General features: G+C 32.4%; 49 protein-coding genes (2 of these 49 cut by a window edge). 24 read left to right on the top strand and 25 right to left on the bottom strand.

The genetic code is table 11. The features are described from left to right. Positions 1-744: the 3' portion of a 5-(carboxyamino)imidazole ribonucleotide synthase gene (locus B8063_RS05510; protein WP_085070262.1), read on the top strand. 306 nt of this gene lie to the left of the window's left edge; only the last 744 of its 1,050 coding nucleotides appear in the window; the start codon falls outside the window, past its left edge; it ends in the stop codon at positions 742-744. Here the strand turns inward: B8063_RS05510 and B8063_RS05505 are convergent. Then, on the bottom strand, positions 741-1,361 hold the full coding sequence (locus tag B8063_RS05505; protein ID WP_085070260.1) for an SOS response-associated peptidase: 621 nt from the start codon (positions 1,359-1,361) through the stop codon (positions 741-743). The two genes, B8063_RS05510 and B8063_RS05505, sit on opposite strands and share 4 nt — an antisense overlap. 52 nt (positions 1,362-1,413) lie before the next feature. On the opposite strand from B8063_RS05505, the gene B8063_RS05500 reads away from it, so the two are divergent. Genes B8063_RS05500 through B8063_RS05485 form a run of 4 tightly spaced genes read left to right on the top strand, consistent with a single transcriptional unit; the run spans position 1,414 to position 4,970 of the window. Then, positions 1,414-1,869 (top strand): GNAT family N-acetyltransferase, encoded by a 456-nt coding sequence (locus tag B8063_RS05500; RefSeq protein ID WP_075521130.1) that lies wholly within the window; start codon positions 1,414-1,416, stop codon positions 1,867-1,869. A 9-nt stretch (positions 1,870-1,878) separates the two neighbouring features. Beyond that, positions 1,879-2,319: a hypothetical protein gene (locus B8063_RS05495; RefSeq protein ID WP_085070258.1), complete on the top strand. Its 441-nt coding sequence runs from the start codon at positions 1,879-1,881 to the stop codon at positions 2,317-2,319. Positions 2,320-2,358: 39 nt separating this feature from the next. Then, complete coding sequence (locus B8063_RS05490; protein ID WP_085070256.1) at positions 2,359-3,975, top strand: hypothetical protein; 1,617 nt, start codon at positions 2,359-2,361, stop codon at positions 3,973-3,975. Continuing rightward, complete coding sequence (locus B8063_RS05485; RefSeq protein ID WP_085070254.1) at positions 3,972-4,970, top strand: MBL fold metallo-hydrolase; 999 nt, start codon at positions 3,972-3,974, stop codon at positions 4,968-4,970. Before B8063_RS05490 ends, B8063_RS05485 begins: the two co-directional genes overlap by 4 nt. A 7-nt stretch (positions 4,971-4,977) precedes the next feature. Here the strand turns inward: B8063_RS05485 and B8063_RS05480 are convergent, their stop codons facing one another. From B8063_RS05480 to B8063_RS05465, 4 genes are read right to left on the bottom strand one after another with little or no spacing between them, the layout of a single operon-like run. After that, the gene (locus B8063_RS05480; protein WP_085070252.1) at positions 4,978-5,562 is read right to left on the bottom strand and encodes a sarcosine oxidase subunit gamma; all 585 of its coding nucleotides are present in this window, start codon (positions 5,560-5,562) and stop codon (positions 4,978-4,980) included. Then, positions 5,559-8,555 carry a sarcosine oxidase subunit alpha family protein gene (locus B8063_RS05475; protein WP_085070250.1) on the bottom strand — a complete coding sequence of 999 codons (2,997 nt, stop codon included), beginning with the start codon at positions 8,553-8,555 and terminating at the stop codon, positions 5,559-5,561. Before B8063_RS05475 ends, B8063_RS05480 begins: the two co-directional genes overlap by 4 nt. Further along, positions 8,552-8,821, bottom strand: coding sequence for a sarcosine oxidase subunit delta (locus tag B8063_RS05470; RefSeq protein ID WP_085070248.1), 270 nt, complete (start codon positions 8,819-8,821; stop codon positions 8,552-8,554). Before B8063_RS05470 ends, B8063_RS05475 begins: the two co-directional genes overlap by 4 nt. 3 nt (positions 8,822-8,824) lie before the next feature. Beyond that, entirely contained in the window at positions 8,825-10,081 is a 1,257-nt protein-coding gene (locus tag B8063_RS05465) for a sarcosine oxidase subunit beta family protein (protein WP_085070246.1), read from the bottom strand. 150 nt (positions 10,082-10,231) lie between these two features. On the opposite strand from B8063_RS05465, the gene B8063_RS05460 reads away from it, so the two are divergent. Continuing rightward, positions 10,232-11,911 carry a formate--tetrahydrofolate ligase gene (locus B8063_RS05460; protein ID WP_085070244.1) on the top strand — a complete coding sequence of 560 codons (1,680 nt, stop codon included), beginning with the start codon at positions 10,232-10,234 and terminating at the stop codon, positions 11,909-11,911. Positions 11,912-11,921: 10 nt separating this feature from the next. Here the strand turns inward: B8063_RS05460 and B8063_RS05455 are convergent, their stop codons facing one another. The 9 genes from B8063_RS05455 to glpK form a co-directional block, all read right to left on the bottom strand. After that, entirely contained in the window at positions 11,922-12,719 is a 798-nt protein-coding gene (locus B8063_RS05455; RefSeq protein ID WP_085070242.1) for a glutamine amidotransferase-related protein, read from the bottom strand. A 13-nt stretch (positions 12,720-12,732) separates the two neighbouring features. After that, positions 12,733-13,761, bottom strand: coding sequence for a 2-dehydropantoate 2-reductase N-terminal domain-containing protein (locus B8063_RS05450; protein WP_085070240.1), 1,029 nt, complete (start codon positions 13,759-13,761; stop codon positions 12,733-12,735). A 7-nt stretch (positions 13,762-13,768) separates the two neighbouring features. Further along, positions 13,769-14,035 (bottom strand): DUF2160 domain-containing protein, encoded by a 267-nt coding sequence (locus B8063_RS05445; RefSeq protein ID WP_075521172.1) that lies wholly within the window; start codon positions 14,033-14,035, stop codon positions 13,769-13,771. 89 nt (positions 14,036-14,124) lie between these two features. Continuing rightward, positions 14,125-14,925 carry a carbohydrate ABC transporter permease gene (locus tag B8063_RS05440; RefSeq protein WP_075521141.1) on the bottom strand — a complete coding sequence of 267 codons (801 nt, stop codon included), beginning with the start codon at positions 14,923-14,925 and terminating at the stop codon, positions 14,125-14,127. Then, positions 14,922-15,788 carry a carbohydrate ABC transporter permease gene (locus B8063_RS05435; protein ID WP_085070238.1) on the bottom strand — a complete coding sequence of 289 codons (867 nt, stop codon included), beginning with the start codon at positions 15,786-15,788 and terminating at the stop codon, positions 14,922-14,924. The genes B8063_RS05440 and B8063_RS05435 overlap by 4 nt, the downstream gene beginning before the upstream one ends. Further along, positions 15,788-16,852, bottom strand: coding sequence for an ABC transporter ATP-binding protein (locus B8063_RS05430; RefSeq protein WP_085070236.1), 1,065 nt, complete (start codon positions 16,850-16,852; stop codon positions 15,788-15,790). Before B8063_RS05430 ends, B8063_RS05435 begins: the two co-directional genes overlap by 1 nt. Beyond that, positions 16,845-17,909: an ABC transporter ATP-binding protein gene (locus tag B8063_RS05425; protein WP_085070234.1), complete on the bottom strand. Its 1,065-nt coding sequence runs from the start codon at positions 17,907-17,909 to the stop codon at positions 16,845-16,847. The genes B8063_RS05430 and B8063_RS05425 overlap by 8 nt, the downstream gene beginning before the upstream one ends. Before the next feature lie 82 nt (positions 17,910-17,991). Next, on the bottom strand, positions 17,992-19,641 hold the full coding sequence (locus tag B8063_RS05420) for an ABC transporter substrate-binding protein (protein ID WP_445082351.1): 1,650 nt from the start codon (positions 19,639-19,641) through the stop codon (positions 17,992-17,994). Between the two features lie 177 nt (positions 19,642-19,818). Continuing rightward, positions 19,819-21,300, bottom strand: a complete 1,482-nt coding sequence (gene glpK, locus B8063_RS05415; protein ID WP_085070230.1) for a glycerol kinase GlpK — start codon at positions 21,298-21,300, stop codon at positions 19,819-19,821. A 135-nt stretch (positions 21,301-21,435) separates the two neighbouring features. Here glpK and B8063_RS05410 point away from each other — a divergent pair, with 135 nt between their 5' ends. Beyond that, positions 21,436-22,767 carry an NAD(P)-binding domain-containing protein gene (locus B8063_RS05410; protein WP_085070228.1) on the top strand — a complete coding sequence of 444 codons (1,332 nt, stop codon included), beginning with the start codon at positions 21,436-21,438 and terminating at the stop codon, positions 22,765-22,767. A 21-nt stretch (positions 22,768-22,788) separates the two neighbouring features. On the opposite strand, the gene B8063_RS05405 is transcribed toward B8063_RS05410, so the two are convergent. From B8063_RS05405 to B8063_RS05380, 6 genes are all read right to left on the bottom strand, one after another. After that, entirely contained in the window at positions 22,789-22,962 is a 174-nt protein-coding gene (locus B8063_RS05405; protein ID WP_075521148.1) for a cytochrome oxidase subunit III, read from the bottom strand. 7 nt (positions 22,963-22,969) lie between these two features. Continuing rightward, complete coding sequence (locus B8063_RS05400; RefSeq protein WP_075521149.1) at positions 22,970-25,123, bottom strand: ABC transporter permease; 2,154 nt, start codon at positions 25,121-25,123, stop codon at positions 22,970-22,972. A gap of 3 nt (positions 25,124-25,126) precedes the next feature. Further along, complete coding sequence (locus B8063_RS05395) at positions 25,127-26,155, bottom strand: quaternary amine ABC transporter ATP-binding protein (RefSeq protein ID WP_075521150.1); 1,029 nt, start codon at positions 26,153-26,155, stop codon at positions 25,127-25,129. 62 nt (positions 26,156-26,217) lie between these two features. Beyond that, the gene (locus B8063_RS05390) at positions 26,218-26,763 is read right to left on the bottom strand and encodes a hypothetical protein (RefSeq protein WP_085070226.1); all 546 of its coding nucleotides are present in this window, start codon (positions 26,761-26,763) and stop codon (positions 26,218-26,220) included. A gap of 5 nt (positions 26,764-26,768) precedes the next feature. Then, entirely contained in the window at positions 26,769-27,146 is a 378-nt protein-coding gene (locus tag B8063_RS05385) for an MORN repeat-containing protein (protein ID WP_075521152.1), read from the bottom strand. Between the two features lie 80 nt (positions 27,147-27,226). Continuing rightward, positions 27,227-28,174 (bottom strand): ABC transporter substrate-binding protein, encoded by a 948-nt coding sequence (locus B8063_RS05380; RefSeq protein WP_075521153.1) that lies wholly within the window; start codon positions 28,172-28,174, stop codon positions 27,227-27,229. 145 nt (positions 28,175-28,319) lie between these two features. Between B8063_RS05380 and B8063_RS05375 the strand changes: the two genes are divergently transcribed. From B8063_RS05375 to B8063_RS05300, 17 genes are all read left to right on the top strand, one after another. Then, positions 28,320-30,656 carry an aminomethyltransferase family protein gene (locus B8063_RS05375; protein WP_085070224.1) on the top strand — a complete coding sequence of 779 codons (2,337 nt, stop codon included), beginning with the start codon at positions 28,320-28,322 and terminating at the stop codon, positions 30,654-30,656. Then, a complete protein-coding gene (locus tag B8063_RS05370; protein WP_085070222.1) occupies positions 30,657-31,007 on the top strand; it encodes a hypothetical protein in 351 nt (116 codons plus the stop codon). 105 nt (positions 31,008-31,112) lie between these two features. Next, the gene (locus tag B8063_RS05365) at positions 31,113-32,438 is read left to right on the top strand and encodes an NAD(P)/FAD-dependent oxidoreductase (protein WP_075521156.1); all 1,326 of its coding nucleotides are present in this window, start codon (positions 31,113-31,115) and stop codon (positions 32,436-32,438) included. Between the two features lie 68 nt (positions 32,439-32,506). Continuing rightward, entirely contained in the window at positions 32,507-33,976 is a 1,470-nt protein-coding gene (locus B8063_RS05360) for a glutamine synthetase family protein (RefSeq protein ID WP_085070220.1), read from the top strand. A 20-nt stretch (positions 33,977-33,996) separates the two neighbouring features. Next, positions 33,997-34,938 (top strand): class II glutamine amidotransferase, encoded by a 942-nt coding sequence (locus B8063_RS05355; protein ID WP_075521158.1) that lies wholly within the window; start codon positions 33,997-33,999, stop codon positions 34,936-34,938. Next, entirely contained in the window at positions 34,926-35,780 is an 855-nt protein-coding gene (locus B8063_RS05350; RefSeq protein WP_075521159.1) for a GXGXG motif-containing protein, read from the top strand. Before B8063_RS05355 ends, B8063_RS05350 begins: the two co-directional genes overlap by 13 nt. A gap of 114 nt (positions 35,781-35,894) precedes the next feature. Further along, positions 35,895-37,172, top strand: a complete 1,278-nt coding sequence (locus B8063_RS05345) for an FMN-binding glutamate synthase family protein (protein ID WP_102133176.1) — start codon at positions 35,895-35,897, stop codon at positions 37,170-37,172. A 9-nt stretch (positions 37,173-37,181) separates the two neighbouring features. Continuing rightward, entirely contained in the window at positions 37,182-37,586 is a 405-nt protein-coding gene (locus tag B8063_RS05340; protein ID WP_085070218.1) for a hypothetical protein, read from the top strand. A gap of 117 nt (positions 37,587-37,703) precedes the next feature. Then, a complete protein-coding gene (locus B8063_RS05335; protein WP_075521162.1) occupies positions 37,704-39,104 on the top strand; it encodes an ammonium transporter in 1,401 nt (466 codons plus the stop codon). Between the two features lie 13 nt (positions 39,105-39,117). After that, positions 39,118-39,339 (top strand): hypothetical protein, encoded by a 222-nt coding sequence (locus B8063_RS05330; protein WP_075521163.1) that lies wholly within the window; start codon positions 39,118-39,120, stop codon positions 39,337-39,339. Between the two features lie 46 nt (positions 39,340-39,385). After that, complete coding sequence (locus tag B8063_RS07225) at positions 39,386-39,550, top strand: hypothetical protein (RefSeq protein ID WP_179850295.1); 165 nt, start codon at positions 39,386-39,388, stop codon at positions 39,548-39,550. Positions 39,551-39,564: 14 nt separating this feature from the next. Then, positions 39,565-40,443 (top strand): class II glutamine amidotransferase, encoded by an 879-nt coding sequence (locus B8063_RS05325; RefSeq protein WP_085070215.1) that lies wholly within the window; start codon positions 39,565-39,567, stop codon positions 40,441-40,443. Between the two features lie 2 nt (positions 40,444-40,445). Next, the gene (locus B8063_RS05320) at positions 40,446-41,126 is read left to right on the top strand and encodes a protein glxC (protein WP_085070205.1); all 681 of its coding nucleotides are present in this window, start codon (positions 40,446-40,448) and stop codon (positions 41,124-41,126) included. Next, positions 41,127-42,446, top strand: coding sequence for an FMN-binding glutamate synthase family protein (locus B8063_RS05315; RefSeq protein WP_075521166.1), 1,320 nt, complete (start codon positions 41,127-41,129; stop codon positions 42,444-42,446). 30 nt (positions 42,447-42,476) lie between these two features. Continuing rightward, on the top strand, positions 42,477-43,802 hold the full coding sequence (glnT, locus tag B8063_RS05310) for a type III glutamate--ammonia ligase (RefSeq protein WP_085070204.1): 1,326 nt from the start codon (positions 42,477-42,479) through the stop codon (positions 43,800-43,802). Position 43,803: 1 nt separating this feature from the next. Further along, a complete protein-coding gene (locus tag B8063_RS05305; protein ID WP_085070203.1) occupies positions 43,804-44,943 on the top strand; it encodes a diaminopropionate ammonia-lyase in 1,140 nt (379 codons plus the stop codon). Between the two features lie 2 nt (positions 44,944-44,945). Then, on the top strand, positions 44,946-46,367 hold the full coding sequence (locus B8063_RS05300) for a cryptochrome/photolyase family protein (RefSeq protein ID WP_085070202.1): 1,422 nt from the start codon (positions 44,946-44,948) through the stop codon (positions 46,365-46,367). Here B8063_RS05300 and B8063_RS05295 read toward each other — a convergent pair. The 5 genes from B8063_RS05295 to B8063_RS05275 all read right to left on the bottom strand — a co-directional run. Then, entirely contained in the window at positions 46,364-48,466 is a 2,103-nt protein-coding gene (locus B8063_RS05295; RefSeq protein WP_085070201.1) for a site-2 protease family protein, read from the bottom strand. The two genes, B8063_RS05300 and B8063_RS05295, sit on opposite strands and share 4 nt — an antisense overlap. Beyond that, on the bottom strand, positions 48,463-49,794 hold the full coding sequence (locus tag B8063_RS05290) for an efflux RND transporter periplasmic adaptor subunit (RefSeq protein WP_085070200.1): 1,332 nt from the start codon (positions 49,792-49,794) through the stop codon (positions 48,463-48,465). Before B8063_RS05290 ends, B8063_RS05295 begins: the two co-directional genes overlap by 4 nt. Beyond that, positions 49,791-50,507: an efflux RND transporter periplasmic adaptor subunit gene (locus B8063_RS05285; RefSeq protein ID WP_085070199.1), complete on the bottom strand. Its 717-nt coding sequence runs from the start codon at positions 50,505-50,507 to the stop codon at positions 49,791-49,793. Before B8063_RS05285 ends, B8063_RS05290 begins: the two co-directional genes overlap by 4 nt. 16 nt (positions 50,508-50,523) lie before the next feature. Next, positions 50,524-57,294: a VCBS domain-containing protein gene (locus tag B8063_RS05280; protein WP_085070197.1), complete on the bottom strand. Its 6,771-nt coding sequence runs from the start codon at positions 57,292-57,294 to the stop codon at positions 50,524-50,526. A 121-nt stretch (positions 57,295-57,415) separates the two neighbouring features. Continuing rightward, on the bottom strand, positions 57,416-57,671 hold the 3' end of the coding sequence (locus tag B8063_RS05275; RefSeq protein WP_085070195.1) for a VCBS domain-containing protein. The gene runs 8,429 nt beyond the window's last position; only the last 256 of its 8,685 coding nucleotides appear in the window; its start codon lies beyond the right edge, outside the window — the gene reads right to left on this strand; it ends in the stop codon at positions 57,416-57,418.

Here is a 57,671-nt window from a genome sequence, read left to right as displayed (position 1 = left end):
TATACTGAAAAAGATTTTCTTAACAAAAATAACATTAGAACAACAAGATATTCTCTAATAAAAGACGAAGATGATATTAAAATAAATGACGGATTAATTCCTGGTTTATTAAAAACTTGTACTTTAGGTTATGATGGAAAAGGACAATTTAAAATTGATAAAAAAGAAAATATTAGTTCTGAAATTGATTTTACTAAGGAATATATTCTAGAAAAATTTGTAAAACTAAAAAAAGAGATTTCTGTAATTATCACACGATTTGGTCATCAAAGATATGAAATTTATGAACCAATTGAAAATTTACATGAGGATCAAATTTTAAAACATTCAAAAATTCCTGCTCAAATATCAGAAAAAATTAAAAATCAGGCAACCAATTGGGCAACTATAATTGCTGAAGAGCTCGATTATGTTGGAACGCTATGTGTTGAATATTTTATTGATAATAAAGATAATTTATATGCAAATGAAATAGCTCCAAGAGTTCATAACTCAGGTCATCTAACAATAAATTCTCATAATGTAAGTCAATTTGAAAACCACATTAGAGCTGTATGTGGACTTGAAAAAGTTGAAACAAAAAAAATATATAATGCTAGAATGCTCAATCTAATTGGAAATGATATTGAAGACTATCGTGTGAAAAGTTTCAAAGATAATGAGTTTTTTTTTGATTACCAAAAAACTGAAATAAGAGAAAAAAGAAAGATGGGTCATTTCACAATTATTGAAAAAGAGAATTAAATTTTTTGGATTAAAGATAGACTATTATTAGTAGGTTTGTTCACTTCTTTTGAGACTTCATAAAAATTTAAAGTTGGTTTTCTACATTCATTTAAAATGTTTGAACCAGAAAGTTCTAAATTTAAATATTTGTTCACATCATTCTCATTTAAGATAACAGGTTGTCTATGATGAATTTCACTAATATTACTTGATGCTTGTTCTGTTATTAAGCAGAATTGTTTATTCTCAAATATAGCTGCGAAATATATAAGTTTTTTGTCTACTCTTTGAAAATAAAAGGGAGTTTTAATTTTATCTTCTCTTTTCCATTCATAAAATCCATCCGCAATAGCAATACATCTTGAGACTTTTATTAATTTTTTAAAAGAGATTTTTTCATCAATTGTTTCAAGTCTTGCATTAGTTAGTGGTTTAAAATCCTTCTTTTTTGACCAAGAAGGGATTATTCCCCATGTCAAATTCTCAAGTGTATTTCCATTAATATATTTTTTTATAACTGGAAGTTTTTGATAAGGATGAGCATTATAATTTTCATTATCTTCAACTTGAATTGCAGATTTAACTATTTTCTTTGTTTTTGAAACAGGATTAGTAATTACATATCTACCACACATAATAATTTGTTCTTGGCTTAATTTGTATTTAGATTATATGTTCATCGAAATAATGAAATCAATAGAAAATAACTTTGATGATCCAAAAGTAAATGAGCTTCTTAATAAGCATTTTATTGAATTAAGATCAGTATCTCCAGAGGGAAGTTCTCATGTATTAGACATTCCAGGTCTTAAAGATCCAAGTATTAGATTCTGGAGTTTGTGGGAAGAGGAAGAGTTAATTGGATGTGGTGCATTAAAAACATTGGAACCTAATCATGGAGAATTTAAATCAATTAGAGTAGCTGACAAATTTAGAAAGCAAAAAATAGGACAAAAAATTGTATCACACTTAATTGACCGTTCTAAACAGCTTGGATTTAAAAAATTAAGTGTAGAGACAGGGTCTGGAGAATTTTTTGCACCTGCGAGAAAATTATTTACGAGTTTTGGATTTGAAATTTGTAAACCCTTTGCTCATTACAAAGAAGATATAAATTCCTGTTATTATTCTTTAAATTTATAAATAAGTATTTTGAAAAAAGATTTAACATTACCGCATGTGCTTTATGTTGCAAAATTTATATATTTAAAAATTTATGAAATTAAAAATAAAAATAAGGATTTAAGCAACATAGATGCGTTTGAAATATTTATAGGTACAAAGGATTTTGACGAAATTAGTTCAGGTAAATTTCATGAAGATTGGTTTAATAGTTTAATTGATAATAACTTCACTGATAAATCTACAGGTAAAAAAATTAATAGCGAGACAATGAAATTGCTTGAAATCCAAAAAAAATCAATGATTAGAGAATTACTTAAAATTCCTAAACTTTATTATGCTAAAAGTCATTTTCCTTTAGAGCTTTCGCAGCGAGCTTTTAATCATCTTTGGCGTGTGTGTGAAAGTTACGAGCTTTGGTGCAAAGAAACCAAACAAGATGATTTGATTTTATTAAATCTTTCCTCTTAATTAATTTTTTTTTTCTTATAAATTAGTTAAAATATATTTATGAGATCCAAGTTCTACGTATTTGTTGACAAAACACTTTTTGATCTAGGTAGACAATTTAAATGGAGTTATTTGCCTCCATTGATGATTTATGTTGCTGCTGGAATATCAGGTTTAACAGGAATAGTTGGTACTTTTTTTGTTAAAGATTATTTAAATCTTTCTGCTGCTTTTTTAGCTGGTCTTGGTTTTTGGGCAGGTATCCCTTGGGCTCTTAAAATGCCACTTGGTCATTTAGTTGATTTAATTTGGAATAAGAAAAACTATATGGTTTTTGTTGGTGCTTCTCTTATCTCCCTTAGCTTATTAATTATGTACGGATTAATTATTCATACTGAGTGGATGTCAACAATTTTGACTGTTGAGACATGGTTTGTAATCAGCGTTTTATTATCTCCAATTGGATACGTAGTTCAAGATGTAGTTGCTGATGCAATGACTGTAGAGGCTGTTCCTCTAGTTGATGATGATGGGGAAAATTTTAGCAGAGATGAAATAAAATTAATGCATACAACTATGCAAACTCTAGGTAGATTTGCAATAATAGGTGGTACAGTTTTAGTTGCTTTAGCTAATGTAATTCTTTTTAAAGGTGTTGACAACTTAGAACAAACAGAAAAAATTTCTTTGTATGGCTCTATATATATTTATGCTCTTATAATACCAATCGTATCAGTAATGGGTATATTTTTGGCTTCATTTCTTAAAAGCCAGAAAAGAAAAAAATTAATTCAAAAAGGATTTTCAGGTTTAGAAGCAGAGATACCAAAAGAAAAAACAGAGATAAATTGGTGGATATTAGGTGGAAGTTTATTATTTGTTATTTTTACTCTAAGTGTTGGTTCTTTTAGACTGCCATTTGCTCAAGAGATAGTCTTCCTAGGTTCTATGATAATAATTTTATTCTTAATGAATAAATTAATAAAAGAACTTCCAAAAGATTTAAGATTAACTGTGGTTGGAACGGCTATAATAATATTTATATTTCGTGCTATGCCTGGTCCCGGACCTGGATTATCATGGTTTGAGATAGATGTACTTGAATTTAATGAACAGTTTTTTTCAGTTTTATCACTAATAGCATCTGTTCTTACTTTGGTTGGTATAATTGTATTAAGGCCATTTATGGCAAATAATTCTATAGCCAAAATAATAATAATTTTATCAATTGCTGGTGCAGTATTATTTTTACCAAGTGTTGGGATGTATTACGGTTTTCATAACTGGACATCATCAATAACTAATGGTGTTGTTGATGCAAAATTTATAGCAATATTTAATACTGCGCTCGAATCGCCTTTGGGACAAGTTTCAATGATACCATTGCTAGCATGGATCGCTAAAAATGCACCTGCTCATTTAAAAGCAACTTTCTTTGCTGTGTTTGCATCTTTTACAAACTTAGCGCTATCTGCAAGTTCATTAGGAACAAAATATTTAAATGAAATATTCACGATCACCCGTGAAGTTAAAGATAAAGTTTCAAATGCTATTTTAACAACGGCAGATTATTCAGAACTAGGTTTGTTGCTAATCACAGTGACACTCTTAACTTTACTAATTCCAGTAATATTTGTTAATATTATACAAAAAACAAAATTTAAAACCGACGAATGATATTTAAACAATTTTTTGATAATTCCTCATCAACTTATACATACCTCATTAGTTCTGGGAAAGGTAGAGAGGCATTAATTATTGACCCAGTATTAGAGAATGTTGAAACATATATTAGCTATTTAAAAGAATTAGATCTCAAACTTGTAAAGGTGATAGATACACATATTCATGCGGATCATATTTCAGGCATGGCTGAATTAAGAGATAAAACAAATTGTGTAACTATAATGGGTGATAAAGCACCAGCTAATGTTGTTGCCATGAAAGTTGCTGACAATGAGAATATCAAGATTGAAAATATAAATATTAAAGCACTGTTTACACCAGGTCACACCTCCGAAAGCTTTTGTTTTTTGATGAATGATAGAGTTTTTACTGGAGATACTTTATTAATTAAAGGGACAGGCAGAACAGATTTTCAAAATGGAGATGCAAGAGATGCCTATAATTCTATTTTCAATGTTCTATTAAAACTACCTGAGGACACAAAAGTATATCCTGCACATGATTATAAAGGAGAAACTGTAAGTACTATCGGTGAAGAAAAAAAATTAAATCCTCGTTTGCAAGTCAAATCTGTGGATGAATATGTAAATATTATGAGTAATTTAAATTTACCAAACCCAAAAATGATGGATATTGCAGTTCCTGGAAATCTCAGTTTAGGTATCAGTTTAGAAAAACAGAAATTAAGTAACGGTTTAGAAAAAAATGATTTTTTAAAGAAGATAAAAGATCAAAACAGTTTGCTGATTGATTTAAGAGAAAAACAAGAAATTGAAAAAGATGGAAAAATTGAAGGAGGGCTTGAAATTCCTTTTACTGAAATTAACGAATACATAAAAAATAATAAACAAGATCTTTTGAATAAAAATTTATTATTTTATTGTAGAGTTGGTCATAGATCAGCACTAGCTGTTCAAATTTCGAAAAATTATAATCTTAAAAATAGTCATCATTTAATTGGTGGAATGAAAAACTTAAATTTGTAAAATTTTTTTAAACTGACTTAAAGCCAAATTCTAAACAAGCATCAGTCAGTGAATGATGCAAAGACTCTCCAAAACTTCTTAAAGCTAGAACTCTAATAACCTGAGGATTATCAGATATAAAATCTAATGTTATAGTTATTGCGTGGAAAACTGAATTAGAACAGTCCCCCTCTCCTAATTCATTAATGTTTAATGGGGATCCTTTTTTAATTACCTCTCTTGCAAGATTGCCTTCTACCTCAATTATAGTTCTTGAATGAGAAAGATCAGTAATTGCAAAATCTTTATCAGTAAAATCATTTTTAAAGGTATCAAAAATATTTTTTTTATCTGATATAACTAGCCAATTATCTGGTCCCATCCACAATATTCTTGTACTAGAGTTATGTTTTACTTTTAATGGATCAGGTAATCTTAAACCATCTAAGTTCATTTTTGAAACATCAACTGTAGAATTTTTATACTTAACAATTTGATAAATTATTAAATTTTTAACTTCTTTTAATTTAAGCAACTCATTTTCATTTTTATTTTCATAATCACCAAATGTTCCATGTTTATGAATATTTTGTAATGATGAAATGTATGTCATGATCGAACTCTTTTTCCTTCTGGATCAACATAATGAGATGAAATTATTTCAACCTCTATTGAAGTATTTTTAAGAGGCGAAACTGCAAATAATTTTTTTCCAATCATATTCTTTCCATCATTTACGATTGCAAGAGAAAATGGATTATTATTTTCTACACTCCAGCAAGATGATGAGACATGGCCTAGTTTAGGATTTGGAAGTTTTGCCTTTTCGTTTTCAACTAAATGGGATCCCTCTGGTATACTGGACTTTCTATCTGTTGGCACTAATCCAACTATTTTTTGCCTATTTTCTAATACGAATGCCTCTTTACCTAAAGAATTTTTTCCAATGAAATCTTTTTTCTTTGAAACTAATCCATCTAATGAAACGTCTTGTGGAATTGTTCTTCCATCTAATTCTGGGCCGGCAACGTGTCCCATTTCAATTCTTAAAGTTGATAGGGCTTCAGTTCCATATGGTTGATTGTTAAATTCTTGACCAATTTCCATCATTTTTTCCCACATGAACAAACCATAATTTGACTCAACATTAACCTCGTAAGCAAGCTCGCCCGAAAATGAAATTCTAAAAATTCTTGCTGGCACACCAAATAAATTACTTTCGATATAACCCATAAAAGGTAAAGCTTCATTAGAAACATCTAAATCTGGAAATAATTTGGATAACATGTCTCTTGATTTAGGACCAGCTATTGCTGCGCCTGCCCATTGTTCTGTTGTAGATACAACATTTACATTCAATTCTGGCCATACAATTTGAAGATAATATTCGAGATGAGATAATACATTTGCAGCTTGTGCTGTTGTCGTAGTCATATGATAATGATTTTCAGAAATCCTTGTTGTAGTACCATCGTCCATTATCATGCCATCTTCTCTCAACATCACTCCATATCTTGCCTTACCAACTGGGAGTTTTAACCAAGCATTTGTGTACACTCTATTTAAAAATTCAGCTGCATCTGAGCCTTTAATATCTATTTTACCAAGTGTAGTTACATCACATATTCCAACATTCTCTCTTACATTTTTGGCTTCACGTTTTGAAGCCTCTAACAAAGTTTCATTTCCTTGTTTGTAATATCTAGGTCTTTTCCATGCACCTGCATCAACAAACACTGCATTATTTTTTTCATGCCACTCGTGCATTGGTGTTTTTCTAGTTGGCATAAATTCCATACCCACTTCTCTTCCAACAATTGTACCAATAGTAATTGGAGTAAATGGTGGTCTAAAAGTTGTGTGCCCTACTTCAGGTACAATTTTATTTTCGATATTAGAGACCATTTGAAGACCATTAAGATTACTTGTTCTTCCTTGATCGGTGGCCATGCCTAATGTTGTATACCTCTTTACGTGCTCGATGGATCTATAACCTTCTCTTAAAGCTATCTCTATATCAGAAACTGCAACATCATTTTGAAAATCTACAAATCTTTTTGGATTTTCATTTTTAGGTAGAGGCATACACCAAAATTTATCATGCATACTGTATTTAGTTTCGGTTACTGTAGGTATTTTGTTCTCATTATTTTTATCAGTTATTTTGCTAGATAATTCTGAACCAGTTTTAAACCCACTTTCAATAGTTTCTTGAAGTGTAAAACTTCCATTTGCAGCACCTATTGTTTTTTCATTTTGTTTAGATTTATCTGGAATAAAAGCATCTATTTTTTCATCAAATTTTAATTTATTTCCAGATTGCGATGCCAAATGAACAGTTGGCGTCCAAAAACCTGAAACACATATACAATCACAATTAATTGTTTCGGTACTTTCAAAAGATTTTTTATCTTTAGTCAATTTACCTATTTTTGCTGATTTTACTTTTTTGTATCCATTTGCAACAATTACACCGTAAGAAAATTTTATTTGAATACCTTTATTTTTTGCTTCTTGTACAACCTCGGAGTCGTGCTCTTCTCTTGTATCTAATATTATTGGTTCAACGTTATTTTTCTTAAATTCAAAAGCAGTTTCATAAGCACTATCGTTATTGGTAAATATAATTGGTTTTCTTCCAACTAAAACGCCATATACTTTCATATATTCTTTAGCTGCTGATGATAAGACTACGCCAGGTGTATCATTGTTACCAAAAACAATTGGTCGTTCTATTGATCCTGTTGATAAAATAGTCTCTTTAGCTCTTATATACCAAAGTCTTTGTCTTGGAGTATATTTTGATTTATTTGATAAGTGGTCGCCTACTCTTTCAAACATAACCATCATATTATGATCGTAATAACCAAATACTTGTGATCTATTTTTTAATGTCACGTTTGGCATTGTTTTTAGCTCAGATATGATTTTTTCAGACCAGTCTTTTCCAGACATATTATCTATACTAACGTCATCGGTTAATAGAGTTCCACCATATCTTGGTTTATCTTCAGCAAGAATTACTTTTGCTCCATTTTTTGCTGCAGCATAAGCACTTGCTAACCCTGAAGGTCCTGAGCCAGTTACTAATAGATCACAATATTCAAATTTATGTTCATATCGTTCTTTATCTTTTTCTAAAGAAGCAACACCTAATCCAGCTGCTTTACGAATAAATGGTTCATAAACTTTATACCAAAAACTTTTTGGCCACATAAATGTTTTATAATAAAACCCTGCTGGGAAAAATCTTTTTAGAAAATTGTTTATCGCTCCAATGTCAAATTCAACTGATGGCCAACAATTTTGGCTAGTTGCCGACAATCCCTCTACAAGTTCTATTTCGGTTGCATTTATGTTTGGTTCTGAATGTCCATTGATTGTAACTTGAAGTTTGGCATTTGGTTCATCAACTCCTGCTCCAATAAAACCTCTTGGTCTATGATATTTAAAACTTCTTCCTACTAAGTGAACTCCATTTGCTAGTAATGCTGAAGCAAGAGTATCTCCCTCATAACCTTGATATGATTTTCCATTAAAGTTAAATGTAATTACCTTGTCTCTGTTTATAAGCCCGACATTATTTAATCTATGAGATTGTTTCATTTAATTTCTTCACTCATTTTAGCTGTTTTAAATATTTCATGTGTTGCTGTATCTCTTTGAACTTTAAACCATTGTCTGCATCCTGAGATATGATGCCAAAGTTCAATATGTTTTCCTCTTGGACTTTTTCTCATATAAACAAAATTATCCCATTCCTCTTTCGAAACTTCTTTGTTTAATTCTGGTCTCTTAACTGTTGCGTCTCCACCATAAGCAAATTCTTTTTGCGCTCTTAATCCACAGAATGGACAATTAATGTGTAGCATAAATTATGAGATCCAAGTTTTAGTGCCTAAGCCTTTTTCGTCTAAAAGATATCCATTAGAAAATCTATTTAATGTTAGATCAGCATTTAATTCATGAAGTCTATCTTGGGCAATAGTATGGGCAAAAGTCCATCCTGAAACAGGAGTTGATTTAAAACCACCATAACACCATCCACAATTTAAATATAATCCCTCGATATGTGTTTTGTCTATTATTGGTGAACCATCCATAGACATATCCATTATACCGCCCCATGTTCTAAGCATTTTAAGTCTACTTAGGAACGGAAATAACGCCAACCCACCAGTTAAAACATGCTGAATAGTTGGCAGATTACCTCTTTGAGCATAACTATTATAACCATCAAGGTCTCCTCCCATAACCATTTCGCCTTTATCAGATTGACTTATGTAAAAATGTCCAGCTCCAAATGTAACAACTCCATCTAATACAGGTTTAACTGGTTCAGAAACACATGCTTGTAGTAAATGTGTTTCAATTGGCAGTGTCATATTTAATTTTTCTGCAAGAATATTTGTGCTTCCTGCAACACATAGACCAACTTTCTTGGCTTTAATAACACCTTTAGAAGTTCTTACTCCTTTAATTTTTCCACCTTCAACATCAAATCCCTCTACTTCGCAATGTTGTATAATATCAACGCCCATACTATCTGCTTGTCTTGCATATCCCCAAGCAACACCATCGTGTCTCGCAGTTCCAGCACTTGGCTGCATTAGTCCTCCAAAAATAGGAAATCTCACTTCATCTGAAAAATCTGCCATTGGAATTAATTTTTTAACTTCATCTCTATTTAAAAGCTTTGCATCAATTCCATTTAATCTCATAGAATTTCCTCTTCTCGCATAAGCATTCATTTGTGCATCAGAGTGAGCTAAATTAATTATTCCTCTTGGAGAAAACATCACATTAAAATTTAGTTCCTGGCTAAGATTTCTCCATAAGTCCATACCAAATTCATTAAATCTTGCATTAGCATCATACATAAAGTTTGATCTAATTATTGTAGTGTTTCGACCAACATTTCCTCCACCTATCCAACCTTTTTCAATTACTGCTACATTTGTAATTTTATGTTCTTTTGCAAGATAGTATGCCGATGCCAGTCCATGTCCTCCACCACCAATTATGACTACATCATATTCACTTTTTGGTGTTGGATCTTTCCAGGCAACTTCCCAGTTTTGATGATCTGAAAATGCGTTTTTAATTAAACTAAAAACAGAATATTTTTGCATAGTTGGATTTTACAGTAAGAAATTCATATTTTTCTTATTTTTTATATATATATTTTTTAGAAGTTTAAAAACCAAATAAATTAGAAGTTTAAAAACCTTACAAAAAAGGATAAGAATTCTCCACGTTTAACTAACCAATAAAATATTCTTATGCCAAAAACTGATATCCAAATAGCTAGAGAAGCTAAAATGAAACCAATTAATGAAATTTTAGCTAATATTAATGTCCCAGATGAACCAAACGCTTTTAGTCCAATGGGACGACATATTGCAAAAATAAATTTGGAATATTTAGATCAACTTAAAGAAAAAAAAAATGGGAAATTAATATTGGTAACAGCGATAACACCCACTCCTGCTGGAGAAGGAAAAACCACAACCTCTGTGGGTTTAAGTGATGGATTAAATAAAATTGGAAAAAAATCTATTGTTTGTCTTAGAGAGCCTAGTCTTGGACCATCATTTGGAATGAAAGGTGGTGCTGCCGGAGGAGGATATGCGCAGGTAGTTCCAATGGAGCAAATAAATTTACATTTTACTGGTGACTTTCATGCGATCACATCTGCTCATAACTTGTTATCAGCATTAATTGATAATCATATTTATTGGGGAAATAAGCTAAATATAGATGTAAGAAGAGTTGTTTGGAAAAGAGTTATGGATATGAATGATAGATCTTTAAGATCTATTGTTGTTGATCTAGGTGGAATTGCAAACGGCTATCCTAGACAAGATGGTTTCGATATCACTGTAGCATCAGAAATAATGGCTATCTTTTGTTTAGCTAACAATCTTAAAGATTTAGAGAAAAGAATTGGAAACATTACAATTGCTTATACTAGAGAGAAAAAACCTATTTTTGCTAAAGATTTAAATGCTCAAGGTCCAATGACAGTATTGTTAAAAGAGGCAATTAGACCAAACGTTACACAAACTTTAGAAAATAACCCAGCAATAATTCATGGTGGTCCATTTGCTAATATTGCTCATGGTTGTAATTCTGTAATAGCCACAAAAGCTGGATTAAAATTATCTGATTATGTAGTTACTGAAGCTGGTTTTGGTGCAGATCTTGGAGCTGAAAAGTTTTTAGATATCAAATGTCGAAAATCAGAAATTAAACCTGATTGTGTTGTGATAGTTGCAACAATTAGAGCACTTAAAATGCACGGTGGAGTACCAAAAGAAGATCTTAAAAACGAAAATGTTGATGCACTTAAAAAAGGTTTAGTTAATTTAGAAAGGCATATTAATAATACTAGAAAATTTGGTTTACCAGTAACGATAGCAGTAAATCACTTCATTACAGATACTGATAAAGAAATGAATACGTTGCTAGATTTCTGTAAAACACAAGGAGTTAAGGCTTCAAAATGTACGCATTGGAGTAATGGTAGTGAGGGTACAACTGAGCTTGCTAAAAATGTTGTTGAAATTTGTGAAGAGACTAAAAATACATTTCAATATCTTTACGAAGATTCTTTGCCACTATTCAAAAAAATAGAGAAAATTGCACAAGAAATTTATCACGCAAGTGAAGTAGTAGCTGACTCCAAAGTAAGACAACAATTAAAAGATTTTGAAGAAAAAGGATATGGTAATTTACCGGTATGTATTGCAAAGACACAATATAGTTTTTCTACAGATCCAAATTTAAAAGGTGCACCAACAGGTCATGTGCTACCAGTAAGAGAAGTACGTTTGTCATCAGGTGCTGAATTTGTTGTTGTTGTTTGTGGAGAAATAATGACAATGCCTGGATTGCCAAGAGTGCCAGCAGCAGATTCGATTAAACTAAATGATGAAGGTGAGATTGAAGGACTGTTTTAATATTAGTACATTAAATATTTAGTTTTAGATCGATAAACTTTAACCAATTTTCTAACTCTCTCATTCGAGCATCAAGTTTAGAAACTTTAATTTCATCTTCAATTATTTTAACATGATTATCAATCTCATTTTGGTTTTTAAAAGCTTTATTATTAAGAAGTCTCTCTGTTCTAAAATGTATCAAGCTAATCATTTTTTCATATGAAATTTCAGGATGATATTGAATTCCCCAAATATTACTTACACCTGCTTTAAAAGATACACCCATAACTTTATTAATTGAATTTGAAGCTAGTAATATTGAATTTGCAGGTAAAGTTACAACCTCATCAAAGTTGAAAGCTGGCGTATTAAATATTTTATTTTTATTTTTATAGATATTATGTTTCAAGCCTTCTTCATTAATTTCAATATCATGTGCAATACCTCTATGAGCTCCCCTTTCACATCTTTTTACTGCACCACCAGCAACAGTAACAGCAACCTGCATACCCCAGCAAATAGCTAAAATGTTTTTAATATTACTTTGACATTCTCTCATAAAATCAAGTTGTCTCCTTATTTCAGGAGTATCATTATAAATATTTAGACTACTGCCTCCCCATATCATGCCATCATATTTATTTAAATTTTTTACAACATCAGATACATTTGAATCTGATGAAGGATTCACTACATCTATTTCTAGATCTTTTGTAAAGTAGCTAATGCTGTCCTTTAAGCTTTCTGTATGTGTTTTAATACCACCATCAGTAAAACTCTGATTTTCCTCTCTTAGATTGCCCTCTACTATTAATATTTTTTTCACTTTAAAAACTTAATTACCAATCAATTATTAATTTCTTGTTATTACAAATTGCTTCAAGCATACAAAATAGTAATGGAAAATCTTTTTTATCAAATTCTTTAAGTATTTTTGGACCAATTTCAAAAGCTAAATCTGCACCCTCAACTGTTATCTCTTTCATATGATTTTCTTTAGCATCTTTATAGAGCAATCCTTTACCAAGATAATTTCCCATCATACTGTTTCTCCCCCCAGCAGCACTTACATGTAAATCACCTAATCCAGCTAGTCCGAAAACTGTTTCCTCCTTGCCTTTAAGCTTTTTTGTCAACTTTTTCATTTCTGATAATGATTTGTAAACTAATGAGGCAGCTGTATTTAAATAATATTTTTTTTTAATTTTATCATTTAAATTTTCATTACTTAACCCTTCTGATGCCCCAATTAACATTGAATAAATATTTTTTGAAGCTGCGCACACCTCTACTCCTATAAGGTCGTCTGTAAATTCAGTTGAATAATAACTTGTTGAAATTATTTTTCCTATTTCTTTTACTATTTCAATATTGTTATTAGCTAAAACCACACTGCTTTTAATTCTATTAGCTAATCCATTTGCAAGGCATGGACCTCCTACAGCTGATATCTTTGGATTAGAGGCGCCTTTTATCTTTAAAATTTTTTCTAATTTGTCTGCTAATGTTTCAAATTGATTTTCAATTACAGCTAAACCTTTTGTAAGTAGCAATATGTTTGTATTTTCATTATAAAATTTTGAAACTTCGTCACCTATCCACTCTATGCCTTTCGAACTTACTCCGACAACAATTAGATCTATATTATCTTTCATTTTATCATCAAACTCAGAAAATTTTATAACTTTAACATTTTTTGGTAGTTGGCAATTTAATACTGGGTGTTGATTTTTATTATTATTTATCTGATCAATTATTTTATCTTCTAAAAAAGAACCAACTAAAATAACTTCATTAGAATTGTCAGCGCAAGGAATTGAAAACGCAGATCCCATTGCACCAGCACCAATAATAACGATTTTCTTCATAAAATTATTATACGTACCTGAATACAAAAATAGCAAAGAAAAATGAAATAATAGTTGCAACCCATAACATTGGGCCTATCAAACCAAGCCAGCCAAGATGGATATACGCGGCACTAAGAAGAGATAAAAATAATCGATCTCCTCTTGTGGTATCGAGACCTAAAATTCCTTTTCTAGGACTGCCGCCAGGTTTTTTTTTCTCCCAAACAGTCATGGCTATCAAACAACAAGCTATAAAAATAAAGAAAGCTGCTGTCTGCCACGTCCATGCCATCCATGTTATAAATTCAAAATCAAAAAAACCTTTTTCTTGGGTTTTTGCAACAGAGTCCCAAGAATTAGCAGCATATAACTTAGTAAAAATCATACTCTTCCTAATGCAAATCCTTTAGCAATATAATTTCTAACAAAGTAAATTACTATTGCTCCAGGAACTATTGTTAGACTTCCAGCAGCTGCAAGTAAACCTAGCTCATAACCTGAGGTACTAGCTGTTCGTGTCATCGTAGCAGCAATAGGTTTTGCGGCTACTGCTGTCAATGTTTTTGCTAGTAAAAGTTCAACCCATGAAAACATAAAACAGAAAAACATTGTAATTCCAATACCTGCAGTAATTGTTGGTATAAAAATTTTAAAGAAAAATTTCCAAAAGGAATAACCATCAACGTATGCAGTTTCATCTAGCTCCTTTGGAACAGCTGACATGAATCCCTCTAATATCCAAACTGCAAGAGGAATGTTAAATAAGCAGTGAGATAAGGCAACAGCTACATGTGTATCAAACAAATTTACTGAAGAATAAAATTGAAAGAATGGTAATGCAAAAACTGCTGGTGGCGCCATTCTATTTGTAAGTAACCAGAAAAACAAATGTTTATCACCTAAAAATTTATATCTCGAAAATGCATAAGCAGCGGGAAGTGCTGCGGCGACTGATATAACTGTATTTAAGACTACATAATAAATTGAATTTAAATATCCAGTGTACCAAGTACTATCAGTAAATATTTTTTTATAATTCTCTAATGTAAATTCATTTGGCCAAAGAGTGTATGTATTAATAATTTCTGTTGTTGTTTTAAAAGACATATTTAATAACCAATAAATTGGTAGCATTAAAAAAATTATGTATAACGTTGGAACTATCCATTTATATTTCTTCACGATTGACCCTCATTTTTCATCATTAAATTATAAAAAACCCAACAAACCGTAAGAACTATAAAAAAATAAATTAAGGACATAGCTGCTGCTGGACCTAAATCAAATTGACCAAGTGCCATTTTAACTAAGTCAATTGATAAAAAAGCTGTTGCATTTCCTGGACCACCCCCAGTTAACACAAATGGTTCTGTGTAAATCATAAAACTATCCATAAAACGTAGAAGTATTGCAATTGTTAAAACTTTCTTCATTTTAGGTAATTCAATATGTCTAAACACTGACCATCTACTAGCACCGTCAATTTCTGCTGCTTGGTAATATGCAGGTTGAATTGATCTTAGGCCTGCATAAGACAATAGAACTACAAGTGAAGTCCAGTGCCAAACATCCATCAAAACAGTTGTAAACCATGCATCACCACTTTGTTGTGTGAAATTGTAATCAAAGCCTAATGCATTCAGTGAGTGTCCTAAAAAGCCAATGTCAGGTAATGCAAAAATATTCCACATTGCACCTACTACATTCCAAGGTATTAAAAGTGGCATAGACATTAGTACTAAACAAACTGATACCCCAATTCCTTCCTTTGGCATTGTTAATGCAATGAAAATTCCAAGTGGAATTTGTATAAATAATATTATGAGTGTAAATAAAATTTGTCTTCCTAAGGCGGAATGAAACCTATCTGAAAGAAGTATTTGTTTAAACCATCTAGTTCCCTCCCACATAAATACATTATTGCCAAAAGTCTCTTGAAAAGCATAATTAACAACTGTCATTAATGGAATAATGGCGTTAAAAGCAACTAATACAAAAACTGGTATTACGAAGAGCCAAGCTTTTTGATTTACTGTTTTATTCATTATTCAATTATCCAATTATCTCCATACACGTATGTATAGTCTTTTTTAAAGTTTAAAAATGCTGATCCAGTTGGAATATTATCCGAACTTTTTGCTATTACTTTTATTTTTCCACTTTCACTTTCAGTATCAATTATCTTATGTCTTCCTGTGTTACTTACCTTAAGTATTTTAACAGGCAAACCACTCTCATTAAAATCAATAAATTCTGGTCTAATTCCAACTTCAGTTTTAGAAAAACTTTTACCTTTAATATCTATTTTGGTTTCAATTTTATTACCATTTATAGAAATTGCACCATTATCTATTTTACATGGCAAAATATTCATGCCTGGAGATCCTATAAAATGACCAACAAAAGTATGTCGAGGTTTCTCAAATAATTCCACGGGTGTTCCAATCTGAACAATTTCTGCCTCATGCATTACTACAACTTGATCAGCAAATGTAAGTGCCTCTGTCTGGTCATGTGTAACATAAATCATTGTTCTATTAATCTTTTGATGTAGTTCTTTTAATTTTGATCTTAAGATCCATTTTAAATGTGGATCAATCACTGTTAGGGGTTCATCAAACATAATTACATTCACATCTGATCTGACAAGACCTCTTCCAAGGGAAATTTTTTGTTTACCATCAGCTGTTAAACCAGATGCTCTGTTATGAAGTGTTGAGGTAAGTTCAAGCATCTCTGCAATTTCCTCTACCTTTTGTTTAATTTCCTGTTCGGATATACCTCTATTTTTCAATGGGAATGCGAGATTATCAAAAACAGTCATCGTGTCGTAGATAACTGGAAATTGGAAAATTTGAGCAATATTTCTTTCAACAGGATTCTTATTTGTAACATCCTCACCGTTAAATAATATTTTACCTTCTGTTGGATTAATTAATCCTGAAATTATATTTAACAAAGTTGTTTTTCCACAACCAGATGGACCCAAAAGTGCATAGGCTCCGCCGTCGTTCCAATCAATATTTACATTACGAAGTGCCCAGTCCTCTTTATTAGCTTGAGAACTTAAATAACTATGGCTTAAATTTTTGAGTGAAATCTTAGACATTGTTTACCAATTTGTTAGATTCATCAAAATATAAAAACTCGTCTGAGTTCATAAATAATTTAGTTTGCTCACCAACATTTTTTTGATGGATTCCATTTGATAAGGATACCCAATTTAAATCTCCATTAGTAAAGTGAATTAAACTTTCAGAACCACTTAGCTCTGAGATTAAGACTTTTCCAGAAATTTCTAAGGAGTTTGAGCCTTCTTTGTATGTGGTGATATTGTGTGGTCTTATCCCAACTTTGTATTCTCCATCTTTAAGTTTTGAATTTATCTTCCAACTCACATCATCAGAAATTAGTGAACAAACATCACCTTGCTTTTTAATTTTAGCAATATTCATCGGTGGATCACTAAATACCTGAGCTGATTGTAAGCTATTTGGTTTATTATAAACTTCTAAAGTTTTTCCATGCTGAACAATTTTTCCCTCAAGTAAAGTTGCGGTGTAACCTCCAATTAGTAATGCATCAGAAGGTTCAGTTGTTGCATATACAACTATACAATCCCTATCTTCAAATAGTTTTGGTAACTCTTCTCTTAATTCTTCTCTTAATTTAAAATCTAAGTTTGCTAGAGGTTCATCTAATAGAATTAAATCAGAATCTTTTACCAAAGCTCTGGCAAGTGCTGTCCTTTGTTGTTGACCTCCTGAAAGTTCATTTGGCCTTTTATTTAACATTGGAGAAAGTTTTAGTAATTCGGCAACTTTCCCAACTCTGTTTTTAATTTCATTGCTGTCAACTCCCGTAATTTTTAATGGGGATGCAATATTATCATAAACGTTAAAGTTCGGATAATTAATGAACTGTTGATAAACCATCGAGACATTTCTTTTTTGAACTTTTACACCAGTTACATTTGTTTCGTTGAACCAAATTTCTCCATTTGTTGGCTTATCTAATCCAGCCATAATTTGCATGAGCGTAGTTTTGCCTGCTAAGGTTGATCCAAGAAGTACGTTGATAGTATTTTTTTCTAATTTTAAATTAGTTTCATAAATATGAGTTTCTTGTCCTATTTTTTTTTCAACATTTCTTAATTCTAAACTCATAATTTTATTTTGAATTTTAAAGAAAGAAGGACGTCATATAAGACGTCCTTCTTTTTAATTTGAAAGTGTTTTCAAAATAAAACTAGTTCCAAGCTTTTTCGTAAGGAACAGTTTTACCTTGAGGTTTTTCATTACGTTTTGCTTTCGGTGATCCAGGTTGGTCTAACCAATATTTTGCTCCTTTTGGTTCAGACAATCTAGGTCCACATCCACCATACGTATTGTTAGCTTTATCAGCAGCTTCCATACGGGACATAACTAAGTTCATCTCTTCTGCAAGACGATCCATAGCTTCCTGAGGACTAAAAGCACCAGAGTTTACATCTCCAATTTGTTGCCACCATATTTGTGCAAGTTTCGGATAATCCGGAACGTTGATACCTGTAGGTGACCACAATACTCTATTAGGTGATCTGTAGAATTCTACTAATCCACCTAATTTTGGAGCTCTCTCTGTGAATGATTTATGGTTAATATCACTATCTCTTATAATAGTTAAACCTACGTGGCTTTTCTTAAGAGATACAGTTTTTGAGACAACGAACTGAGCATATAACCATGCAGCTTTTCTTCTATCAACTGGTGTAGACTTAAATAAAGTCCATGATCCAGCATCTTGATATCCAAGCTTCATGCCTTCATCCCAGTAAGGACCTTTTGGTGAAGGACCCATTCTCCATAAAGGATTTCCATTGTCATCAACTGTTTTATTTCCAGAACTCTTAGGCGCTACCATTGATGCAGTAAACGCTGTGTACCAAAAGATCTGTTGAGCAACGTTACCAGATGATAATGCAGGGAGTGATTGATAAAAGTCCATACTAGCAGCTCCTGGAGGTGCATATGATCTTAACCACTCATCCCATTTTCTAATTGCGTAAACCGCTGCTGGCCCATTAGCTGCTCCACCTCTTGCAACATCAGCACCAACTGGATTACAAGTTCCAGACTCCATTCTAATACCCCATTCATCAACAGGTACACCATTTGGTTTTCCAACAGAACCTGCGCCAGCCATTGATAGCCACGCATCAGTCATTCTCCAACCTAAATCAGGAGCTCTTTTACCATAATCCATGTGTCCGTATACTCTAACACCATCGATTTCTTTTACATCGTTAGTGAAATATTCTGCAATATCTTCATAAGCAGACCAGTTTACTGGTACACCTAAATCATAACCATATTTCTTTTTAAATCCTGCTTTAATATCAGCTCTATCAAACCAATCTTTTCTAAACCAATAAAGGTTTGCGAATTGTTGATCTGGAAGTTGATATAATTTTCCATCAGGACCAGTTGTAAATGATTTTCCGATGAAATCATCGATATCTAATGTAGGCAATGTAACTGCTTTACCTTCACCAGCCATCCAATCAGTCAGGTTAACTGCAAGTTGAAGTCTTGAGTGCGTACCAATTAAATCAGAGTCATTGATATATGCATCATACAAGTTTCTTCCTGTTTGCATTTGTGTTTGTACAGCTTGTACTACTTCACCTTCACCAAGTAACTGGTGGTTAACTTTGATCCCAGTGATTTCTTCAAAAGCTTTAGTTAGTGTTTTAGACTCATATTCGTGAGTTGGAATAGTTTCTGATAATACATTGATTTCCATACCTTTAAAAGGTTTGGCTGCATCATGAAACCATTTTAGTTCTTTCTCTCTTTGTTTAGATGAAAGAGTCGAAAGTTTAAACTCACCATTTGACCATTTCTTTATTGCTGCCATGTGGCCATCAGCATAAGAGTTTGTGGTAAATGAGAATAAAGCAACAAAAGCTAAGATTGTTTTAAATGATCGTATCATTTTATTTTTCCCCTCTTGTGTTTATTGAGTGTAAAATGTAACAAAAATTACTGAGTGCTGTAAAGATTAAATATATAATTGAATCAATTCTTAGTTGAATTATGTTATCAAAGTTCTTTTAATTGCTTTCTGCCATCCAAAAATTAATTTTCGTCTATCTTTGTTTTTCAATTTTGGAGAAAATTTTTTATCTAAAGACCAATTTTTTGAAATGTCGTTTAGAGATTTGTAAACTCCAATTTTTAAACCTGCCATAAAGGCTGCACCTAATGCGGTTGTCTCGTCAACTTTTGGTCTTAATACTTTTATATTAATTATGTCTGATAAAAATTGTGAAAACCAATTATTTTTTACCATACCTCCATCTACTCTAACTATTTTTGGACGAAGCCCATCATTTTTCATTGCTTCAAATAAATCATACGTTTGATACCCAACAGACTCTACTGTTGCTCTAACAATTTCGCTTATTCCGGTGTCTCTTGTTAAACCACTTAAAACACCTCTAGATTTTGCATTCCAATATGGTGTTCCAAGGCCTGTAAAGGCTGGAACCAGATAAACGCCGTGATTATCTTTTAATTTTTTTATTATTTTTTCTGAATCTGCTGCCTTTTTTAAAAATTTTATTTTATCCCTTAACCATTGAACTCCTGCACCTGCTATGAATATTGACCCTTCAAGTGCATAGGTTGTCTTTCCATTAATTCTATATCCAATTGTAGTTAGTAATCTATTTTTGGAATAAATAATTTTATTTCCAGTATTAAGCAAAACAAATGCTCCAGTCCCATAAGTACTTTTTAATGATCCTGATTCAAAACAACATTGTCCAATTGTTGCAGACTGTTGATCTCCCACCATCCCAGTAACAGAATACGACTCTCCTGTAATCTTTGGGTCTGTATGACCAAAATCATCAGAACTATCCTTTACCTCAGGAAGTATATGACTTGGAATTTTTAAAATATCTAATATTTGTTTGTCCCACTTATTTGTTGCTATATTAAATAGCATAGTTCTACTTGCATTTGTTGCATCTGTGAAATGATTGGTTCCTCTCGTTAATCTCCAAAGTAAAAAGCAATCTACTGTTCCAAATAATAATCTTTTTTGTTTAATAAGTTGTTTTGCTTTTGGAACGTTATCTATGATCCATTTAATTTTTGTTGCTGAGAAATAAGCGTCAATTAATAAACCAGTTTTATTATAAATTAACGTTTCTTTTTTTTGTTTTATAAGTTTATTACAATATTCAACTGCCCTTCTATCTTGCCAGACTATAGCATTGTAAACAGCCTTTCCGGTATGCTTATCCCAAAGAATTGTTGTTTCTCTTTGATTTGTTATTCCAATTGTTAAAATTTTTCCCTTAAGTGATTTACTTTTTTGAATAACTTTTTTTAAAACTATTTGTGTTGTAGACCAAATTTCTTCTGGATTATGTTCTACCCATCCATCTTTTGGAAAGTATTGAGTAAACTCTAGCTGTGACACAAAAACTGGTTTCCCTTTTAAATCAAATAAAATTGCTCTACTAGAGGTAGTACCTTGGTCAATAGATACAATAAATTTTCTCATATTTATTAATAGTCTAATATTTTTTTCTATTATTTAATATAAATTTTATTCCAAAGTTTAATTTATTTATGATTTAATTTTTCATGATTTGTTAGTAAAATTATTTTATAAATTTTATTCAGTGGAGAATTTTAGATGACAAAAGTAGCAATTATTGGTGCAGGTCCTTGTGGACTTTCAATGTTAAGAGCATTTGAACATTTAGAAAAGAAGGGTGAAAAAATTCCAGAAATAGTTTGTTTTGATAAACAAGAAGATTGGGGAGGTCTTTGGAATTATAGTTGGAGGACTGGTTCTGATCAATATGGAGACCCTGTTCCAAACAGTATGTATAGGTATTTATGGTCAAATGGACCAAAAGAATGTTTAGAGTTTGCTGATTACTCTTTTGATGAACATTTTGGAAAACCTATTCCATCTTTTCCACCAAGAGAAGTTTTACAAGATTATATAATTGGAAGAGTAAGTCAGGGTAATTTAAAAAGTAAAATTAAATTTAACACTAGAGTGTTAAATACATCATTTAAAAACGATAAATTTGAAGTAAGTTTTCAAGATAAAGTTAATGATAAAATACAAACGGATGAGTTTGATTATGTCGTGGTATCAACTGGTCATTTTTCAGTTCCATTTATACCTGAATACAAAGGTATGAAATCATTTCCAGGAAGAATAATGCACTCGCATGATTTTAGAGATGCAGAAGAGTTCAGAGGTAAAAATGTTATTGTATTAGGCAGTAGTTACTCTGCTGAAGATGTTGCTTTACAATGTAATAAGTATGGAGCTAAAAGTGTAACTATAGGCTACAGACATAACCCGATGGGATTTAAATGGCCCGAGGGAATGAAAGAAGTCTTTTATCTGGATCGTCTTGAGGGAAAAAAAGCAATTTTTAAAGATGGTACGGAACAAGAGGCCGATGCTATAATTTTATGTACAGGATATCTTCACCATTTTCCTTTTTTAGAGGAAAGTCTTAAACTTAAAACTCACAACAGGCTTTATCCTCCAAAACTTTACAAAGGTGTTGTGTGGCAGGATAATCATAAACTTCTTTATCTTGGTATGCAGGACCAGTTTCATACTTTTAATATGTTTGATTGCCAAGCATGGTATGCAAGAGATGTGATAATGGGGAAAATAAAAATGCCAAGTGACAGTGAAATCGATGGTGATATTAAAAAATGGGTTGATATGGAGGAAAAATTAGAAAATCCGGATCAAATGATCGATTTTCAAACAGAGTACACCAAAGAGCTTCATGAAATGAGTGATTATCCAAAAATTGATTTTGAATTAATTAGAAAACATTTTAAAGAATGGGAGCACCATAAAGTTGAAGACATTTTAACTTATAGAAATAAATCATTTTCTTCACCTGTTACAGGTTCAGTTGCACCAATTCATCATACGCCCTGGGAAACGGCAATGGATGACTCTTTAAAAACTTTTTTAAATAAATAAAAAAGTTTTTAGAACTAGTTATTATATTTGATTTTTATCTTTTCTGAAAAAAGGAATTAAAAATACAAAACAGGCAAATAAAAAAAATAAACTTCCAAACATTGCCCAAAAACTACCAATACTTGATATCACAAACCCTATTGCTGAAACTATAAACAATATCCATCCAATTAAGTTGATAGTCTGATTTTTCATATTTGGATTAATCTATTCCTAAATGTTTTTTTCTTTTTCCAACGTAAGTTCTTATTAGATTGTCAAAAATCAATCCAATAAAGGCAACACAAATTCCTAAAGTAAGACCAATTCCTGCTCCATTTTTATCTGATAAAGCTTTTAAAATATATTGTCCTAAATCTTCTGTCCCAATAAAGGCTCCAATAATTACCATGAATAACGCAAAAACAATTGTTTGATTTAAGCCAAGCATCATGTGCGGGAAGGCTAAAGGAAATTCAATTTTAGTTAACCTTTGAAATTTATTTACACCTGACATAGTTGCAGCATCGTGTAGTCCTGCAGGCACACTTCTTAATCCTTCAATTGTGTATCTTGTTGCAGGAATAGTTGCGTAAACTATCACGGCGATTAGAACTGATGTATCTGTAATACCAAACAACATCATCACAGGAATTAAATATACAAACGAAGGAAAGGTTTGAAAAATATCACAAACTCCCAACATAAACTTTGCTGAATTTTTGTTTTGAAAACATAGGGTTCCAACAGTAAAACCAATTATACAAGATATAATTACACCAAATGTTGCCATGTAAGTTGTAACTAGAGCTCTATCCCACCATGGACTTAGAGCAATAAACAACGTTAAGGCACACACAACTAAAGCTGAACGAATTCCACCTATCAAATATCCTGCTCCAACCACAAGTACTAAAGTAGCAACCGCTGGCATTCTTAAATATAAAGCTCTCATTGGTTGAAGAACATCTTGAATTAACCATGTGTTGAAAGCTTTAATGTAAACGAAGAAAGTTTCAAAAATCCAATCAACTCCTTTGTTCCAAAAATCTGCAGTTGAAATTCCTTTGTTATGTGGAACTTCAAATAAATAATTAAATCCTTCTTTAAAATAAAATGAACCTGCATAAGCTAATAAAATACCAATAATAAATGCTCCTCCAAAGAATATTAAATTTTTATTTCTTTGATAAAAAGTTAAGTTCCCAAAATAATCTATTTGCTTGTTTGCCCAAGCTAATGACATTTTATCTAACAGAATTGCAATCAAACTAATGCATAAACCTGCCTCTAATGCTAATCCAATATTTAATTGGTTTAGAGCAAGTAACAAATTAAAACCTAATCCTTTTGCACCTATAAATGCAGAAATAACTGCCATTGAGAAACAGACCATGATTACCTGGTTCACTCCTATCAATATATCTCTTCTTGCTGTTGGAATTAATACTTTGAACATCAATTGCCAATTAGTGCACCCACTCATTCTACCGGCTTCAATAACCTCGGGGGGAATTGCTCTTAAACCTAATAAAGTTAGTAATATCATTGGTGGTACAGCAACTACCATGGTTATTATTACAGCTGCGTGATCGCCTACCCCAAAAAGCACAAGCGCTGGAACCAAAACTGCATATTGTGGCATTGTCTGCATAACAAGCAATATTGGATACAATGCTTTCTCAACTCGTTTACTTTTAAAAGCTGCAATACCAAGGCCTAAACCAAATGCAAAAGATAATGGAGCCGCAACTAAAATAAAAGAAAGTGTTTGCATAGAAGGTTTCCATTGACCAAAAATAGAAATGTAAACCATTGTTAGACCGGCAAATATAGCAAGGCCTTTACCGCTTAATTTGTATGAAAGGATTGCAAAGCCAGCAGCTACAATAGTCCATGGCAAACCTGGGAGTTCTGCCCACGGATATGCATCAATAAAATCCCAACTTGTAAATGCAACAATAGTTTCAAGACCTCCCAATAAAATCTCTCTAATTAATTCAATTAGAAAAGTCATAAAAGCAGTAAGGTTTCTGCTAATTTGTAAAAGCAAAGGTCGAGTTTTAAATTCTTGTGTATCTTCATTCCAAAATTCCATTGGCATCCATTCATTCATTAAGAAGAACAAAGAGTCATTAATCCAAATAGGTAGCCATCCAAGTAGTGGGGGTAATCTCCAAAATACATCAAATGCGTAATATCTTACTTCTTTGCCAAGAAATACGAACGTACTTTGATTGGGATCTTTTACAAATTCTGCTTGGCCCCTTATAAATTTATAAGTTTCTGGAACGTCTATTGCAAAACATAAAGCAAAAAATACAGCTAATAAAAACAACCATTGAAAAACTTTTGGATATTTTTTTATAATGTCCATAATTTAGCTATTACTTTTTCTGCCTCCAAATACTGTTTGTATAATCTTAGACGGATTAATTGAGCCAACAATTTTATTATCTTGATCAATAACTGAAACTGATTTTTCTTGGGTAAGGATTTTTTCTGCAACATTTTCTATAATTTCATCCTTTAAAACTTTTAAATCAGAACTTTCAGAATTTGTTTTATCCATTACATCTTCAATGGTTAATACTTTTTCTCTAGGCACTTCCTCTGTAAATTTTTTTACGTATTCTGTGGCAGGATTTAAAACTATATTTGCAGGTGTATCTAATTGTTCAATAATTCCATCTTTCATAATTGCAATTCTATCTGCAAGCTTTAATGCTTCATCAAAATCATGAGTTATAAACATAATTGTTTTTTGGAGTTTTTCTTGAAGTCTTAGAAATTCGTCCTGCATTTCCTTTCTTATCAAGGGATCTAATGCTGAAAATGGTTCGTCTAAGAACCAAATATCTGGTTCAACTGCTAAAGATCTAGCAATACCTACTCTTTGTTGTTGTCCACCTGAAAGTTCTCTTGGAAAATAGTTTTCTCTTCCATCGAGTCCAACAAGTTTGACCATGTCCATTGCTTTACTAATACTGTCTTCAGTTTTAATTCCCTTAATTTGTAGAGGAAATGCAATATTCTCAACTACTGTTTTATGTGGCAGTAATGCAAAACTTTGAAATACCATTCCCATTTTATTTCTTCTAAGATTAATCAATTCTTTATTATTCAATTTAAGCAAATCTTGACCTTCGATAAAAATCTTTCCACCTGTTGCATCAGTCAATCTTGATATGCATCTGAGTAATGTCGATTTGCCAGATCCAGACAATCCCATTACAACAAGCATTTCTCCTTTAGAAACTTCAAAAGAAGCATCGTTAACGCCAACGATACATCCATTTTCTTGGAATGTTTTGGCGTCTACATTGCCATTTGCCTCCTGAAGCATTTTTTGGGCATTAGTACCAAAAATTTTATAAACATTTTCACATTTAATAACGGCTTCCGACATAATTAATTTAAATTATATGAAATTTAGACAAAGTTAAATCGATATAATTATCCATCTCCAAATTAAAAATTTTTAATGTAATAAACTCTTGTATCTATTCCTGTGCTTAAAAAGCTTAATGCCTCACCACTAACTGTGATGCTTTCGTCTACACCTACATTATTCCCACTTACCGTAAAACCTGCAAAACACTTGTTTTTCTCTGAGTCCCATTTAACAAATGTTTCATCTATTTTGTTTCCATTAATTGTATAAATTTCGTGTGCTCTAAAATTCAAAAAATTTGCACCCATGATTGCACGTTGTGGAATTAATTTTGTGGCTTTACATACAGCTTCATATAACTCATCAGATAATTTAAAATGATCTGTGCCGTCAAATGTTACCAAAATACCGGATGGTAATTTTGATATTAATGCACTCAGTTTTTTTTCTTTAGCTATTCTCTCTTCCTCTAATTTCATCTTTTTAACTAATTCATCACCTTGGCCAAAGATAGTATTTAAAATTGAAAATGAGATAATTATAATAATTGTAATAAAAATAAGACCAATTAATTGCCTTAAAGATTCTGGTAATGATCTAAATTTATTTAAGTAAGTATTCATTTAAATTATTCTTGGAGTTTGCCATTTTCCCAAATACCTGATTTTTGTTTTCCGTCAGACCAAGTAAATGTTCCTTCGCCATTCATAAATCCATTTTTCCACTCACCTTCATACGTTGAGCCATCAGGGAATGTTAAAACTCCTTGTCCACTCCACATACTATTTTTAAATTCACCTTTATAGATATATCCATTAGGCCAAGTCTCTGTTCCTTGACCCTGTTTTTTTGTTGCAACCCATTCTCCTTCATAAGTTGTTTTGTCTGTATAAATCCATTTACCAAAACCATTTTCACAATTTCCTTCTTTACACCCCGTACTTCGAGCAAAAACTGTGGAACTGATCAAATAACTTAAAAAAACGAAAATAAAATATTTTTTCATAATAATATTTTACACAAGATAAATTAAAAAAAAATCCCCCCCAACAAAGTTGGGGAGGATTTAAATTTTAGCTGTTACCCTTATTTAGTAAACGCTTGCCAAACACTCTTGTTATCAGCTAACCACTTTTTAGCTGCATCTTCGTGAGTCATTTTATCAACGTCAACTAAAGCTGCCATTGCTCCAATTTGACTTGTAGAGAATGACAATTTTTTGAAAGCTGCTGCTGCTTTTGGATGAGTTTTTGGAAAATCTTCATGTGCCGCTTTTTTCAAATAACCATCTGGCGATCCACATTTTCCATCTCCACCATCCTCAGGTCTGCAACCTGCTGTGTATGGAGGGAAATCAATAAATGTAAAACCAGCACCATCAGTAAAGTTTGGTGTCCAGTTGAAGATTATTGTTCCTCTTCCTTCTTTTTCAGCTGCTGATAATTCAGCCCATAGTGCATCTGCGCTTCCAGCAAATTTTACCCACCATAGATCTCCTAATCCAAGAGCATCAACTCTTTGAGGAATTAAGTCACCATGCCAAGTTTGTGGACCTTCTAACATTCTTCCTTTTCCATCTGGTGAATCAGGAGTTGTGAAGTTTTTTGCACAATCTGGATTTTTTAAAGCTGTCCAATCTGGTAATCCTGGGCATAAACCTTTTTCTACAACCCAGTTCGGATATCCCATATCCTCAAGCGTTCTAGCTTCATGGTCACCCATATCTATTAAACCACCTTTATCTAAAGCAGTTGTAAATGATTTACCAAATGCAGATTCCCAAACTTCGTGTGATATTGTTACATCACCAATTCTTATTGACTCGTATACTGCTTGTGAGTCTGCGTTAACGTATTTTACGTTGTTACCCATACTTTCAAAAATACCACCAATAACGTATGCCATAACAATTTGGCTTGACCAGTTATGTGTTGGGATTACGATGGGTTTTTTACTATCAGCTGCATTAGATATACCTGCAAAGCTTACTACAGAGATAACTACTGCTGACAGTAGAGATATTAATTTTCTCATTATTTCCCCTTTCTTAATATTAAGTACTTAAAGTATCCTTAAATTCAGTGTTATAGTCAATACGAGTTAATTATATTAAATATATATAAATTTTATGACTACTGTTATTATACTTTATAATTAATAATGCCGTGACAAATAGTTTATGCAAACAAGTTTAAACATAAAAGAACCTGGCTTAAATGTATTTCCACTTGGAGTTGAAAGATATGTAGTGAATGGTGGAGGACTAACTGGTGTTCAAATTCTTCCTGATGATGAAATTGAAATTATTAACGATGAAGGAAATCAAATTTGCGAAATTACAGTTTTTAACAAAGATGGAAAATCTGAGTTAGGAATTTTAAATTTAAAAGAAAGTAAAAATAGTTCTGAAATAAAAAAAATTTTATTTAACAAAAACGAAACTTCTTTACAGGCTCTCTATCAGTTAAAAAAAAGAAACCTAGATATAGAAAAATCTAAATCAGCAATTCTTTTTGATAAAGATACAGTTGCTAAAGAAACTATAAAATTAAAATCTAAAGACAAATGTTATTGCATAATTTCTGCACCAGGAAATGCGATGTTAGTACATGAACAAAACCCATCAACTGATTTAACTGTTTTAGTTAAAAGAGCTGAAAAAAAGCGAGATAAAGAATTCTCGGTAATTCCTGATCCTGTATATGATCCATCTGGAGAAATAGATATTAAAAGAACAACTGCTGATGCTTATCAAGTTAAAGAAGGAGATTATATACAAGTAATTACACCTACAGGAAGGCAGTGCTCAGATTTTGTAGCTTTTGATACTGCTAAATTAGATAAAGGACAAGAAAACGGTTTGGACTGGCAAACAACAAGAACTTTCATGGGTCATACTTTTCCTGGACCTGGTTTATTCTCAAAATTTTATGATGTTGACCATGAGCCTTTAATTGAAGTTATAAGAGATACAGTTGGTATTCATGATACTTTCAATTTAGCTTGTACATCTAAATACTATGAAGATGCTGGATATTTTGGGCACGCTAATTGTTCAGATAATCTTAATGAAAGTATGGAAAAATTTGGTGTTCAAAAAAAAAGAGGTTGGCATGCAATAAACTTATTTTTCAACACATCTGCAGGTGGTCAAAACTCTGTCTTGTCTGACGAGTCTTATGCAAGACCAGGTGACTATGTAATATTTAAAGCACTAAAAGATTTAACTTGCGGAACAACAGCTTGTCCTAGTGATATCGATAGCTGTAATGGTTGGAATCCAACTGATATTTTTGTTAGAACTTATGACAAAAAAAAAGAATTCACAAAATCATTTGGTTTTAGAATGAAAACAGACTCTGAAAATAAACTTACAAGAAATACTGGTTTTTATGAGAGAACTTCAAAGTTAACTAGAAACTATGTTGATGCAAGAGGCTTTTGGTTGCCAAATGATTACACAAAACATGGAGTAATAAACGAATACACTGCTTGTAGAGAAAAAGCAGTTGTTATTGATTTATCTTCTTTGAGAAAATTTGAAATCATCGGACCTGATGCAGAAGAGTTAATGAATTATACATTAACACGTAATGTAAAAAAATTGTCAGTTGGTCAAATTGTTTATTCTGCAATGTGTTATGAAAATGGAATGATGTTTGATGATGGAACCTTATTAAGATTAAGTGAAACAGGATTTAGATGGGTTTGTGGTGATGAGTATGCTGGAGAGTGGTTAAAAGAGCAAGCTAAGAAAAAAAATTACAAAGTAATAATTAAAAATTCTACAGATCAAATTAATAATATTTCATTGCAAGGACCAAACAGCAGAAAAATTTTGGAAAAATTTATTTTTACACCACCAACTCAACCAACTATTTCTGAACTTCAATGGTTCAGATTTACTATTTGTAGAGCAGATAATTTAAAAGGAATTCCATTAATTGTTTCAAGAACAGGTTACACTGGTGAACTTGGATTTGAGATTTGGTGTCATCCTGATCATGCACCAGAAGTTTGGGATAAAGTTATGGAAGCAGGTAAAGACGAAGGTTTAATTCCAGCAGGATTTGGTGCATTAGATTTACTTAGAATTGAAGCAGGTTTAATTTTATTTGGAAATGAATTTGATGGCCAGCAAGATCCTTTTGAGGCAGGAATAGGTTTTTCAGTACCGCTAAAAACGAAAACAGATGATTTTATTGGTAAAGAAAAATTAATTAATAGAAAAGAAAATCCTCAAAAAAAATTAGTTGGGCTTGAGCTAATTGGAAAAGAAAAAGCAAATCACGGTGACTGTGTTCATATTGGAAGAGCACAAGTAGGTATAGTAACAAGTGCTTGTTTATCTCCTACATTAAATAAAAACATTGCTTTATGTAGAATTGATGTTGGTCATTCTGAAATAGGAACAGATGTTGAGGTTGGTAAAATTGATGGTCACCAAAAAAGAATTCCGGCTAAAATAGTTGGATTTCCACACTTTGATCCACAAAAAACTAGAGTTAGATCCTAAATGTCAAAAGCTACAAAAGACTTATTAGAATTCTGGGAAGATCAATTAAAACTATCACACACTTCATCAAACTATTTTTTTAGAAAATCACCCTCTCATTATCATATGATGTTGCTAGTAATGACTGCTTATAAACTAAATCAAAACCTTTCTGTTGAGGAACTTAAGACAAAGTTATTTAAAACATCTAGACCTAAATCAGCACTTATAATTACAGAGGCATGTGAAAAAGGTTTTTTCTATCTTGAAAAAACATCGAAAGATCAAAGAAAGAAGCACATAAAACCAAGCCAATCTTTTGTAAGTGAATTCAACGATTATTTAAGAACCCTTAAAAATTTAAGCTTCTAAGCCCTTATTAGATAATACTTTGAAGTTGTATTACTTAATTTATTTATAAAAATTAGATATAAAAAAAATTATATATTTCCCCTATGCAAAAAATAGAGTTCTCTTATGTCATTACCGACAAAAGCAAAAGTAGTAATAATCGGTGGAGGTATCCACGGTTTAAGTACTGCTTGGAAATTATCAGAGACATATAAAAATCCAGGGGACGTTGTTGTTTTAGAAAAAAAAGATACAGCTGCAGGCGCGAGTGGTATTGCTTGTGGAGTTGTAAGAAACAACTATTTCCAACCTGCAATGAGAGAATTAATGGCCCATTCTGTTTCAGTTTGGGAAAGTGATCCAAAAGCATTTAAATATAATCCAGTTGGCTACATGCAGATTTCACCAGAAGTAATGCACGAAGATGTAAGAAGTATTTATGAGCAACAAAAAGCAATAGGATATGAATCAGTTTTTATTGAAGGTGAAAAAGATTGTATGAATTACATGAAGGGAATTTTTGATGATTGGCAAGCTCAAGGAATAACTTCTGTTCTTCATGAGAAAAAAGGTGGATACGCATTTAACAAAGATTCGATTAAAGCTTTAGAGAGCAAAGCTAACAACAATGGAGTTCATGTCCATAAAGGTGTTAAGGTAACAGGATTTAAAAGAGGAAGTAACAGTAATGCAGTTACAGGAGTTGTAACTGATCAAGGAACTATTGATTGTGATCAGGTTGTCGTTGGTGCAGGTCCATGGGTAAGAGACTTTTGGAACATGTTAGAGCTTCCAAAGACAACTGAGATTAAAGGTAAAGATGGAAAATCACATGAAGTTGAAATGTGGAAATATTGGTTTTTACAAGAAGGTGTGCTTGGAGTTGATGCAGATTACCTGAAAACTAATGAAGGTAAACAACCGCCTGTAATTCATGTTGATACAGATGCACCATTGCATTCGGATGCAACAGGTAAATTAATTACAGATGAACTATGGGGAATTTATTATAAACCTGATATCGAGGGTTTAGGTGTTCAAGGCGGAACTTCACCATACATTGTTCAAAAACATTTTGACCAAGTAAATGTTGATCCATATGGAATAGAATCTCCAGAATTTCAAACAACAGATAAGTTTGCAGATATGTGGACGTCAGCTCTTGCTCACATTCAAAAAAGATTTGTAGGGAAATCAAATTTATATAGAAAAGGACCATCAGGTGGTCTTGGATGTTTAACACCAGACAGTTTTCCGATCTTCGATAGATTTTTTGAAAACGTTTACATGATTGCAGATGCCAATCATGGTTATAAAATGATTGGGGTTGGACACTTGGTTGCTCAAGAAATTTTAGGACAAGAGAGTGATTTGTTAAAACCGTTTAGATTCAATCGATACGCGAAAGGTGAATTGCACCCCACTTCGAACAGTCCGTTTCCTTGGAGCTAACCGTTCTAAGTAGACAGACGTTTTTTTTTCAGTTACTTTTTTGAACTTAAAATTCTTAAAGGGGGACAATGACTGATCTAGAAAAACATGTAAATCAACCAGGTAGAGCAAAACTTGTAAAAAAAGTTAGAGAAAAAATTAACGAGTTGGGAATAACTTATATTTATTTTCAATTCATTTCTGTTACAGGAAGAGTTGTTGGTAAAGGTATACCAGCAGATCATTGGGAAAGAACTGCAGAAAAAGGTTTTCAATTAGTTTACGGTGCAACTGCAAACTTATTTTTAGATCGTCACAATAATTATATTGGTTATGGACCAGAGGCTATGGAGTTAGTTGGTATTCCTGACCCTGAAACTTTTGTTCAGTTGCCTTGGGACAAAAGAGTTGGAAGAGTTTTTTGTACATGTTTTAGAAATAGAGAAGAAAGAAAAAATCCAGGTGGTCATTTAACTTCTGACTGCAGAGGAAATTTAAGAATTTTCATGGATGAATTTAAGAAAAAGCATGGTCTAGAATTAAGAGTTGGAACAGAACCAGAAATGATGTGGTTAACAAAAAATCAAGATGGAACACCAACTGGAAAAGGTTTCTCAAAACCTTTCTGTTATCACATTGATCAATTTGAATCTTTAAGGCCAGTCTTTATGAAAGTAATTGAATATTCAAAAGCAATGGGTCTAGATATGATCCAAGGAGATCATGAAGATGCACCAGGACAATTAGAATTAAACTGGACATATGATAACGTTTTAAGAAATGCTGATAGACTTTCAACATACAGACAAATCTGTGCACAGGTTGCAAGAGAAAATGGATTGATAGCTTGCTTTATGACTAAACCATTTATGGGTGTGTCTGCAAGTGGATGTCATACCAATATGTCTTTATGGAAAGGTGGAAAAGTTTCAGTAAATAAACTTGGCCATAAAAAATTACCAGGTGTTGAAGAAGTTTTTAGTTATGTTTCAGGTGGAACAAATACTTTTATGCCTGATACTAAAGATATGCAGATGCCAGGTAAAATTGGTTTACAATCAATTGCTGGTATCATGAAACATTTACCTGCATTAACTGCTTTAGGGTCTTCAACCGTTAACTCATATAGAAGATTATGGGATCAAGGTTTCTGGGCGCCAGTTTATGCTGACTGGGGATATCAAAACAGAACTTGTGGTTTAAGAGTTTCTGCCCCGGGAAGATTTGAATACAGATCAGTAGATAGTATGCACAATCCATATTTATTAGGAGCTGCGTTACTAAAAGCTTGTGATGAAGGTATTTCTAAAAAAATGAAACCAGCTGCTCCAGAGTCTAGAAATATTTATGAAGCTCAAAAAGCTGGTAAGGATGTTAAAAAACTTCCATTAAGTTTAGGTGAAGCTTTAGAAAGATTAGCAGAAGATGATGTAATTAAATCTGCAATGCCAGATGAGATGTACAAAGTCTTCCACTGGTATAAAAATGATGAGTGGGAAAGATTCTTGGGTGCAACAACTCAATGGGATCTTGATACTTATTTAGATTGCTTACCATAATAAATTAAGAAAGGAAAAATATGTGCGGGATAGCTGGACTTATTCATAGAGGAAATACTTCTAAAGTTGGGTTTGAACTTCAAGGTATGCTTCAAGCTTTAAAACATAGAGGAGAAGACTCTACTGGATATGCGTTGTACGGTAAGACTGATGGTCAAAACTTTATAATGCGTTTTAAAGTCGGGGAAAATGTTGGTGAAGGAAGCACTTCTGTAATGGAAGATGTTTCTGTTTACGATGAAAGAAAAAAAATTGTAGATGGATATTTAAAAGATTTAGGAGCTACAATTGTAAAAGAAGAAAGAACTCTTCCCTACTCTTTAAGATATGAAATTCAATATGATAAAGATCTAATGGAATTTTCTCAAAAAATAGAGAGTGTTCCTGGTGTTGAGATTTTATCAATGGGTAAATCATTAGAGGTTATTAAAGATTTAGGTAACGCTGAAGCAGTATGTCAAAGATACAGCCTAGATAAAGTTGAAGGAACGCACGCTATCGGTCATGCTAGAATGGCAACAGAATCTGGTGTAGATATTAAATCTGCTCACCCTTTCTGGGGATACCCATTTAGCGATGTATCTGTTGTTCACAATGGTCAGCTAACTAACTATTGGAATAATAGAAGAGTTTTAGAAAATAAAGGTATGAGATTTATGTCAGAGTGTGACTCTGAATTAATCGCAGTTTACCTAGCTGAAAAAATGAGAAATGGTGCAACGCTAGAAGAAGGTATGAAAGAGTCATTAACAGGCTTAGATGGTGTTTTCACTTATTTTGTTGCAACAAAAGACTCTTTAGGAATGGCAAAAGATACAATGGCAGCTAAACCTTTAGTATTATACGAGTCAGATGATTTAGTGGCAATGGGTTCAGAAGAAATAGCGATCAGATCTATTCTTCCACAAGAAATAGATACGTATGATCCGTTTGATGGGATGGTAAAAGTATGGCAAATCTAAAAACTGGAGAAAAGAAAACAAAAGCCCAATCAATGGGTCTTCACACTGAGGTTCTTACAGGAAAAACACAACAAAAGTTTTTTAACCCAGATGAAGCAGAAAATTTCTACTACTTTGGAACTTATGATGTTGATTTTAATAAAAGAACAGAAATTGATGTCAAAGACATGGATTGTAGAGATGCAAATAAAAAAATAGATGATTTAATGAAAGAGGGCTATGGAACAATTGTTATCAAAAATCCTCAAGGTAAACACAGTCTAGGAGTAGGAATATTAAACAAATTAAATTTAATATTTGAAGGAAGTCTTGGATATTTTGGTGTTGGTTCAATGGATGGTCCAATTGTAAGAATTAATGGAAGAGTTGGATGGTCTTGCGCTGAAAATATGATGGCAGGAAAAGTTGTTATTGAGAAAAATGCTGGATCATGTTTTGGAGCTGCTATTAGAGGTGGAGATTTAATCTGTAAAGGTAGCGTTGGTGCAAGAACTGGAATTGACCAAAAAGGTGGTACTATAATAATTGGTGGTGATGCTGGTGCTTTTACTGGTTTTATGATGCAAAGAGGAAGAATTATTATCCTTGGAGATGTAGGTATTAACCTGGGCGACAGTATGTACGATGGGACAATTTTTGTAGGTGGAAAAATTGGTTCATTTGGTAGTGATGCTGTTGAGGCAGAGCTAACAGATTCAGATCAAGATTGGCTTAAAAGAAAATTAAAGGTTGCGGAGATCGGCGAAAACTTTGATGTTTCAAAAATGACCAAAGTTGTTGCAGGTAAAAAACTTTGGAACTACGACGCTCTTGAACCTACAGAGAAAAAAGGAGCAATTTAAATGGCAAAGAAAAAAAACGGTAACGGAAAATCTAACGGTCATTCAAATGGCAATGGTGTAGCGTCAAGAAATAAAAGTCTACTAGGTCATAATGCAATTTTTACCCCAGAGGTAATGGATGACATCCACATAAAAGCAGAACTAGGAAGATACAGAATGCGTGGAATGGCATTGATGAAAAAAATTCCGACATTTGACGATTTAGTATTTTTACCTGGAACATTAACAAGATTTGTAATTGAAGGTTACAGAGAAAAATGTGAAACAAAAACAATTATTGGACCAAGATGTGAAAATCCAATTGAATTAGATATACCTGTATATATTACAGGGATGAGTTTTGGTGCATTATCTTATGAAGCAAAAACTGCTTTAGCAAGAGGTGCTACAATGGCTGGAAGTGCTACTTGTTCAGGTGAAGGTGGAATGATTCCAGATGAAAGAAGATATTCTGAAAAATGGTTCTATCAATGTATTCAATCTAGATACGGATTTAACCCACATCACGCTCAACTTGCAGATGGAATTGAAGTTTTCATTGGACAAGGACAAAAAGTTGGAATGGGTGGTCACTTAATGGGTCAGAAAGTTACTGATCAAGTTGCAGAAATGAGATCATTGCCGGCTGGTATTGACCAAAGATCACCTGCAAGACACCCTGACTGGTTAGGTCCAGATGACCTTGCATTGAAAGTACAAGAGTTAAGAGAGTTAACGAAAAATAAAGTGCCAATTCAGTTAAAACTAGGTGCTGCTAAAGTTTACGATGATGTTCGTATGGCAGCAAAATGTGATCCAGACTCTATTTATTTAGATGGAATGGAAGGATCAACTGGAGCAGGCCCACACATCGCTGCAGCAAATACAGGTATTCCTGGTATTGCTGGTATTAGAGAAGCAAGAAGAGCTTTGGATGACGTAGGTAAAACTGGAAAAGTTACTTTAATTTATGCAGGTGGAGTAAGAGATGGTGCTGACATGGCAAAAGCTTTAGCATTAGGTGCTGATGCAATTGCAATTGGAACAGGTGCTATGGTTGCTCTTAACTGTAACAAAGAAATTCCAGAATCTAATTTTGAAAAAGAGATGGGAGTTCCAGCAGGACATTGTTATCACTGTCATACAGGTAGATGTCCAGTTGGTGTTGCTACTCAAGATCCAAAATTAAGAAAAAGATTAAACCCAGATGATGCTGCATTAAGAGTATATAATTATTTACATGCAATGACTTTAGAGGCACAACTTCTAGCAAGAGCATGTGGAAAAACAAATATCCACTCATTAGAGCCAGAAGATATGGCTGCATTAACAATGGAAGCATCTGCTTTAGCAAAAGTGCCTTTAGCAGGAACTAACCACACAGTAGGTGTTAAAGACTTCCATAAAATATAGGATCTTAGAATGGCTAAAAAGACAAAGAAAGAATCAAAGAAAAAGAACCAAGGGCAGTTAGGTAAAAAGAAAGAGACTGCAAGAGAAAAAATGATCGGTCAAACGATCGGTTATAGATATGACGTAAATCTTTTACCAGATTACTCAAGACTTACTCCATTTCTTAAAAAATATATAGAGGCGATGGGTTGGGATGATTTAAATTGGTTGGAAGACGTTCATATGGGTTACGAAGAAAACAGACCTGCTGTATTTGATAGAAATGCTAATGGTTGGGTAACAATCCCTAGCAAAATAAAACTTCCTAACAATCAACAAGACAGGGATATGATCGCAAGAGAACTGCTTGTGAAATTCCAAATGTCGCCGAATCATCCTTTAGTTGATTTAAAGAAAGCATATCTAAAGTTTTAATTTTCAATTCTTAGTTGATAAAATAATTATTAACTTATATTTTTTATAACTAAATTAAAATTGTCAGTCTCTCCAAAATTTCATAAAGTTAATTAATTATTAACAGGAGAGAGAAATATGACTGATCAATTAGGTGCTCTCACAACAATATTTACAGAGTTTTACTATTGGGTAACTGTGGTTCTTATGTTTTTGATCCACGTAGGATTTTGTATGTATGAGGTTGGAGCATCTCGATACAAACATCACCAACATACTCTTATGAAAAACACAATGCTTATACCTTTAGTTACAGTTACGTGGTTTTTCTTTGGTTGGTGGATATACTGGGCATTTCCAACAGGACCAGGATTGGCTCCTTCGATTATGACCGAAAGCACTGGTCTAGTTCTTGGAGGTGGATTTGGTGGAAATGATCTTGCTAACCCTACTAATGCATTGATGGCGGTAAATCTTAACGATCATATAATGGGTGTCTTTTGGGCAGCCTTTTTATTATTTTCATGGACTGCAGCCTCAATAGTTTCAGGGGCAGTTATTGAAAGAATAACAACTTTTGCATTTGGAATTCTTGCAATTGCAATAGGATCTGTTTTTTGGACAATAGATGCTTCATGGGGATGGCATTTTGATGGATGGATGTTGAAAATATTAGGATACCATGATGCATATGCTTCAGGTGTAATTCATGCAATTGCAGGAGGTTTTGCTTTAGGTGTTCTTGTTGTTTTAGGACCAAGAATTGGAAAATTTTCTTCAAGCGGAGAACCAAGAAATATTGGACCAAGAAACCCTTGGTTAGTAACTGTTGGATTATTTTTAATCTATACAGGTTTCTGGGGCTTTTACGCAGCTTGTAATGTTCCAATTTACGATCTTGGACCTGAGTATGGTATGGAAGGTGTAACTTTCTTTACTGCAACAAACATCTACTTAACTCCAACAACACTTAGTGGAATAACGATGAACTTTTTAATGTCGTTATCTGGAGGATTGTTGGCAGGATATGTAATATCAAAAGGAGATCCTTTTTGGACTTATTCATCAGGGCTTGCGGGTATAATCTGTGCATCTGCAGGTAATGATTTATATCATCCAATTCAATCAATGATAATCGGTATGATAGGTGTAGTTATAGCTTACAAAATGCATTACTGGGTCGAGAGAAAATATAAAATCGACGATGCAGTTGGAGCAGTAGCTGTACATGGTTATGCTGGGTTTGTTGGTCTTGTAATTTGTGGTTTTGTTTTAAACGGTTATCCTTCATCTGGTTATGGTGTAGGAGAAATGTGGGATGGAACTACCTATGCAGCGATTAATCCTTTAGGAATGTTTATTGGTGCAATAATTATGTTTTTTGTACTTGGTATGCTTCCAGGTTATATAATTGCTAAAGTTCTAAATGGAATGGGTAAATTAAGAATTCCAAAAGAAGTAGAGCTTGCAGGACTTGATTACACAATTATGGAGGAGGCTAAAGATGACGAAAAAGCTGTGGCCTCAGCCAGTAGATAAAGGAGGTATATAAATGGCAACAGTATCTAATTGGATAGATCATTTAAGTGCCTCTGAGGTACAAGGATCTGTTTATCCAGGTGTTGGCTCAGAAGGAGTGCTAGTTATTGTAGCAATCATCATTTGGGTCGGCTGGCATGTAATTTCATCTAAACAAGAAGATGGTAAGATGAATGAAATTGCTAGAAAAAGACCGGGTGCTAATGACTGGAAAAGCAATATAACAGACGGCTAAAACTTTAAAGAGGGCACATATAATTATGTGCCCTCTTTTTTAAAAAATGCAAAATCCCGAAAATAACAATCAACAAGAAAATAAAACTCCAAGTAAGATGGCAAGGTTAGCATGGCCTAAAGCCAAATATGGCGCAATCATCGCTGTTATTATTATTGTAGTAGTAAACTTATTATATTACAAAGACGCTTTATTAAATCTGTTAAAGTAAAATCACTTAAATTTATGTGTGGAATAGTTGGAATATATTTAAAAACAAAAAAGTACGAAAAGTCTTTAGGTAAATTTTTATCTGGAATGTTGGACAATATGGCAACAAGAGGTCCTGATAGTGCAGGGTTTGCAATTTACACAAAAGAAAATAAAAATAATTTTAAATATTCAATTTGTTTAAACAATTTTTCAGAGCAAGATTTTAAAAAAAAAATATCCAAATATTTTAAGAAAATAAAAATTATAAAATACTCTGACCATGTAATAATGGAAATGAAAGATGAACCTAATGAAGTAATAAAAGTAATTAATGAGAAAATTAAAGAAGTTGCAATCGTTGGATACGGTAAAAGTATTAATATTTTTAAGCAAACTGGCAATCCTAAAGATGTAGTTAAAAAGTTTAAATTATCATCCTTTTCTGGAACTCATGGTATCGGTCATACTAGAATGGCAACTGAAAGTGCTATCACAACTGAAGGGTCGCATCCCTATTCTACTGCTGAGGATGAATGTTTAGTTCACAATGGCTCATTATCTAATCATAATAATGTAAGAAGAGATTTAATTAAAAAAGGACAAGAATTTAAATCAGAAAATGATACTGAGGTTGCAGCTGGATATATTTCAAACAAAATTTCTGAAGGAAATAATTTAAAAAACACTTTAACAAGTAGTCTAAAAAACTTGGATGGTTTTTATACTTTTATTGCAGGTACTAAAGATGGTTTTGCCTTATTGAGAGATGAGATTGCATGTAAACCAGCAGTTGTTGCTGAAACAAAAGACTATGTTGCTGTTGCTTCAGAATTTCAAGCAATGGCTCATTTGCCAAATGTAAATTCTGCTAAGATTTTTGAACCAAAACCTGGTGTTGTCTATAACTGGTAATTATGAATTTTGATCTAAGTAAAAAAAAACTATCCGACATTAACAAATATCTTCAAAATATAGATAGAAAAAGTAATATCAGAAAATTTAAAATAGAGAATCCTTCAGGTCATCATGCAATATGTGCAGGTTTAAAAGATGATATTGATGTAACTATAAATGGGCATACTGGTTACTATTGTGCTGGAATGAACCAAAAGGCATCTGTTACTATTCACGGAAATGTTGGAACAGGTGTCGCTGAAAATATGATGTCTGGAAAGGTATTTGTTAAAGGAAATGCTTCACAATCTGCTGGTGCTACTGGTCATGGTGGAAATCTTGTTATTGAGGGTGATGCGAGTTCAAGATGTGGAATTTCTATGAAAGGAATTAATATTATTGTTAAAGGATCTGTTGGTCATATGTCAGCGTTTATGGCTCAAAAGGGAAACTTAATTATTTTTGGTGATGCAGATGAAGATTTGGGAGATAGTATTTATGAGGCAAAAATCTTTGTTAAGGGCAAAGTAAAAAGTTTAGGCGCAGATTGTGTTGAAAAAAAAATGGATGAAAAGAGTATTAATGAATTAAAAAAAATATTTAAAGATTTAAATATTTCTGAAAATCCCAAAAATTTTAAAAGATATGGCTCTGCTAGAAAACTTTATAATTTTAAAATTGATAATGCAGGAGCGTATTAAATGAAAAAAAAAGGCTTAAAAGAATTTAAAACATTTCCTCAATCAACTATTAATGAAATTCAAAGAGCAGCTAAAGAAGGAATTTATCAGATACGAGGGTTAGGTGCTAAGAGAAAAGTTCCTGACTTTGATGATCTAGTTTTCTTGGGTGCTTCAATGTCTAGATATCCTTTGGAAGGATATAGGGAAAAATGTAACACTTCAGTTGTGCTTGGAGACAGATTTGCAAAGAAACCCTTAAAGTTAGACATACCTATTACTATAGCTGGAATGAGTTTTGGTGCGTTAGGTGCTAATGCCAAAGATGCATTAGGAAGAGGTGCATCCTCAATGGGAACTTCAACCACAACAGGTGATGGAGGAATGACAAAAGAAGAAAGAGGTTCATCTAAGTATTTAGTTTACCAATTGCTTCCTTCTAGATACGGCATGAATCCTGATGATTTAAGAAAAGCTGATGCAATTGAAGTTGTAGTTGGACAAGGTGCAAAACCAGGTGGTGGAGGTATGCTGTTAGGTCAAAAAATTAATAAAAGAGTTGCAGGAATGAGAACGCTACCAGAGGGAATAGATCAAAGAAGTGCATGCCGTCATCCTGATTGGACTGGACCAGATGATTTAGAGATTAAAATTCAAGAGTTAAGAGAAATAACAAATTGGGAAAAACCTATTTATATTAAAGTAGGTGCAGCAAGATCTTATTATGACACTGCGCTTGCAGTTAAAGCAGGTGCAGATGTCGTTGTATTAGATGGAATGCAGGGAGGTACTGCTGCAACACAAGATGTGTTTATTGAACATGTTGGAATTCCAACTTTAGGCGCATTAAGAGAAGCAGTTGATGCATTAAAAGAATTAAATATGCACCGTAAAGTTCAACTAATTGTTTCTGGTGGAATTAGAACAGGAGCGGATGTTGCAAAAGCACTTGCTATGGGAGCGGACGCAGTATCAATTGGTTCTGCTGCTATGATGGCATTGAATTGCAATGCGGACTTATACAGAAAAGATTATGAAAAACTTGGAACAGAACCTGGCTACTGTCATCACTGTCATACAGGTAGATGTCCTGTAGGTGTTGCAACACAAGATCCTAAACTTGAGAAAAGACTAGATCCAAAAGAAGGTGGAAGACAATTAAAAAATTATTTGACTACTTTAACGTTAGAGTTGCAGACCTTAGCAAGAGCAAATGGTAAGTCTGATGTAAGAAATTTAGAGCCTGAAGATTTAGTTGCTTTAACAGTTGAAGCAGCTGCCATGGCAAGAGTTCCATTAGCTGGAACTAATTGGATACCTGGATTTAAAGAAAAAGATTGATTAAGAATTTGAATTCTAATAGCTTTTAATATGCCAAAAAATCTTTCACAAATTGCTAAACAAAAAAAAATAAAATACTTTTTAATAAGTTTTGTGGACTTGTTTGGAGTATTAAGATCAAAATTAGTACCTACTCATGCAATTGCTGAAATGCAAAAGAATGGTGCAGGATTTGCTGGATTTGCTACTTGGTTGGACATGACACCTGCAGATAGTGATATGTTTGCAATACCTGATCCTAATAGTTTAATTCAATTACCTTGGAATAAAGAAATTGGATGGTTAGCATCTGATTTATATATGGATGGAAAACCAGTTGAAGCTTCACCGAGAGTAATGCTTAAAAACCAAATCCAGAAACTAAAAGCAAAAAAACTTCAGATGAAGTCAGGTGTTGAATGTGAATATTTTTTAATTTCTGAAGATGGCTTATCAATAGCTGATCCAAGAGATATACAGTCAAAACCTTGTTATGATCAATCTGCATTGATGAGAAGATATGATCTAATTAAAGAAATTTGTGACAGTATGATTGAACTTGGATGGAAGCCATACCAAAACGATCATGAAGATGCGAATGGTCAATTTGAAATGAACTGGGATTACTCTGATAGTCTTGTTACTGCAGATAGACATGTGTTCTTTAAATTCATGGTAAAAAATCTTGCTGAGAAACATGGATTAAGAGCTACTTTCATGCCAAAACCGTTTAACAATTTGACTGGAAATGGTTGTCATGCTCATGTCTCTGTTTGGAGTGGTGGGGTAAATAAATTTTTAGATAAAAAAGATAAATTAGGACTTAGTAAATTAGCTTATAACTTTCTTGGTGGTTTAATTAAAAATGCTCAACCTTTATCAGCTTTTTTTAACCCAACTATCAACAGCTATAGAAGAATAAATGCACCCCCAACAAAGTCAGGTGCAACTTGGTCTCCAAGTAGTATTTCTTATACCGGCAACAACAGAACACATATGATTAGAGTTCCAGATCAGGGGAGATTTGAATTAAGATTAATGGATGGATCAGCAAATCCATACTTATTGCAAGCAGGTGTATTGGCGGCAGGAATAGAGGGAATTAATAAAAAAATTAATCCTGGTAAACCTCTACATTGCAATATGTATACAGATTATAAAAAATATCCAAAACTTGCAAAACTTCCAAATGATGTAGGTCAAGCTTTAGCAATGTTAGAAAAAAGCAAAATGTTAAATAATGCCTTTGGTAAAGATGTTATTAAAAGTTATCTAAAATTAAAAAGAACAGAGCTATCAAATTTTAAAAGAAAAGAAGTATTTAATAAAAGAAAACCTATTACACATTGGGAAAGAGCTAACACATTAGACTGTTAACATGAAGAAATTGGCTAAAATTTCTTCTTGGAAATATTCAAAATTTTTATCCAATAAAAGATATAATTTTTCAAGAAAGCAAGTTCTAAAACATTTATCCAAACAATTTATAGATAAAGCTTATAATAAAATATCAAAGTGGAAAGGATACTCTCCTACCCCGCTAATCAAATTAAATAAACTGAATAAAAATCTTAAGCTTAAAAATATTTTTTATAAAGACGAGTCTAAAAGATTTCATTTAAAATCTTTTAAAGCATTAGGTGGAGCTTATGCAGTTGAAGATATCTCAAAAGGAAAAAAAAATATTGTAATTTCTTCAGCAACAGCAGGAAACCATGGACGATCTGTTGCCTGGGGAGCTCAAAGATTAGGATTAGATTGTAGAATATTTGTTAGTCAGTACGTTAGTGAAACAAGAGTTAAAGAAATAGAAAAATTTGGAGCTACTGTCACTAAAGTTAAAGGTGATTATGAGAGTTCCTTAAACGAATGCATAAGACAAACTAAAAAAAATAAGTGGCATATTGTTCAAGATGTCTCTAATAAAAATTATAAATATGTGCCGCAACTTACAATGGCTGGTTATTCAATTATGATTAAAGAAATATCCAAGCAAACAAATCAGTATATTACCCACGTTTTTCTCCAAGCAGGTGTTGGAGGAATGGCAGCTGGATCCGTAGCGGGGATTGCAAGATATTTTAAAAGAATTCCAAAAATAATTGTAGTTGAACCTAAAGAGGCAGCCTGTGTTTTAAAAAGTATTGAAGCAAAAAAAATGAAAAAAATTAAAATAAAAAAAGAGAGTATTATGGGAGGCATGTCGTGTAACGAAATGTCCCTGGTACCTTGGAACATTTTAAATAAATCTACAAATCATTGTATAACTATAGATGATTCAAAAGTATCAAATACAGTTGCAATGTTAGCTAAAGCAAAGTTCAGTAATAAAAAAATTATAGGTGGCGAGTGTGCAACACCTGGAATAATTAGTTTGATTGCTGCATGTAACGATAAAAAAATTAAAAATCTTTTGGAGCTTAATGAAAAATCAAATGTACTCGTTATGGGATGTGAAGGTAATGCAGATGCTACACTATATAATAAGCTTTTATCTCAAGGTTTAAAAAAGATCTAGTTATGTCTGATTGTGCAGTTGTTTGGATTAGGGATGATTTTAGAATTAGAAATAATCATGCTTTATCTTTCGCATGTAAAAATCATGATGCTGTAACAGTTATTTACATACATAATAAAGAGTATTTTGATGGAAAAAGAGAAGCTCAAAGATGGTGGATAAGTAAATCACTGGAGAGTTTTTCAAATGATCTAGAAAAATTTAATATCAAGTTAGAGATAATTATTTCTGATGAAACTTCATTTTATTCAAAATTAAAGACAAAAGATAAAATATCGATTTATTGGAATAAAGTTTATGAACCAGATCATTTAAAGTTAGATAAAGAAATTGAAAAAATTTTAGAAAAAAAAAATATTCCATTTAAATTTTTTAAGGGAAATGTTTTAAACGAATATCAATCAATTACTAAAAATGATGGAACGCCCTTTAAGGTTTTCAGTCCCTTTTGGAGAAATGCAGAACAAGTATTTCTAGATGCAGTGCCACAAAAAACTTCAGAGATAAAAAAGTTAAAAAGTAAAAAAACCTTATTCAATTCAAAGAATACTTTTAAACAAATTATGCCTAAGAAAGATTGGTTTAAAAAGTTTGATCAATACTGGAAGCCATCTGAGGATGAAGCTCACAAAAACTTAAAAGAATTTATTAGTAACAGGATTTCAAAATATAGTGTTGATAGAGATTACCCATCAATAAATGGATCTTCAAAATTATCTCCCTATATTAGAAACGGTCAAATACACGTAGCTGCAATATATGAAAAAAGCTCAAAGGATATTAAAAAAAATATAAGTATTAGAAAATATATTAATGAACTGGGATGGAGAGAATTTTCTCACAGTTTAATTAATTATTTTCCTCAAATGTTAAAAGGAAACTTAAGGAAGGAATTTGATAGATTTCCATGGGAAAAAAATTCTAAAAATCTTAAAGCATGGAAACAAGGTATGACCGGTTATCCAATTGTTGATGCTGGAATGCGAGAACTTTATGAGACAGGTTGGATGCATAATAGAATTAGAATGGTAGTTGGATCATTTTTAGTTAAACATTTAAGAATTAATTGGAAAGAAGGTGAAAAATATTTTAGAAATTGTTTATTAGATTTTAATGAGGCTAACAATGTTGCTCAGTGGCAATGGGTTGCAGGATGTGGTGCTGATGCAGCTCCTTACTTTAGAATATTTAATCCAATTCTTCAGGGAGAAAAATTTGACAAAGAAGGATTATACGTAAAAAAATGGGTACCAGAATTAAGTAAAGTTCCTTCAAAATTTATTCATAAGCCTTGGGAGATGGAATTAAAATATCAAGAAGCAATAAATACTGTTATTGGAAAAAATTATCCAAAACCGATTGTAATTCATGAAGAGGCAAGAGCAGCGGCTTTAAGTGCTTTTCAATCATTAAAGAAAAATTAAAATCCACTCTCTCTTACGAGAAGAGCAATTATATTTTTAAAGAATTTTATAAATGGGCTATATCTGCTACCCTCAATATGAACGTAACCTGGTAATTCAAATTGTATTGAACTGTTATTTATTAAATTAAAGTCTGCAAGATAATGAGCAGTTTCGGGTCTGTATTTAAATTCTCCAGATGTAAAATTTCTAATTGCAATTGGTCCATTGTGTAATGAACTTAAAGATATGTAAGGTAAATTTTGTACAGCTGATAAATCTAAAGTGCTTGAAATTAAATGTATTTTTTTATGTTCACCATCATTTGGAATAAATACTGCGGGAGATTTTTCTTTGAACCTATCAATTTGCTCCTCTTTAATTAAGCCTTTAACCTGACCTGTTCCATAATGCACAATCCCTAATAATTGGTCGGTATTACTAACCCACATTTCTTCACTTAGCCCTGAAAAATCTTTAATTTTGCCTTTAATTGGCGACTTTAAAATTAGCTTACTCTTTATATTAGTTAATCCACGAACCTCACTTTGTAGTGCAAGCAATCTTTGTTGAAGAGTAATATATTGATCCATATTACCAGCGCTATCACTTAATCTATTAATCTTAGTTTTTGTAAGTTTAATTTTCGTTCTTAATGAATTTATTTTTTTATCTAAATCTGGTGAATAGAGTTCTAATAATTCTTGGCCTTTTTCTACTTCAGCGTCTTTAGTTACAAATATCTGTTTTATTTTACCTGGATAAGGTGAATAAACTTTTGAATATTTTTCAGAGATATATACAGCGGGAATTTTTAAAGATGATTTCCATGGTAGTACAACAATCATAGTTAAAACTGTCAGAATTGCTATTGTTCTTACAGTTTGTCTATTTAGTTTCATTTCAGACTTCATCATGTACCAGTTTTTAATTTCTTTAATAATTGGAAGCATAATGAACCAATAAATTTCAATAACAAATAAAATAATACCTAAAACTTTAAACGCTAAATGATAAACAAGTAATGCTATTCCAATAAATAAGAAAAATCTGTAAAGCCAGGTTGCCCAAGCATATATTATAAATGTCCATCTTCTCGTTGGATTAATTTCCTCTGGTGGTTTGTGATTAAATCCAAAAAGAGTCTCTCTTATTTTCCATCTCGCTAGAGCAAATGATCTTGGTTGTAAATTTTCAGCTTTTAGCCAATCAGAAAAAACATAATATCCATCAAATCTCATAAATGGACTTACATTTATTAATAGTGATGATATCCAAGAAGTGGTTGCAATAAAAAACATTACGCTTTTCATTCCACCTTCAGGTAAAATTCCCCAAATAAAAGTTGCAATTAATGCTAAATGTAATTCTGTAAGTATTCCTGCAAAATTAATTAGAAGTCTTTCTTTATGATTTCTAAGTCGCCAGGCATCTGTTGTATCAGTATATAAAAAAGGAAAAAATACTAAAAAGGCAATTCCTATTGCAGAAACTCTACAACCATAGTTTTTTGCAACAAAAGCATGACCTAATTCATGCAGGCACTTTACTATCACTAAAGTTGCAAAATAAAGCATCAATCCATTGAATGTAAAAAAATATAAAAATGTTTTTTTAAATACAGCAAATTGTTGGATGACAAGACAGATGCCAATAAATCCTAAGATATATATTATATTTCTAAATTTTGCTGATCCTAAACTTTTTACTTTATTTAAATTTCTTTCTAACCATTCATCTGGCTTAAAAAGAGGAATTTTAAAAAATAAATAACTATGTACAAGATTAAGCAACCAGTTTTTTTTCATGCTGTTTTTTTGTTGCAATAAATAATTTACATTTTGTCCTGGAGGTTGAACAATTAAATTATTCTGTTGAAGAAAACCTATAAAACTTTTTATTTCATCACTGTTGGTTTCAATTCCATCTGAATTGATTTTTTTCTCAAAATTTTGAATATCTTCCCCACCTCTCCAATTTTTAATTAGTTTAAAAGCAGTTAATCCGAGAGTAAAATATTTATTCCTAACAGCATCATAAAGTAACCACGCAGGTGCACCATCTTCACGACTATTACCTCTAAATATTTCTAAATCCTGTCTTAAGTATGGGATTATCATATACCAATTAGTTGTCTTACAAATGTGATAGGTTTTCTAAATAAGTAATAAAACAATGTAACTCTTGAGCCATAAATTTTGGCTGTTCCTCTTAAACCAATTCTTGGGGGGACTTCACCTTCATAACTTACTCCAATTTTATAGGATAAAACTTCTTCAGGTGACAATGATGGCTCGTAGGATGCTCTAAGCAACTTGCCTTTTAATGGCTTGATTGGGTTTATATCTAAAAATACTTTAACATTTGAATTTTCCTTAATAATCAATGAGTCTTTGACAGGTAACCAAACTAAAAACTCAACATTATTAGGGTTTGCTATGGTCATTATTTTTTCACCAACAGAAACTGGTCTTCCTTGCCAATCATTTTTTTGGTCAACTATCGCAATTCCTTTTTGGCTAGCATAAAGTTTTGTATTTTTTAATTTCTCACCTGTAGACTCTACTTCCGCTTTTTTTAAATCAACTTGAGCAACTAATTCCGCTAATCTTGCTTTTTCTTTATTGTCGGTAAATGAGGATTGTCTGCTTCTGAGCAGTTCCTTTTCTGCTACTTGTAGAGATTGTTTTGATAAATTATAATTATTTGAAAGATCGGTGTCTTCCAACATAACCAACAAATCACCAGAGTTTATTTGATCATTATTATTAGCAACTATATTTTTAACTACTCCATCAAAAGGAGATGTAATTAAAATTGGATTTTTTGGGACTACTTCAACAGGAGCAGTACTCGTTATTTTAATTGGGATAATTGAAACAAATATAATTATAATAATTACTATCCATGCTCTTGATCCAAATAAATGTTTTTTTAAAAAATTTTTAATTGAAAAATCTGTTAAGAATGAATTGAAAGCATGTCCATAAGTTACTGATAAGTGTCTTGATAATTCAATTTCATTTTCAATAAATTTTTCATTTCTCGATAAAATTAAATAGCCTTGTAAACCTTTTTGAGGACTTAGAATGGGAATACATAATATGTTATCTGGTAAATTTTTAGGTTTTTTTACTTTTATTTTTTTGGAAACTTTATCTACATCTAAATTTTGAATTTCTTTAAAGTTGTGCCCTGATTCATTTATAATATTTTCAATAAACGTAATTAATGGAGCAGTTCTATCAACTGTTGCAAGATCTGAAGTTGCTTTTACTTGAAACTTATCTGTTGGAGCTTTTAATAACAGAAATGAATTAATATAATCGATGATTTGTCTTGTTTCATTTGCTACAACAAAATTTAATTCGTCCTGTGTTTTAGCTTCACGAGTTTTTTTTTCTAAACCAATTAATCTTGCTATTTTAATATTTTTATCTTCGCTCAAAACTTAACAATCCCACTCATTCCTGGAATTAAAGACTCATATTTTTCATTAAATTGAGCTTTCAATTCTATTGTTTGACTAACTGCATCAACTGTTGCTCCAAGACTAATTACTTTTGCATCTAAAGTTTCACCTGTTTCATCAATTAAAATTTTTACCTCGTGACCCTTTTTTAACCATCTCAACCAATTACTAGGAACAACTATTTCAGCCTCTAACAAACCATCTCCAACAATATCCATTAAGGGCTGTCTTTGCTCTATGGTAGAAAAAATACTTGTATAAACATCCATAACTTTTCCGTTGTATGGAGCTACAATTTCGCATCTATCTACATTTAGTTTTGCAATATTTAATTCAGCTTTTGCTTTTTTAAGTGCAGATTCTGATAGTTGATATTGGAGTTTTCCAATTGATCTCATCTCCAATAATTCTTTATCATTTTTTAATTGAATATTTGCACTATCATAATTTGCCTGGATTACTTCTTTTTGAGCTTTATAGATTTTGCAATCAAAACTAATTAAAACGTCACCTTTTTTAAAAGGATCTCCTAACAGAAAATTAATATTTTCAACTCTCGCTGCTAATTCACTTGATATTGATACTTTTTCGGTTGCAGTTACTAAAGCTCTGGCCTCTCTAATCTCTTCTGCATGAGTAAAATTTAAGAATAAATAAGAAATTAAGATTGTAAAAAGAAATTTTTTCATGATTTTATTGTGTTATTTATAATCTATTAATAACGTTTGAACCATAATCATCCCAACTAGTAAACTGTTTATCTAATTGGTCTTTTAAACTTACAAATTTATTGTCGATTTTTTCGTTATTTAACTCGTCAATTCGCGCAGTATCATCATCACCAAATTCAATAGATAAATCTTTAACAATTATTTCACCATCTCTTTCGATAATAAGTTTTAAGTCTAATTTGGAAATATCTTCTGGCGGTTCTGCAATTATTTTTCCTGAGTTAGGATCGTAACTTAACCACTCAGGTATTTCAGAACCATCTTTTAATACAAGTTTAGATCTTTCAAATTTTTGTGATAGTTCACTTGGCAAATTTATAACCAAATTTGTATCAATAATTTTTGGTTTTAAAGTATAAAGAGTATCAGATCTTTTTGATTGAAGGATATCTAAAATATCTGATTTATTATTAAAATTTAAAATACTTGTAGAATTTTGATTTACTGATCCATCTTGATTATTTTTAATCAAGTTTACATTGCCACTTTCATCAACACTTATACTTGCATTTTGTTTTTTTGCTCGTTTTATTATTTGCTTATCATTTAGAATTTGTTCTGGATCAATTTTAACACTTATTTCTCTTCTCTCATTTTGACTATCTGTTGCAATAATTATAATTTCTACATTTTCCACGCCATCAGGAATATTGGTTTTGGTAGCTCCTGTCTTTGGATCTACCTTGATCCAATCAGGTAAAGGTGATCCATCTTTCATTACTCCTTCGTATTTAATAATATCAAAACCTGATTCATTAAAAATTTTAAATTTAAGATTTAAACTATCATTTTTAACTTTAACTTTTACTTTATCTGCAAAAACATCTGGTACGTCTTTTAATTTTTCTTTAACTTCAATTGAGTTAGTTTCTGCAACAAGATCAGTTAATTTAAGACCTTGTGAAAAATCTGCTTTTTTATTTTGTTTTGGAAGATCAATTTGATTTAAATTTAATTCAAAATTACTTTCAATTTTTGGTAAATTAAAATTTGATTTATTTGATTTTTCATTTCTTTTACTTTCCCTCTTAATTAATCTTTCAGCTTTTTTTTCTCTAATTTCTTTAACGACCTGTCCACCATTTTGAAGTTTAATAACTATAGAGCCTGTGTCAGTTGTAGTTCCATCTGATACAGTGTAATTGAAATATTCAAATACAATTTGACCTTTATTTAAAGTATCATCTAGTCCAGTATTAACAATGTAAGTATAACTTCCATTTGAGTTTATTATTAATGTTCCATATGTTCCAGTAAGTGAAGATCCAACTACGCCTGAAGTTCCTGCTCCCTCTAAGGCACCTGTTCTAATTTCTGTTACACTAATAGTATCGTTGGTATCAGCATCGGTATCATTGGTTAATACGTCCTTAATGGAACCATCTGTAACTGTTAAAGTTGAGTTTGTAGATATATCGATTGTGTTACTATCGTTTGATGCAGCTGGGGCATCGTTTGCACCTGTAACCGAAATTGTAATAGTTGCTGTATCTGTGGCTGATCCATCTGAAACTGTGTAGGTAAACACATCATTACCGGACTCACCAGTATCCAAAGAGCCATTTGGAGTGTAGGTATATGTTCCATCTGCTCCAATTGTTAACGTTCCATATGTTCCAGCTATTGATGTTCCATTAGAATATGTTGTTGCGGATGTAACATTGCTACTATTTCCATTTGTGTGAGAAATATTTGTTATTACTAATGTATCTGAGCTGTCAGGATCTGTATCATTATCATCAATTACACCGCTTGATGCATTTGATACTGTAACGCTAGATCCGTCTGTTACACTTGCAGTATCATCAGTTGCTGTTGGCGTATCATTTACTGCAGTTACATTGACAGTCATAGTCTTAGATGAGCTATAAGCAGTTCCATCATTTACTTGAAATCCAAATGAAGTATATGAACTTCCATTTTCATTAGAATCGGGCTTAAATCTTAAGTATCCATTTGAAATATCGAGAGCTGTAATTTCTTGGTTTAAAGTCACATCAACCCATGAAGATCCATTATAATATTGTAACGCACCATTATTTTCTAAAGATGTAATTTTAATTTTATTTAAACTTCCGCTATCATCAGTATCACTAAAATTGAATTCACTTGTTGAAAATACATGGTTTGTATCTTCATTAGTTGTAATAGTATTGTTTGATGCTGTTGGAGCATCATTTACACCTACTACCGTTATAGTAATAACGCCTATATCTGTAGCTGTTCCATCAGAGACTGTATAGTTAAAACTGTCTGTAACTATATCACCTGGGTCAAGTGCGTCGGCTGCATCTTTATTTGCAACATATGAATAAGAACCGTTAGCATTGATTGTTAATTGACCATAGGTTCCATCTAAGGCAGATCCAACTGAACCTGGGTTTCCATTTCCTTCACTTGAGCCTGCTCTTATTGCTGAAATTGTTAAAGATGAGCTTGCATCTGCATCAGAATCTGAATTAGAACTTGAACTTGTATCTATTACATCTCCAGTGTGTTCACCTGTTATATCAACAAAACTGTATGGACTTGAAAGTGAAAAAGATAAGACTGCATTTGAATTTGCTCGAGCTAAAAATGCTTTACTTCCATCATTATTAAATACAATATCATTAGGTTTATTAGCAAAGCTACCCACATCAAATGCACCATTAAATGTTGCAGTAGATAAGTTAAAACCAGTACTAAGATCGTATTCTAAAATTTCATCACTACTTTGACCTGTAATAAATAATTTTGAACCTGTTGGATTAAATGAAATACCTCTTGGTGTAACTTCTCTTGAACTAAAATCTAAACTTCTACTTGTGTATGATATTGTTGTGGTATCAAAAGCTGTTGATAGAGAATATTCATAAACATGGTGGTTGGTGTCTCCAAGTAAAAACATTTTAGTTCCATCAGTATTAAAAGTAAAACCTCTAGGACCACCGTCTTGGCTGCTAATTACTGTTGAAGAAGGAGTTGGTAACGAAGATACATCATAAGCTGTAGATAAAGAATATTCATGAATCTTTTTATTACCACCTGCACTACTGATTATATAAAGTTTAGTACCATCACTATTAAATCTGATACCACGTGGTTCACTTATGTGAGAAGAAATATCATATGTAGTGCTTTGAGAAGCAGTATTTATATCAAAAGCAGTTGTTAAAGCATGTTCAGAGATTGTTGCTGTGCCGGGAGCATGAACAACAAACATTTTAGTACCATCATGATTAAATGCTACGGAACGTGCTGTACCTGCGCTAAGTGAGTAAGGTGAACCAGTATCTTGAGAAACTCCGGTAACGCTTGTAGCATCGTTAGAAACATTTAGTGTGGCATCTTCATTTACAGTTCCTGTATCATTTTGAGCAACTGGCGCATCGTTAACTCCAGTAACTGTAACGGTTAAGTTTGCAGTATCAGTTCCACCATTACCGTCTGAAATAGTATAAGTAAATACGTCTGTAACAATATCACTTGCATCTAAAGCATCAGCAGCTGCTTGATCTGCAACATATGTATATGTTCCATCAGCTCCAACAGTTAATGTTCCATAAGTTCCTGTAACAGAGGTTCCGCTTGAATTATAAGAACTTCCACCAGATACAGCTGAGTTGGTACCACCATCCTTTTTAATTTGTGTTACTGTTAAACTATCACCATCACCATCGGTATCATCTGCACTTAATAAACCTGAACCAGAACTTTGGGTAACTGTTGCGTCTTCATTTACACTATCTGTATCTGCAACTGCTGAAGGAGCGTTATTACTGGCTCCAACTGTAATTGTTAAAGTTGTAATTGTTGTTGCTGTTCCATCAGAAACTGTATAAGTAAATTCATCTGTTCCAGCGCTTGATCCTGCAACATAAGAATAAGAGCCGTCTGCACCAATTGTTAAGGTACCATAAGTACCACTACTTGATGCACCATCTGCTCTAGTTGTGCCTGCAGAAACAGAAGTTGCGCTACCCGCTCCGCTATGCTGAATAGCTGTTACTGTTAAAGAAGAACTTGCATCAGCATCAGTATCATCTGATATAACTGTTCCAGCACTATTTGTTGCATCTGTAACTGTATTACTTGTTGCAACTGAGTCTGTGTCAGCAACACCTACTGGATCATCATTCACACCTACGACAGTGATTATTAAAGTTGCTGTATCAGTTCCACCATTTCCATCTGAGACTGTGTAAGTAAAACTATCCGTTACAACAGCACCAGGATCTAATACATCAGCAGCAGCTTGATCTGCTACATAATCATATGATCCATCAGCACCTATTCTTAAAGTACCATAAGTACCAGTTTTTGATGTTCCACTTGAGTTATATGAACTACTGCTTGAAACAGATGAATTAGACTCTCCAGTTACGGCTATTTGAGTGACTGTTAAAGTATCACTATCTGCATCTGTATCATCTAATAAAACATCACCGTCATGTTCACCTGATATATTTACTAAACTGAAAGGAGTAGTAAGAGTGTATTCATTAATATCTGCACCAGCAACTCCCACCATAAATAATTTAGTACCATCGTTATTAAATTTTATACCCCCCGGAGTAGTATCTTGCGAAGAGACGCTAATGTTTCCAACAAAGGAAGCAGTGGATACATCGAAACCAGTAGAGAGCGTATATTCGTTAATATCATTACCTTGATTGCCAGTAACAAACATTTTAGTTCCATCGCTGTTAAATACTAAACCATTGGGTAAAGTATCTTGAGAACTAATATCAAAACTATCGACAAAAGATGCCGTTGCTGTATTAAACGCGCTAGCCAAAGTATATTCATTAACATCTCTTCCACCACCTCCTGTAATAAACATTTTCGTGCCATCATTATTAAATGCTAATCCTTGAGGGGAATTTTCTTGAGAGGCAACACTAAAGTTGTTAATAAATGATGCGGTGGATACATCAAAGCCTGTAGAGAGATTGTATGCATAAACTGCGCCATTTCCCTCTCCCAAAATAAACATTTTTGTACCGTCAGCGTTAAAAACTATGTCTTGCGGAATAGTGTCTTGGGAAGCAACACTAAAGTTGCTATCATAAGAGGCAGTGGAAACATCATACCCAGTAGATAAAGTATATTCATTAACCTCATCTCCATCTCTTCCAACAATAAACATTTTTGTACCATCTTCATTAAAAGCTACCCCTTGAGGGTTAGACTCTTGAGAAGAAAGATCAAAACTATCAACAAAAGAAGCACCTGTAATACTATTTGAAGTAGCTCCGTTTGAAACAGTTAACGTTGCATCTTCTTTTACGGTTCCAATGTTATCTGCTGCAGCAGGTGCAGTGTTTGTTGCGTTTGGTATAACAAGAATTCTTATATAATCTCCAGCGGAAGAATTCGCATTTTGCGCTCCAAATTGTAAAAGATTATTTGTTCCACTTCCATGATTTGAAACAGAAACCCAATCAGAACCATTGCTACTATCCGCAACACCACCTGAACCATGGGACTGAGTAGAATTAAAGAAGTTAGTCATACCAGAGCTCGGTTTTTTACCCTCTGGCATTCTACCACCGTCGCTATCTGCAGAATTACTACCACCCCCGCTACCACTCATTGCATAAATTAAACTACTGCTATGATATGTGTTACCATCAACATTTTCTGCTCGAGTTTTTGCTTGATCAAAAAATATTCCAACTATTTCACCGTCAAAAACAACTTCTCCAGCTGAAGTACTTGTTCTTTTATTTAGGTTATCTACAAGAAACATTAGATACGAATTTACTGTAATATTACTTGAGGCATTTTGATTAGCTCCATTTTGCAATTCAGCATTTCCAGTATTGTTATCGTCATTCCAAATATATGTTGAATCAACGTCAACATTCGAAATTAAGTCTCCACTAGAAACAGAAACATTTAATTCTTCTACGGCCAAACCAAAATCAGAACCAACTGTTGCATAAGCTCCTGAAGCACCAAGTCCAACATTGCCAGAATTCATCATTGTAACATTGCTATCAATATGAGTAACTCCTGAGCCAGAAAGAACTCCAGTTGTAGATAATGATCCAAGGGCATGGTTATAATTTTTAACTTTAAGTTCTTCCTCACTAATTAAACCAAACTGTTTTTCTAATTCCCAATCTCCGCCTTTACCTGTAATATCATCTGATGCTGCAATATCGGCTTTTGTAATTTCTGAAATTTTTTTAATTAATAATTGACCTTGATCTGTTGATGCAACATTACATCCATAAAAGAGAATATCTCCTTTATCAGTTAATGATTGACCAATTGATGAAAGGGTTGATTTGTAATTATCTATTGTTTCATTATTTAAAAATGCATTTCCAAATAAAATTTGTCCTGCAGAACCATGACCAATTAAATGAAGGGCATTAATATTTTCTCTATCCTGTAAAATTTGATTAATTCTCTTAAATCCATCTTCATTAGAACTAATTAAATATACTTCTGTGTTTTCTCTAAAGGATTTAGTTATTTCTCTGTAATCTTTTACCTGGCTATCAATAAAAACAATATTTTTTCTGTCGTTTCTTGCCTCTCTAGCAACAGTTGTAAAAGGGATTTCAGTGTTAGATTGGGTTCCCTCTTTATATATATCTTTATTTTTGGAATTTTTTTTTATTTCTTGTTGATTTCTCTCATCAATTAAATCTAAAAATGTAGAAGCACCTGCTCCATCAAGCATTATTCTTTGCTCTAAAGGCTCAATAAAAATCTTTTGACTTCTTATATTTTTACTTTTTTTGTCCATTTATTTAAAGTTCTAAACGAATATTGAAAATTTAAACCTTTACCATTGCCCATTTTGAGTTTTTGTACTGTCAAAACGTCACGAATTATAAATATTAAACCCAATATGAACGATTTAGAGGCTATAGACGGTTTATGATATCAGAACCATAATCATCTTGAATATTTGCCTCAACACCAACTTGCTCAGTTAAAGATACAAATCTTGTTTGCTCTTTAATTTCAATTTGCTTTGCAAACCTTTCGGCAGAACGTTTATTAATCTTTCCTTTGATATCGTTTTTAATTTTATTTCCATCTGCATCAATTGAAATAATTGAAAGATTTAAATGTTTTAAATTTTTTGGAGGATTTAAAATTAATTCACCCTTATCTGTA

Source organism: Candidatus Pelagibacter sp. RS40 (assembly GCF_002101295.1).
GTDB lineage: Bacteria > Pseudomonadota > Alphaproteobacteria > Pelagibacterales > Pelagibacteraceae > Pelagibacter.
The sequence above is the reverse complement of the archived record's forward strand: the minus strand, read 5'-3'. Positions and strand labels throughout refer to the sequence as shown.

Bases quoted from the DNA above. Each gene is read 5' to 3' on its own strand.
- B8063_RS05365 (WP_075521156.1), top strand. From the start codon at position 31,113: ATGTCATTACCGACAAAAGCAAAAGTAGTAATAATCGGTGGAGGTATC.
- B8063_RS05345 (WP_102133176.1), top strand. From the start codon at position 35,895: ATGGATGACATCCACATAAAAGCAGAACTAGGAAGATACAGAATGCGT.
- B8063_RS05335 (WP_075521162.1), top strand. From the start codon at position 37,704: ATGACTGATCAATTAGGTGCTCTCACAACAATATTTACAGAGTTTTAC.
- B8063_RS05385 (WP_075521152.1), bottom strand. From the start codon at position 27,146: ATGAAAAAATATTTTATTTTCGTTTTTTTAAGTTATTTGATCAGTTCC.
- B8063_RS05420 (WP_445082351.1), bottom strand. From the start codon at position 19,641: ATGGCAGCAATAAAGAAATGGTCAAATGGTGAGTTTAAACTTTCGACT.
- B8063_RS05355 (WP_075521158.1), top strand. From the start codon at position 33,997: ATGTGCGGGATAGCTGGACTTATTCATAGAGGAAATACTTCTAAAGTT.
- B8063_RS05340 (WP_085070218.1), top strand. From the start codon at position 37,182: ATGGCTAAAAAGACAAAGAAAGAATCAAAGAAAAAGAACCAAGGGCAG.
- B8063_RS05460 (WP_085070244.1), top strand. From the start codon at position 10,232: ATGCCAAAAACTGATATCCAAATAGCTAGAGAAGCTAAAATGAAACCA.
- B8063_RS05395 (WP_075521150.1), bottom strand. From the start codon at position 26,155: ATGTCGGAAGCCGTTATTAAATGTGAAAATGTTTATAAAATTTTTGGT.
- B8063_RS05315 (WP_075521166.1), top strand. From the start codon at position 41,127: ATGAAAAAAAAAGGCTTAAAAGAATTTAAAACATTTCCTCAATCAACT.
- B8063_RS05410 (WP_085070228.1), top strand. From the start codon at position 21,436: ATGACAAAAGTAGCAATTATTGGTGCAGGTCCTTGTGGACTTTCAATG.
- B8063_RS05450 (WP_085070240.1), bottom strand. From the start codon at position 13,761: ATGAAGAAAATCGTTATTATTGGTGCTGGTGCAATGGGATCTGCGTTT.
- B8063_RS07225 (WP_179850295.1), top strand. From the start codon at position 39,386: ATGCAAAATCCCGAAAATAACAATCAACAAGAAAATAAAACTCCAAGT.
- B8063_RS05490 (WP_085070256.1), top strand. From the start codon at position 2,359: ATGAGATCCAAGTTCTACGTATTTGTTGACAAAACACTTTTTGATCTA.
- B8063_RS05480 (WP_085070252.1), bottom strand. From the start codon at position 5,562: ATGACATACATTTCATCATTACAAAATATTCATAAACATGGAACATTT.
- B8063_RS05430 (WP_085070236.1), bottom strand. From the start codon at position 16,852: ATGTCTAAGATTTCACTCAAAAATTTAAGCCATAGTTATTTAAGTTCT.
- B8063_RS05475 (WP_085070250.1), bottom strand. From the start codon at position 8,555: ATGAAACAATCTCATAGATTAAATAATGTCGGGCTTATAAACAGAGAC.
- glnT (WP_085070204.1), top strand. From the start codon at position 42,477: ATGCCAAAAAATCTTTCACAAATTGCTAAACAAAAAAAAATAAAATAC.
- B8063_RS05285 (WP_085070199.1), bottom strand. From the start codon at position 50,507: ATGAAAAAATTTCTTTTTACAATCTTAATTTCTTATTTATTCTTAAAT.
- B8063_RS05500 (WP_075521130.1), top strand. From the start codon at position 1,414: ATGAAATCAATAGAAAATAACTTTGATGATCCAAAAGTAAATGAGCTT.
- B8063_RS05435 (WP_085070238.1), bottom strand. From the start codon at position 15,788: ATGAATAAAACAGTAAATCAAAAAGCTTGGCTCTTCGTAATACCAGTT.
- B8063_RS05300 (WP_085070202.1), top strand. From the start codon at position 44,946: ATGTCTGATTGTGCAGTTGTTTGGATTAGGGATGATTTTAGAATTAGA.
- B8063_RS05400 (WP_075521149.1), bottom strand. From the start codon at position 25,123: ATGGACATTATAAAAAAATATCCAAAAGTTTTTCAATGGTTGTTTTTA.
- B8063_RS05445 (WP_075521172.1), bottom strand. From the start codon at position 14,035: ATGGCATGGACGTGGCAGACAGCAGCTTTCTTTATTTTTATAGCTTGT.
- B8063_RS05485 (WP_085070254.1), top strand. From the start codon at position 3,972: ATGATATTTAAACAATTTTTTGATAATTCCTCATCAACTTATACATAC.
- B8063_RS05330 (WP_075521163.1), top strand. From the start codon at position 39,118: ATGGCAACAGTATCTAATTGGATAGATCATTTAAGTGCCTCTGAGGTA.
- B8063_RS05370 (WP_085070222.1), top strand. From the start codon at position 30,657: ATGTCAAAAGCTACAAAAGACTTATTAGAATTCTGGGAAGATCAATTA.
- B8063_RS05280 (WP_085070197.1), bottom strand. From the start codon at position 57,294: ATGGACAAAAAAAGTAAAAATATAAGAAGTCAAAAGATTTTTATTGAG.
- B8063_RS05470 (WP_085070248.1), bottom strand. From the start codon at position 8,821: ATGCTACACATTAATTGTCCATTCTGTGGATTAAGAGCGCAAAAAGAA.
- B8063_RS05380 (WP_075521153.1), bottom strand. From the start codon at position 28,174: ATGAGAAAATTAATATCTCTACTGTCAGCAGTAGTTATCTCTGTAGTA.
- B8063_RS05320 (WP_085070205.1), top strand. From the start codon at position 40,446: ATGAATTTTGATCTAAGTAAAAAAAAACTATCCGACATTAACAAATAT.
- B8063_RS05465 (WP_085070246.1), bottom strand. From the start codon at position 10,081: ATGCAAAAATATTCTGTTTTTAGTTTAATTAAAAACGCATTTTCAGAT.
- B8063_RS05405 (WP_075521148.1), bottom strand. From the start codon at position 22,962: ATGAAAAATCAGACTATCAACTTAATTGGATGGATATTGTTTATAGTT.
- B8063_RS05425 (WP_085070234.1), bottom strand. From the start codon at position 17,909: ATGAGTTTAGAATTAAGAAATGTTGAAAAAAAAATAGGACAAGAAACT.
- B8063_RS05305 (WP_085070203.1), top strand. From the start codon at position 43,804: ATGAAGAAATTGGCTAAAATTTCTTCTTGGAAATATTCAAAATTTTTA.
- B8063_RS05390 (WP_085070226.1), bottom strand. From the start codon at position 26,763: ATGAATACTTACTTAAATAAATTTAGATCATTACCAGAATCTTTAAGG.
- B8063_RS05375 (WP_085070224.1), top strand. From the start codon at position 28,320: ATGCAAACAAGTTTAAACATAAAAGAACCTGGCTTAAATGTATTTCCA.
- B8063_RS05505 (WP_085070260.1), bottom strand. From the start codon at position 1,361: ATGTGTGGTAGATATGTAATTACTAATCCTGTTTCAAAAACAAAGAAA.
- B8063_RS05295 (WP_085070201.1), bottom strand. From the start codon at position 48,466: ATGATAATCCCATACTTAAGACAGGATTTAGAAATATTTAGAGGTAAT.
- glpK (WP_085070230.1), bottom strand. From the start codon at position 21,300: ATGAGAAAATTTATTGTATCTATTGACCAAGGTACTACCTCTAGTAGA.
- B8063_RS05325 (WP_085070215.1), top strand. From the start codon at position 39,565: ATGTGTGGAATAGTTGGAATATATTTAAAAACAAAAAAGTACGAAAAG.
- B8063_RS05360 (WP_085070220.1), top strand. From the start codon at position 32,507: ATGACTGATCTAGAAAAACATGTAAATCAACCAGGTAGAGCAAAACTT.
- B8063_RS05350 (WP_075521159.1), top strand. From the start codon at position 34,926: ATGGCAAATCTAAAAACTGGAGAAAAGAAAACAAAAGCCCAATCAATG.